The 54,511-nt window shown below is 68.5% G+C and carries 65 protein-coding genes, 8 tRNA genes and 3 pseudogenes (1 of these 76 cut by a window edge); 58 read left to right on the forward strand and 18 right to left on the reverse strand.

The window, feature by feature from the left end; translation table 11 throughout:
- From ABD330_RS32480 to ABD330_RS12745, 6 genes and pseudogenes are all read left to right on the forward strand, one after another.
- A pseudogene (locus tag ABD330_RS32480) lies at positions 1-128 on the forward strand (IS630 family transposase); the annotation flags it as partial.
- A gap of 95 nt (positions 129-223) precedes the next feature.
- Positions 224-514: a hypothetical protein gene (locus tag ABD330_RS12725; RefSeq protein ID WP_344464171.1), complete on the forward strand. Its 291-nt coding sequence runs from the start codon at positions 224-226 to the stop codon at positions 512-514.
- 93 nt (positions 515-607) lie between these two features.
- Positions 608-919, forward strand: coding sequence for a hypothetical protein (locus ABD330_RS12730; RefSeq protein WP_344464173.1), 312 nt, complete (start codon positions 608-610; stop codon positions 917-919).
- A gap of 82 nt (positions 920-1,001) precedes the next feature.
- Entirely contained in the window at positions 1,002-1,181 is a 180-nt protein-coding gene (locus tag ABD330_RS12735; RefSeq protein ID WP_344464175.1) for a hypothetical protein, read from the forward strand.
- Between the two features lie 90 nt (positions 1,182-1,271).
- Positions 1,272-1,727 carry a hypothetical protein gene (locus ABD330_RS12740; RefSeq protein ID WP_344464177.1) on the forward strand — a complete coding sequence of 152 codons (456 nt, stop codon included), beginning with the start codon at positions 1,272-1,274 and terminating at the stop codon, positions 1,725-1,727.
- Positions 1,728-2,619: 892 nt separating this feature from the next.
- Positions 2,620-3,051: a P27 family phage terminase small subunit gene (locus tag ABD330_RS12745; protein ID WP_344464179.1), complete on the forward strand. Its 432-nt coding sequence runs from the start codon at positions 2,620-2,622 to the stop codon at positions 3,049-3,051.
- Here ABD330_RS12745 and ABD330_RS12750 read toward each other — a convergent pair.
- Entirely contained in the window at positions 3,048-3,926 is an 879-nt protein-coding gene (locus ABD330_RS12750; RefSeq protein ID WP_344464181.1) for a hypothetical protein, read from the reverse strand. The two genes, ABD330_RS12745 and ABD330_RS12750, sit on opposite strands and share 4 nt — an antisense overlap.
- Positions 3,927-3,955: 29 nt before the next feature.
- Positions 3,956-4,669, reverse strand: coding sequence for a DUF2637 domain-containing protein (locus ABD330_RS12755; RefSeq protein WP_344464183.1), 714 nt, complete (start codon positions 4,667-4,669; stop codon positions 3,956-3,958).
- Positions 4,670-4,815: 146 nt separating this feature from the next.
- On the opposite strand from ABD330_RS12755, the gene ABD330_RS12760 reads away from it, so the two are divergent.
- The 3 genes from ABD330_RS12760 to ABD330_RS12770 all read left to right on the forward strand — a co-directional run bounded on the left by ABD330_RS12760 (position 4,816) and on the right by ABD330_RS12770 (position 6,841).
- Positions 4,816-6,300, forward strand: a complete 1,485-nt coding sequence (locus tag ABD330_RS12760) for a terminase TerL endonuclease subunit (RefSeq protein ID WP_344464185.1) — start codon at positions 4,816-4,818, stop codon at positions 6,298-6,300.
- Between the two features lie 74 nt (positions 6,301-6,374).
- Entirely contained in the window at positions 6,375-6,632 is a 258-nt protein-coding gene (locus ABD330_RS12765; RefSeq protein ID WP_344464187.1) for a hypothetical protein, read from the forward strand.
- Positions 6,629-6,841, forward strand: a complete 213-nt coding sequence (locus ABD330_RS12770) for a hypothetical protein (RefSeq protein ID WP_344464189.1) — start codon at positions 6,629-6,631, stop codon at positions 6,839-6,841. The genes ABD330_RS12765 and ABD330_RS12770 overlap by 4 nt, the downstream gene beginning before the upstream one ends.
- 460 nt (positions 6,842-7,301) lie before the next feature.
- Here the strand turns inward: ABD330_RS12770 and ABD330_RS12775 are convergent, their stop codons facing one another.
- Positions 7,302-7,970 (reverse strand): hypothetical protein, encoded by a 669-nt coding sequence (locus ABD330_RS12775; protein ID WP_344464191.1) that lies wholly within the window; start codon positions 7,968-7,970, stop codon positions 7,302-7,304.
- Between the two features lie 146 nt (positions 7,971-8,116).
- Between ABD330_RS12775 and ABD330_RS12780 the strand changes: the two genes are divergently transcribed.
- The 20 genes from ABD330_RS12780 to ABD330_RS12875 all read left to right on the forward strand — a co-directional run bounded on the left by ABD330_RS12780 (position 8,117) and on the right by ABD330_RS12875 (position 25,569).
- Positions 8,117-9,532, forward strand: coding sequence for a phage portal protein (locus tag ABD330_RS12780; protein ID WP_344464193.1), 1,416 nt, complete (start codon positions 8,117-8,119; stop codon positions 9,530-9,532).
- A gap of 115 nt (positions 9,533-9,647) precedes the next feature.
- A complete protein-coding gene (locus tag ABD330_RS12785; RefSeq protein WP_344464195.1) occupies positions 9,648-10,598 on the forward strand; it encodes a helix-turn-helix domain-containing protein in 951 nt (316 codons plus the stop codon).
- Between the two features lie 270 nt (positions 10,599-10,868).
- Positions 10,869-11,525, forward strand: a complete 657-nt coding sequence (locus tag ABD330_RS12790) for a hypothetical protein (RefSeq protein WP_344464197.1) — start codon at positions 10,869-10,871, stop codon at positions 11,523-11,525.
- A gap of 21 nt (positions 11,526-11,546) precedes the next feature.
- Positions 11,547-12,143, forward strand: coding sequence for an HK97 family phage prohead protease (locus tag ABD330_RS12795; RefSeq protein WP_344464199.1), 597 nt, complete (start codon positions 11,547-11,549; stop codon positions 12,141-12,143).
- Positions 12,140-12,433 (forward strand): hypothetical protein, encoded by a 294-nt coding sequence (locus ABD330_RS12800; protein ID WP_344464201.1) that lies wholly within the window; start codon positions 12,140-12,142, stop codon positions 12,431-12,433. Before ABD330_RS12795 ends, ABD330_RS12800 begins: the two co-directional genes overlap by 4 nt.
- Positions 12,434-12,489: 56 nt before the next feature.
- A complete protein-coding gene (locus ABD330_RS12805; RefSeq protein ID WP_344464203.1) occupies positions 12,490-13,770 on the forward strand; it encodes a phage major capsid protein in 1,281 nt (426 codons plus the stop codon).
- A 573-nt stretch (positions 13,771-14,343) separates the two neighbouring features.
- A complete protein-coding gene (locus tag ABD330_RS12810; RefSeq protein ID WP_344464205.1) occupies positions 14,344-14,514 on the forward strand; it encodes a hypothetical protein in 171 nt (56 codons plus the stop codon).
- Positions 14,511-14,735: a hypothetical protein gene (locus ABD330_RS12815; protein ID WP_344464207.1), complete on the forward strand. Its 225-nt coding sequence runs from the start codon at positions 14,511-14,513 to the stop codon at positions 14,733-14,735. Before ABD330_RS12810 ends, ABD330_RS12815 begins: the two co-directional genes overlap by 4 nt.
- Positions 14,736-14,745: 10 nt before the next feature.
- Complete coding sequence (locus ABD330_RS12820; RefSeq protein ID WP_344464209.1) at positions 14,746-15,663, forward strand: hypothetical protein; 918 nt, start codon at positions 14,746-14,748, stop codon at positions 15,661-15,663.
- A gap of 25 nt (positions 15,664-15,688) precedes the next feature.
- Complete coding sequence (locus tag ABD330_RS12825) at positions 15,689-15,982, forward strand: hypothetical protein (RefSeq protein ID WP_344464211.1); 294 nt, start codon at positions 15,689-15,691, stop codon at positions 15,980-15,982.
- A complete protein-coding gene (locus tag ABD330_RS12830; protein WP_344464213.1) occupies positions 15,982-16,947 on the forward strand; it encodes a phage tail tube protein in 966 nt (321 codons plus the stop codon). Before ABD330_RS12825 ends, ABD330_RS12830 begins: the two co-directional genes overlap by 1 nt.
- A 9-nt stretch (positions 16,948-16,956) precedes the next feature.
- Entirely contained in the window at positions 16,957-17,259 is a 303-nt protein-coding gene (locus tag ABD330_RS12835; protein ID WP_344464215.1) for a hypothetical protein, read from the forward strand.
- 158 nt (positions 17,260-17,417) lie between these two features.
- On the forward strand, positions 17,418-17,858 hold the full coding sequence (locus ABD330_RS12840) for a hypothetical protein (RefSeq protein WP_344464217.1): 441 nt from the start codon (positions 17,418-17,420) through the stop codon (positions 17,856-17,858).
- Complete coding sequence (locus ABD330_RS12845) at positions 17,851-20,778, forward strand: phage tail tape measure protein (protein ID WP_344464219.1); 2,928 nt, start codon at positions 17,851-17,853, stop codon at positions 20,776-20,778. Before ABD330_RS12840 ends, ABD330_RS12845 begins: the two co-directional genes overlap by 8 nt.
- Entirely contained in the window at positions 20,775-21,647 is an 873-nt protein-coding gene (locus tag ABD330_RS12850) for a phage distal tail protein (RefSeq protein WP_344464221.1), read from the forward strand. The genes ABD330_RS12845 and ABD330_RS12850 overlap by 4 nt, the downstream gene beginning before the upstream one ends.
- Positions 21,648-21,678: 31 nt before the next feature.
- A complete protein-coding gene (locus ABD330_RS12855; protein ID WP_344464223.1) occupies positions 21,679-22,731 on the forward strand; it encodes a hypothetical protein in 1,053 nt (350 codons plus the stop codon).
- Positions 22,731-23,807: a hypothetical protein gene (locus ABD330_RS12860; RefSeq protein ID WP_344464225.1), complete on the forward strand. Its 1,077-nt coding sequence runs from the start codon at positions 22,731-22,733 to the stop codon at positions 23,805-23,807. The genes ABD330_RS12855 and ABD330_RS12860 overlap by 1 nt, the downstream gene beginning before the upstream one ends.
- On the forward strand, positions 23,804-24,484 hold the full coding sequence (locus ABD330_RS12865) for a hypothetical protein (RefSeq protein ID WP_344464227.1): 681 nt from the start codon (positions 23,804-23,806) through the stop codon (positions 24,482-24,484). Before ABD330_RS12860 ends, ABD330_RS12865 begins: the two co-directional genes overlap by 4 nt.
- 25 nt (positions 24,485-24,509) lie before the next feature.
- Complete coding sequence (locus tag ABD330_RS12870; protein WP_344464229.1) at positions 24,510-25,283, forward strand: peptidoglycan recognition protein family protein; 774 nt, start codon at positions 24,510-24,512, stop codon at positions 25,281-25,283.
- Positions 25,284-25,296: 13 nt separating this feature from the next.
- On the forward strand, positions 25,297-25,569 hold the full coding sequence (locus tag ABD330_RS12875; RefSeq protein WP_344464231.1) for a hypothetical protein: 273 nt from the start codon (positions 25,297-25,299) through the stop codon (positions 25,567-25,569).
- A gap of 81 nt (positions 25,570-25,650) precedes the next feature.
- Here the strand turns inward: ABD330_RS12875 and ABD330_RS12880 are convergent, their stop codons facing one another.
- Positions 25,651-25,857 (reverse strand): DUF397 domain-containing protein, encoded by a 207-nt coding sequence (locus tag ABD330_RS12880; protein ID WP_344464233.1) that lies wholly within the window; start codon positions 25,855-25,857, stop codon positions 25,651-25,653.
- Positions 25,854-26,720, reverse strand: a complete 867-nt coding sequence (locus ABD330_RS12885) for a helix-turn-helix domain-containing protein (RefSeq protein WP_344464235.1) — start codon at positions 26,718-26,720, stop codon at positions 25,854-25,856. The genes ABD330_RS12880 and ABD330_RS12885 overlap by 4 nt, the downstream gene beginning before the upstream one ends.
- A gap of 120 nt (positions 26,721-26,840) precedes the next feature.
- Between ABD330_RS12885 and ABD330_RS12890 the strand changes: the two genes are divergently transcribed.
- The 7 genes from ABD330_RS12890 to tgmC all read left to right on the forward strand — a co-directional run bounded on the left by ABD330_RS12890 (position 26,841) and on the right by tgmC (position 31,453).
- Positions 26,841-27,299, forward strand: coding sequence for a hypothetical protein (locus tag ABD330_RS12890; RefSeq protein ID WP_344464237.1), 459 nt, complete (start codon positions 26,841-26,843; stop codon positions 27,297-27,299).
- A gap of 6 nt (positions 27,300-27,305) precedes the next feature.
- Entirely contained in the window at positions 27,306-27,587 is a 282-nt protein-coding gene (locus ABD330_RS12895) for a DUF7848 domain-containing protein (RefSeq protein WP_344464239.1), read from the forward strand.
- Positions 27,588-27,601: 14 nt separating this feature from the next.
- A complete protein-coding gene (locus ABD330_RS12900; protein ID WP_344464241.1) occupies positions 27,602-27,844 on the forward strand; it encodes a hypothetical protein in 243 nt (80 codons plus the stop codon).
- 327 nt (positions 27,845-28,171) lie between these two features.
- Entirely contained in the window at positions 28,172-28,444 is a 273-nt protein-coding gene (locus ABD330_RS12905; RefSeq protein WP_344464243.1) for a helix-turn-helix domain-containing protein, read from the forward strand.
- 620 nt (positions 28,445-29,064) lie between these two features.
- Positions 29,065-29,343 carry a putative ATP-grasp-modified RiPP gene (gene tgmA / locus ABD330_RS12910; protein WP_344464245.1) on the forward strand — a complete coding sequence of 93 codons (279 nt, stop codon included), beginning with the start codon at positions 29,065-29,067 and terminating at the stop codon, positions 29,341-29,343.
- Entirely contained in the window at positions 29,343-30,314 is a 972-nt protein-coding gene (gene tgmB, locus ABD330_RS12915) for an ATP-grasp ribosomal peptide maturase (protein WP_344464247.1), read from the forward strand. Before tgmA ends, tgmB begins: the two co-directional genes overlap by 1 nt.
- Positions 30,311-31,453 (forward strand): ATP-grasp peptide maturase system methyltransferase, encoded by a 1,143-nt coding sequence (tgmC, locus tag ABD330_RS12920; RefSeq protein WP_344464249.1) that lies wholly within the window; start codon positions 30,311-30,313, stop codon positions 31,451-31,453. Before tgmB ends, tgmC begins: the two co-directional genes overlap by 4 nt.
- Before the next feature lie 57 nt (positions 31,454-31,510).
- On the opposite strand, the gene ABD330_RS12925 is transcribed toward tgmC, so the two are convergent.
- Positions 31,511-31,738, reverse strand: coding sequence for a hypothetical protein (locus tag ABD330_RS12925; RefSeq protein WP_344464251.1), 228 nt, complete (start codon positions 31,736-31,738; stop codon positions 31,511-31,513).
- Positions 31,739-31,886: 148 nt separating this feature from the next.
- Here ABD330_RS12925 and ABD330_RS12930 point away from each other — a divergent pair, with 148 nt between their 5' ends.
- From ABD330_RS12930 to ABD330_RS12995, 14 genes and pseudogenes are all read left to right on the forward strand, one after another.
- Positions 31,887-32,201: a hypothetical protein gene (locus ABD330_RS12930; protein WP_344464253.1), complete on the forward strand. Its 315-nt coding sequence runs from the start codon at positions 31,887-31,889 to the stop codon at positions 32,199-32,201.
- Positions 32,198-32,692 (forward strand): annotated as a pseudogene (locus ABD330_RS12935) (DNA cytosine methyltransferase); the annotation flags it as partial. The gene ABD330_RS12930 and the pseudogene ABD330_RS12935, both read left to right, overlap by 4 nt.
- Before the next feature lie 459 nt (positions 32,693-33,151).
- Positions 33,152-33,304 carry a hypothetical protein gene (locus tag ABD330_RS12940; protein WP_344464512.1) on the forward strand — a complete coding sequence of 51 codons (153 nt, stop codon included), beginning with the start codon at positions 33,152-33,154 and terminating at the stop codon, positions 33,302-33,304.
- Positions 33,301-33,765: a hypothetical protein gene (locus ABD330_RS12945; protein WP_344464255.1), complete on the forward strand. Its 465-nt coding sequence runs from the start codon at positions 33,301-33,303 to the stop codon at positions 33,763-33,765. Before ABD330_RS12940 ends, ABD330_RS12945 begins: the two co-directional genes overlap by 4 nt.
- A 66-nt stretch (positions 33,766-33,831) precedes the next feature.
- Positions 33,832-35,583: a DEAD/DEAH box helicase gene (locus ABD330_RS12950; RefSeq protein WP_344464257.1), complete on the forward strand. Its 1,752-nt coding sequence runs from the start codon at positions 33,832-33,834 to the stop codon at positions 35,581-35,583.
- Positions 35,580-35,846 carry a hypothetical protein gene (locus ABD330_RS12955; protein WP_344464259.1) on the forward strand — a complete coding sequence of 89 codons (267 nt, stop codon included), beginning with the start codon at positions 35,580-35,582 and terminating at the stop codon, positions 35,844-35,846. Before ABD330_RS12950 ends, ABD330_RS12955 begins: the two co-directional genes overlap by 4 nt.
- Positions 35,846-36,820 carry a RecB family exonuclease gene (locus tag ABD330_RS12960; protein WP_344464261.1) on the forward strand — a complete coding sequence of 325 codons (975 nt, stop codon included), beginning with the start codon at positions 35,846-35,848 and terminating at the stop codon, positions 36,818-36,820. The genes ABD330_RS12955 and ABD330_RS12960 overlap by 1 nt, the downstream gene beginning before the upstream one ends.
- A complete protein-coding gene (locus ABD330_RS12965; protein WP_344464263.1) occupies positions 36,817-37,563 on the forward strand; it encodes an AAA family ATPase in 747 nt (248 codons plus the stop codon). Before ABD330_RS12960 ends, ABD330_RS12965 begins: the two co-directional genes overlap by 4 nt.
- Entirely contained in the window at positions 37,556-38,065 is a 510-nt protein-coding gene (locus tag ABD330_RS12970) for a DUF669 domain-containing protein (protein ID WP_344464265.1), read from the forward strand. The genes ABD330_RS12965 and ABD330_RS12970 overlap by 8 nt, the downstream gene beginning before the upstream one ends.
- Before the next feature lie 345 nt (positions 38,066-38,410).
- On the forward strand, positions 38,411-38,992 hold the full coding sequence (locus tag ABD330_RS12975; RefSeq protein WP_344464267.1) for a hypothetical protein: 582 nt from the start codon (positions 38,411-38,413) through the stop codon (positions 38,990-38,992).
- Between the two features lie 235 nt (positions 38,993-39,227).
- Positions 39,228-39,548, forward strand: a complete 321-nt coding sequence (locus ABD330_RS12980) for a hypothetical protein (protein WP_344464269.1) — start codon at positions 39,228-39,230, stop codon at positions 39,546-39,548.
- A complete protein-coding gene (locus tag ABD330_RS12985) occupies positions 39,545-39,811 on the forward strand; it encodes a WhiB family transcriptional regulator (protein ID WP_344464271.1) in 267 nt (88 codons plus the stop codon). The genes ABD330_RS12980 and ABD330_RS12985 overlap by 4 nt, the downstream gene beginning before the upstream one ends.
- A gap of 83 nt (positions 39,812-39,894) precedes the next feature.
- Positions 39,895-40,332, forward strand: a complete 438-nt coding sequence (locus ABD330_RS12990; RefSeq protein ID WP_344464273.1) for a hypothetical protein — start codon at positions 39,895-39,897, stop codon at positions 40,330-40,332.
- Positions 40,293-40,529, forward strand: a complete 237-nt coding sequence (locus ABD330_RS12995; RefSeq protein WP_344464275.1) for a hypothetical protein — start codon at positions 40,293-40,295, stop codon at positions 40,527-40,529. The genes ABD330_RS12990 and ABD330_RS12995 overlap by 40 nt, the downstream gene beginning before the upstream one ends.
- A gap of 510 nt (positions 40,530-41,039) precedes the next feature.
- Here ABD330_RS12995 and ABD330_RS13000 read toward each other — a convergent pair.
- Entirely contained in the window at positions 41,040-42,698 is a 1,659-nt protein-coding gene (locus tag ABD330_RS13000; RefSeq protein WP_344464276.1) for a recombinase family protein, read from the reverse strand.
- Between the two features lie 29 nt (positions 42,699-42,727).
- On the opposite strand from ABD330_RS13000, the pseudogene ABD330_RS13005 reads away from it, so the two are divergent.
- A pseudogene (locus ABD330_RS13005) lies at positions 42,728-43,147 on the forward strand (TrmH family RNA methyltransferase); the annotation flags it as partial.
- Here the strand turns inward: ABD330_RS13005 and ABD330_RS13010 are convergent.
- On the reverse strand, positions 43,148-44,989 hold the full coding sequence (locus ABD330_RS13010; RefSeq protein ID WP_425555519.1) for a serine/threonine-protein kinase: 1,842 nt from the start codon (positions 44,987-44,989) through the stop codon (positions 43,148-43,150).
- A gap of 448 nt (positions 44,990-45,437) precedes the next feature.
- Here ABD330_RS13010 and ABD330_RS13015 point away from each other — a divergent pair, with 448 nt between their 5' ends.
- On the forward strand, positions 45,438-45,647 hold the full coding sequence (locus ABD330_RS13015) for a hypothetical protein (RefSeq protein WP_344464277.1): 210 nt from the start codon (positions 45,438-45,440) through the stop codon (positions 45,645-45,647).
- A gap of 347 nt (positions 45,648-45,994) precedes the next feature.
- On the opposite strand, the gene ABD330_RS13020 is transcribed toward ABD330_RS13015, so the two are convergent.
- The 6 genes from ABD330_RS13020 to ABD330_RS13045 form a co-directional block, all read right to left on the reverse strand.
- Positions 45,995-46,066 (reverse strand) — tRNA-Val (locus ABD330_RS13020).
- A 41-nt stretch (positions 46,067-46,107) separates the two neighbouring features.
- Positions 46,108-46,179: transfer RNA gene (locus ABD330_RS13025), tRNA-Val, on the reverse strand.
- Positions 46,180-46,241: 62 nt separating this feature from the next.
- Positions 46,242-46,313 (reverse strand) — tRNA-Val (locus ABD330_RS13030).
- 30 nt (positions 46,314-46,343) lie between these two features.
- A tRNA-Val gene (locus tag ABD330_RS13035) sits at positions 46,344-46,415 on the reverse strand.
- Positions 46,416-46,448: 33 nt separating this feature from the next.
- A tRNA-Cys gene (locus ABD330_RS13040) sits at positions 46,449-46,522 on the reverse strand.
- A 38-nt stretch (positions 46,523-46,560) separates the two neighbouring features.
- A tRNA-Gly gene (locus ABD330_RS13045) sits at positions 46,561-46,633 on the reverse strand.
- Positions 46,634-46,955: 322 nt separating this feature from the next.
- Here ABD330_RS13045 and ABD330_RS13050 point away from each other — a divergent pair.
- The 3 genes from ABD330_RS13050 to ABD330_RS13060 all read left to right on the forward strand — a co-directional run bounded on the left by ABD330_RS13050 (position 46,956) and on the right by ABD330_RS13060 (position 49,833).
- The gene (locus ABD330_RS13050; protein WP_344464504.1) at positions 46,956-48,029 is read left to right on the forward strand and encodes a chorismate-binding protein; all 1,074 of its coding nucleotides are present in this window, start codon (positions 46,956-46,958) and stop codon (positions 48,027-48,029) included.
- Positions 48,030-48,051: 22 nt separating this feature from the next.
- The gene (locus ABD330_RS13055; protein ID WP_344464278.1) at positions 48,052-48,867 is read left to right on the forward strand and encodes an aminotransferase class IV; all 816 of its coding nucleotides are present in this window, start codon (positions 48,052-48,054) and stop codon (positions 48,865-48,867) included.
- Between the two features lie 123 nt (positions 48,868-48,990).
- Positions 48,991-49,833, forward strand: coding sequence for a GNAT family N-acetyltransferase (locus ABD330_RS13060; RefSeq protein ID WP_344464280.1), 843 nt, complete (start codon positions 48,991-48,993; stop codon positions 49,831-49,833).
- A gap of 51 nt (positions 49,834-49,884) precedes the next feature.
- On the opposite strand, the gene ABD330_RS13065 is transcribed toward ABD330_RS13060, so the two are convergent.
- From ABD330_RS13065 to ABD330_RS13075, 3 genes are all read right to left on the reverse strand, one after another.
- The gene (locus ABD330_RS13065) at positions 49,885-50,397 is read right to left on the reverse strand and encodes a DsbA family protein (protein WP_344464282.1); all 513 of its coding nucleotides are present in this window, start codon (positions 50,395-50,397) and stop codon (positions 49,885-49,887) included.
- Positions 50,398-50,486: 89 nt separating this feature from the next.
- The gene (locus tag ABD330_RS13070; protein ID WP_344464284.1) at positions 50,487-51,056 is read right to left on the reverse strand and encodes a CGNR zinc finger domain-containing protein; all 570 of its coding nucleotides are present in this window, start codon (positions 51,054-51,056) and stop codon (positions 50,487-50,489) included.
- 388 nt (positions 51,057-51,444) lie between these two features.
- Positions 51,445-51,858 carry an SsgA family sporulation/cell division regulator gene (locus tag ABD330_RS13075; protein WP_030459107.1) on the reverse strand — a complete coding sequence of 138 codons (414 nt, stop codon included), beginning with the start codon at positions 51,856-51,858 and terminating at the stop codon, positions 51,445-51,447.
- Between the two features lie 389 nt (positions 51,859-52,247).
- On the opposite strand from ABD330_RS13075, the gene ABD330_RS13080 reads away from it, so the two are divergent.
- A tRNA-Val gene (locus tag ABD330_RS13080) sits at positions 52,248-52,319 on the forward strand.
- Positions 52,320-52,551: 232 nt separating this feature from the next.
- Positions 52,552-52,623: transfer RNA gene (locus ABD330_RS13085), tRNA-Val, on the forward strand.
- A 54-nt stretch (positions 52,624-52,677) separates the two neighbouring features.
- On the opposite strand, the gene ABD330_RS13090 is transcribed toward ABD330_RS13085, so the two are convergent.
- Entirely contained in the window at positions 52,678-53,451 is a 774-nt protein-coding gene (locus ABD330_RS13090) for a 3'-5' exonuclease (RefSeq protein WP_344464287.1), read from the reverse strand.
- Positions 53,452-53,739: 288 nt separating this feature from the next.
- On the opposite strand from ABD330_RS13090, the gene thrS reads away from it, so the two are divergent.
- A protein-coding gene (thrS, locus tag ABD330_RS13095) for a threonine--tRNA ligase (protein WP_344464289.1) crosses the window boundary here: on the forward strand, positions 53,740-54,511 show its beginning. 1,208 nt of this gene lie beyond the right edge of the window; only the first 772 of its 1,980 coding nucleotides appear in the window; the start codon lies at positions 53,740-53,742; its stop codon lies off the right edge, out of view.

The raw sequence follows: 54,511 nt of genomic DNA on the forward strand, positions 1-54,511 counted from the left end.
GCAACCTCGCCGCCGCCGACCTCGACCAGCTCGCCCGGGCCGTCAGGCGCGGCCTGAAGCAGATCCAGTACCGCCCTCACCTCATCGACGGATGCCTTGCCACCACCGGCCTGATCATGGACGGCTGACCACCCTCAGACCGACATCACGAATTCAAGTTCAGTACTACGCCGAAGACGACTACAACGACGGCGACTGGCAGCCATTCGACACTGACACCGACATGCACAAGATCGACGACTTTCGCAATGAAGACATAAATGATCAGGGTGAATGGGTGCTCGATACCGACATTACAACCACGTTCAAGATGCTCTCCGGCGGAGCGATGTTCTGGGCTACGGAAGCAAGCAGCAGCAGTGCAGAGGCGGCGGCTGGAGACAACCCTTGGTACATCCAGGAAACCGAAACCTGCTACCTCACCGGAAACCGAATCGAACGGACTGCCCACCTCTCCGGATTCGAGCCCGACGAAACCCACGCCATCTATCGCGCGCTCTTCCCCGGCCGCTGAACTCCGTCCGGTCTGGTCGTGCTCACACTCCCCGGAATGTGAGCGTGGCCAAACCGGACGGATCCACCATGCCGGGTCACGCGAGGAAACCCAATGAGCTTCACCTCCTGGATCCCCCAAAGCGCCGCTGCCGAACAGGACGCCCGTACCGTCGGATACTGCAACGGCGTACGCATCTTCTGCGCTCCCTGTGCCGTCGAGTACATGATCCTGTTTGGCGTGGCCTCTCCCGACACAGGGGAAATTTCTATGCCTGGCCTCCTCTGGGAAATCACCGAAGCGCGCGGAATCGACACCAGCGATGACCGAATCATGCATCACTACGGATATGTGACTCCGATCCTCTGGGAACATGCAGACAGTGAAACCATCTGCGATGACTGCAAAAAGAAGATCTGCGGATAGCTGGAACGCACAGGTGGTCGCGCATCGAACAAGGTGCACTCAATTTCTCTACGACTGAATCCCGAAAGGAAAGCGATTCCCCATGTCCAAATGGAAAAAGATCCTGCCTGCCACCGTGCTTGCCCTGATCGCATACTGGCTCGGCGCTAACACTTACTACTACAACGCTGCCAATGCGGGAATAGCCATCGGGTCAAGCGAAGACTGCCAGCTCGGAATCGAATGGCGCGGGACTCCCGGAATATTCGCCTACTGCAACTAGGTCCGCCCTCGACAGTGGTGCATGGGCCATACGCCCGTGCACTGCTGCCCCGGACAGACCGGTTAGACCCAGACGGCAGAGGCTCAGAAAATGGCTATCAGAATTTCGATCACGCCTGAACTCCAAGGAATCCTTGCGCGAGTGCTGGACGCTGCTATACGTAGTGAAGAAGAGAACGGGTACGGTATCGACGAAGAACGAATGAACGCGCTGCATGAAGTAGCACGCTCGCATGATGAAACGGTGATCGAAGCAGAGGGGATCGACCTACGGTTCACCATCGACGCACTGTTCTCATATCGAAACCGTGCTGCCAGCCGTGCCGAATACGTTGCCATAGTCGAACTCGAATCCACTATCTCAACCGCTCTCGGCACATCCGCCATATCCATGCACGTGCGCTGTCACAGCGCCGGACAGTCGATATCACTTCGGCGCGGCACGCCCGGAATCAAATACGATATGAGCGAAGCGTCTTCCGACGCCGAATGCTTCTACTGCGCTGGAATCGGTGAAGCACTCCGCCACGGACATACCCTCAGCTGAGAGAAAGCGCGAACGGCCCTACCCGTCACGGGTAGGGCCGTTTCGCGTTTCTGTCCTCCCGGGCTGTAACAGCGGTCCTCACGCAGGGGGCATGGTAGACGGGCCCGCCTAGAGCCGAGCTTGACAGGTTCCACCACACAAGGGATTGGAGGCGCGAATAGCCGAGCGAACAGGGCACGCGCCAATCAAGGGGGGCGTGTCCCAGCAGCGTCACCAGAGAGAGGGCAGCAACCACCCCGGTTGCTGCCCTCTCTCTGCATCTCTGTTCCCTGCTTCAGCCTGGAACCGCCGGCCCCATCGGCCAGCCTTGAAACGGGTCAAAAACGGGCCGCTGAGACGCGCAGCCACCGCTGGAACCCCGGACAGTCAAGCGACCATTCGCCACGCCACAGCCACCCTGTAGCGCGCTTTCCCCGCTGCACTACCCGGAGGCACGGCGGGAACCAGTGGCGACGCAAGCCAAGAAAATGGACGTGACGCGCGCCACAGTAATGAAACGGACAATCAAGTCAATGTGGCAATGTCCGACACGCCCTACCCGTACCCTCTAGGGCATATGTGGGGGGAGGTCGGGAACTCGCCCGCCGGCCGCTCACCCCGCCCCCTCCCGGGAAGATACGCAGCTGAATTGGAGCACTTTTCGAGGACAACGCGTGCCACTCCCCCGATAGGGGTCAGCTGACCCGTAGAATTGGCACATGATGACCGGTGATTGCTGCACCATTTGCGCGGGGGATCGCCGTCCAGGGCCTGGCGGATTCACGATCTGCCCCCGGTGTGACCGTTCGCCCCGCCCGATTTGCCAAGCTCCGGAATTGACCGGGATCGCGCCGCTCTGCAAGACCTGTGGTGGCCGAATGTCGGCCCACTTCGGGTGGCGAGGGGTGCGCTGATGGGTGTCCGTGGAGCGAAGCCGAGCACGAGTGCGGCCGCCACCTCGGGTGGCGCGCTCGTTCGCACGGGGGAGCGTGACGCGCTTCCGTACGAGGCCCCCGAGGAACTGTCTGCTGGCGCGGCCCGGATGTGGCTCGGCCTGCTGCCGGACCTGATTGCATCCGGCACCTTCCGGGAGTCGGACGGCTTCCTGTTGGTCGAACTGTGCGAGATGTGGTCGGAGGCCCAAGAGTTCCGCCGCGCTCTTCGTGCTGAGCCGGACAAGGGCGGCGCGGAGGCGAAGCGCCTCCGCGCCGGCTACTTGCAGTCGATGAAGCTGGTGATGTCGATCGCCTCAGAGTTCGGCATCAGCCCTGTAGCTCGACTTCGGCTCGGTCTAATGCAGGTGCAGGGCGCGACGCTACTGGGTGTACTCGACGGCGAAGCCTAGACTCGGTTCAGCAGTTTTCTCAATCTGGCTTTTCTGCCAGTGGACTTGAAGTGCTTATCCAAGTCCCTCAAGAGCCGCTTGCGCATTTTCTCTTGATAGAGTTCCCACAGATCTGGTTCAAGCACAAATACGGAGATTGTTCGTGCTCTCGGAGTGGCGCGATCTGCCAATGCGGTCACCTTGATCGCGGGTTTGCGGGAAATCTCTTTCGTGTCACCCAGGTCAAATCCTTCAATTTGCTGGGTCCACCTCCTATGGACTGGGTCGTCAGCTCCGCCATCCCATTGGATGCATGTAACTCCCCACTCTCGCTCCTCGATCACCTTCCAGTAGCTGGGTGCTTGAAAGTTGGCGAGACCGATGAGTTCGACTCTGATTCCCGGATTCCGAGCAGCGAAGGTGCTGTGATTTTCCAGTCGAATCACTACGCTGGTCTGTGGCTTCTTCTTGATTCGCAATAGTGGTGGATTGGTAATTTGCCCCGACTCGTGGGCCGCCTCGAAGTAAATTTGTGGAATCTCAGGATCTTCGATCGAGAGTTGGACCTCCAACCTTGGGCGTCCGCTTGCAAACATGTATGCAACGAGCGCCACGGTGCTAGCTGAAGCCACAAGGACAAAGGAGGCCAGGGTTGCAACCGTATTGATGACCGCCATCTGATTTGGCTTTTCGCCAGTTGGAAGATGATATCGCCATCCGGAGATTGCAGTGCCCGCCACAAGGGTCAAGGTTGCCAGTATCACTGCGCCAGTGAAGATTCCAACCCAAAATCGCAGGCTGCACAAATGAAAGACGATCGGGCGAATCCGTGGAGGGATGCGACGTCGCAGCCGCCGGATGCGGATACGGATGCTAAGCCAGGGCGTGTGGCGCATGCACCTTAGTCTGACGGAGAGCCGGTTTGTTAAGCGTGTTGCGCTCGACTCGGCGTGGCGTTTGCCACCTTCCGCAAGTACGTCCGTCCGGTACGGTCGGTGACACCGAGGAGCTTGCCCAGCTCGTCTCCGGTGGGCTTGCCGCTGCCCTGGAGAAGGTCGCTGTACGCCTCCTCGGCGCGGCGGAGCTTCTCGGCTTCGGTGAGGGTCTTCCACTCGGTGTCTGACACGGCGCGCTTCCGGTCGCGTGCGGGCCGGGTCTTCCGGACATTGCCGACAGGGGCTTCCGATACGGCGTCTGCGGTGTCCGGTGCCGGCCGACTGGCAATGAGCATCACGGCCAGGTGGACGGCCAGAACCATGATGAGCGTCGGCACGACGGAAACAGCGGAGACGAGCGGCACAGACACCGGCAGGGCGCCGAACTGGTGCAGGTGCTCGGCGAGGTTTCCGGCAACGGACAACGCGGCGGAGACCAGCGCCCCGGCGGCGGCATGCTTCCGCTGTGCGGGAGTGCGGGCAACCTTCAGCCAAGCAACGGTTGCGATCAGCGAGTACGCGTCGATCGACAGGGGCAGGCCGGCGGCGAGTTGGGGCTTCCAGCCGCCCGCGTCTTCGCCGAGATGCTGCAACTCGCTAAAGGAGAGGATTCCGTTCACGGCGACGATGAACGGCAGGCCGACGCGGACGATGCCCTCGGAGGTTCCGTTTCCGGCAAGCCACTGGGTAGGGTTGAGCTGCATTCGAGACAGTCCTTCCAGGGATGTGTGTCTCGGGTGTCTCGCCCCACGGTGTTGACGCACCGTGGGGCGATCTTGTTTCCGGAACAGTAGCTAACTGTCTGCCTTGGCGTCTAGATGTCTGTCTAGGGGCTGCTGACGGTTGCCGGATGCCTGCTTCCCCCGAGCGCGTGAAGCGCTTCGTCCGGAACCTCACGACGACCACCGGCAAGTGGGCCGGAAGGCCCTTCGACCTGCATCCCTTCCAGGAGCAGTGGATCGACCTGGTCTTCCAGAAGGGAGACGACGGTCACCGGGTGAAGCGGGAGATCCTGCTCGGCGTCGGCCGGAAGAACGGAAAGACAGAACTGACCGCTGCCATGGCGCTGGCCCTGCTGATCCTCGACGGGGAGCGCGGCGGCCTGGTGGTGGGCGCGGCGGCCAAGCGCGACCAGGCACGGCTGATGCTCGACACCGCCAAGCGGATGGTCTGGCAGTCCTCCATAGGCGGGGTCCCGCTCGCGAAGTACCTCCAGGTGCGCCGGGATTCGATCTACTTCCCCGAGCTGGACGCCACGTACAAGGTCATCGCGGCCGACGCCCAGCGCGAGCACGGCCTCAACCCGCACGCCGTGATCGTGGACGAGGCCCACGCCACGATGGAGAAGTCGCGGGAACTGTACGACACGCTGCTGACCGCGCAGGGCGCCCGCGAGGACCCGATCGCGATCAGCATCACGACGGCGGGCCCGGTGCCGGCCGGGCCGCTGTACGAGCTGTACCGGTACGGCAAGGAGGTCCAGGATGGGCGCCGGAACGACCCCGGCTTCGGGATGCTCTGGTACGAGGCCCTGCCGGGCGCGGCAGTTGACGACCCGCAGGCGTGGCGCGACGCGAACCCCGCCCTCGGCCTGTTCCTCCGCGAGAAGTTCCTCGAAGATGCCAGCGCGGCCGTGCTTTCCGGCAAGTCCCCGGAGTTCATGTTCCGGCGGCTGCACCTGAACCAGTGGACGACCGCCGCCGAGCGGTGGTTGCCGTACGAGAAGGTGCAGGCATGCGGCGAGGCACCGGAGATTCCGGACGGAGCGGAAGTGTGGATCGCCATCGACGCCGCGATCCGCCGGGACACATTCGCCGTCGCCCTGGTGTACGTCGCCGAGGAGTTCCAGGAGGACCCGGCGACGGGGGAGCAGGTCCGCCGGCAGGTCGCGCACGCCAAGGTGAAGCGGTTCACCCCGGACCATGAGGCCGGGTACATCGACCCGATGGAGGTCATGACCTACGTGCTGGGCCTGTGCGAGCGGTACAGCCCGGCGCGGATCTCCTACGATCCCGCGTACATGCAGATCGTCGCCCAGCTCCTCGCGGAACGCGGTCTCCCTGTGGAGCCGTTCCCGCAGTCGGCGATGCGGATGGAGCGGGCCACCGAGACGTTCCAGCGGGTGATACTCGACGGCCGGATGAGGCACGGCGGTGACCCGGTGCTGCTGGAGCAGATCGCGTCCATAGCGACGAAGCCCACCGAGCGGGGTGTCCGAATCTCGAAGGCGAAGACCCAGATGCCGGTAGACATGGCCGTCGCACTGTCCATGGCCCTGGACGACGCCATGGGCGGTGACGAGCTGGAGGTGGACGACTTCGCGATGTTCGTATGACGGCGTGCCGTCACATGCGACGTGCCGCCATGACGATTGCTCGAACCCTCGCAGCCGTCACCTAGGTTGGAGGGATGGCGACCATCGTTGAAGACCTCCCGATACCCGCCCAGCGTGCCGGCACCGCTCGCTATCCCTGGGACGAATGGCTCGACGGACAGACCCGGATCATCGTGCGCGGCGAGGACTTCCACGTCCCACCCACCTCCCTACGGGCCCTGATCTACACCCGCGCCCGCTGCTCCGGCCTGCGAATCGTCTCGGCCTTCGAAGGCCCGGTCGGCGCACCCGACTCGATCCGCTTCCGCGCCTACCGCGAGGACGTCCGGTGAGCCGCTGGCTTCGGCGACAGCTCGCGTCTGAGGTCGTCGTCCACACCATCGAAGAACAGAGCATTCGGGGTTGGCTGGAGGAGGAAGCGCCGGACGGCCTGATCCTTCGTGCCGCCCGGTTCCTCGACGCTGGAGAGAACCCCGTCCCGCTGGCCGGCGAGACCTTCATCCCCCGCGGTCGAGTCGCCTTCGTCCAGGTTCGCCCGTAGCTCTAGCGTCTTGCGGGCCTTCTCTCCCAAGACAGTTGAGAGAGGTGTGCACATGGCGGGTGAGGTTAAGACGGCTGAGGCAGTGCAGGTCGCCGAGAAGGCGAGGACCACCACCGAGGTTCTGGTAGGCAAGGTCCTAGGCGAAGCCGAGATCCAGAAGGTTCGGGGCCTGGTGTCAGGCGAAAGGCCTGCACATCGGTCCGGGTGGTCCGGATACTGGCCACATTGAGGCAGCAACGCGACGAATGCGCACTAGTGAGAGCTCTCGGTGTCGAACCGGTACCGAGAAGCTCGCTCGCCGACTGTTACAGAACCTTAGTATCTGATCAGCTCACTCACGTCATCTAGCAGGTACCTTTTGACCCGGCCATCTGAGTACGCAACGTGCAGCGCGATGAGCATTCCGTCCTCATCGGTATCGTCGGGCTCCACCGATGTCCTCACGGGGGTGACAGCTGACTCATCGCTCTGGGTCCTCCGTGGGGGCCGCTGTGGCGGTGACTCTTGCTGTGACTGTGGCGGTGACTCTTGCGGTGACTGTAGGTGTTGGGGTTGGGGCATTAGGATGATCCTCTAAGTGAGATAGCTCATCCGCTCCCATCAGCGCGAAGGAAAAGATGAGCGCTAGCACTGCGAACCTCAGGGTAACTCTCTTGGGTGCTAGTAGCCATCGATAGTTGTTGGCGATCATGAGTGCCCCTGCGCGGTACATCTCCAGTGTGGTCTTCTCCAGAGGTATTGGCAGGTAGCCCTGAAGCTTCTCCGGCTTCATGCCAGCGATGGCACCTTTGCTCTCCTTCCGCCACTTCCACCATTGCTTTCGATTCTTGATCAGCGCGATTGTCACAGGGAGAGTCCAGAGGCAGGCCAAGAGGGCCAACATGCTCAGGGAGAAGACGATGATGCTGCCGATTTGGAGCAGGAGCTCCGCCCAGCTCCAGTCGAGTAGCTGGCTGATCAAGACGCCTTCCAACGCGAGCAGCGCAGCGGCTGCGAAATTCAGCGAATCAAGTTCACCTGCCTGGTGTGTTCGCTCCTCTTGCACGATCCTAAGAAGTACGTCGGCCGAGGGCGTCTGGCCAGGGGGAAGCACGAGCGGTAGCGGCGGCAGCGGCGTGGCTCCGTGCACAGTCCGCAAGATCTTAGTCGCCCAGCGCATAGAAGAAATGATCAGGGGATCATTCGCTGGATGCCAGTTGGCGCCGCCGAACGGGTAGCACGTCCTCTAGCAGCTCGCCTATCTAGGCCACGACGACGGTCCAGGACATGCGCCTTGTGACCACGACTGGAGAGTCCGTTGCCGTCCACCGTGGTTGGCCGCTGGCCGGGCTAAACGACTCGGTGCAGGTCACCGGCTCCAAGATGGTGGCGCTGGCGTTCGCGCCTGGCGGGACACCCAACTACGCGACGTTCAGTAGGATCTACAAGTCGAACCCGTGGGTGTACGCGGCCGTGCAGGCGATCAGCTGGGGCCTGTCCCGGATGCCTCTGCACGTCTACCAGCTCGACAGTCAGGGCAACCGGCGCCGGGTACGCGGTGACCTCCCCGGAGTGACCGGCCGGCCGAACACCGGGCAGGCCCTCGACAGCCTGATGCGCCTGCCGGAGCCTGGGGTCGCCCGCGCCGAGTGGGTCCGCAAGGTCATGGTCAGCAGGATGGTCTACGGCAACGCCCTGTGCCAGCAGGAGCGGCCCGGCAACACCGGTATGCCCAACGCCCTTTGGTACATACCGTGGCGCCGCGTGCAGGTGATCACGGGCGAGGACGTGCCCATCCTCGGCTACCGGGTGACCGGGTCGAAGGGCGAACGGATCTTCGCCGTTGACGAGACGGTGCACTTCGGCCGGAACGGAGACCTGGACTCGCCGATCGGCGTGAGCCCGATCGAGCCGCTGCACTTCACCGTCGCACTGCACGATGCCCTGTGGCGGCACCTCAACGCCTACTTCCAGAACGCGGCCCGGCCGTCCGGGATCCTCACCGTCGACAAGGGAACCTCGAAGGAGTCGCAGGAGCGGATCCAGGAGCAGATCCGACGGCTGTACGCCTCGCCCGACCAGGCGGGCAAGATCATGGTCACCTCCGGCACGTGGCAGGCGCTGAGCGCCGACCCGCAGTCCGCGAACATCACCGAACTGCTCCGGCTGTCCCGGGAGGAGGTCGCCGCCGCCTACCAGGTGCCGCCGCCGATCCTCGGCCACCTGGAGCGCGCGATCCACGCCAACGTCACCGAGCTGCGGTCCCAGTTCATCCGCGACGTGCTCGGACCGCACGCGAGTGCCCTCGAAGGGGACCTGAACGCCCAGCTGATCGCGATGAATCCGGCGTGGACCGCCGCTGGCTACTTCGTCGGCTTCGACATGAACGAGGCGATCCGCCCCGACCTGTCCGCCCGTGCCCTGGTGTACGAGAAGATGCGGCACGTCTGGAGCCCGAACTACATGCGCCAGCTGGAGGGCCTGGAACCGCTGACTGGCGAGGCCGGGTTGTATGCCGACACGTTGTGGATGCCGTCCGGTGAGATCCCTCTCGGCCTGCCGCAGCCGCAGATGCAGGGCGCCGCCCAACCCGGCCAGGACGACCCGGCCGACGGGAAGCCGGGCGAGGAGCAGGCCGAGGACGACAACTTGCCGGCCCCGGGCATCGAGGGCGGCGAGTCGGATGCGGACACCGGGACCGAGATGCCATAACCGGACTACCGGACAGACAGACACCACTGCTACTGTCTGTCTCATTAGAGACAGATGACCCCCGCGAGGCGGCTACCTCCGGGGGTCAGTCACCGGACCACCATCAGGGATCCCAGTGCAAATCCATCGTACCGCGCACCCGTCCAACTTCACCGTGCTGCCGAACGCAGTCCTCCAGCACCGGGACCTGTCGCTCACGGCTCGCGGTCTCCTCGGCTACCTCGTCTCCCTACCGGACAACACCCACACCACAGTTCAGACCATCACCGAGGGCACGGCGGAGGGCCGGGTCCGGGTGCGGGACGCGATGAAGGAACTGGAGACCGCCGGGTACGTCACCCGGGTCCGGCACCAGCACCCGACCACCGGCCTGTGGGCCACCGATCTGCACGTCTTCGATGTCCCGACGGCCGAGACGTCGACAGTTCAGAATCCGACAGACAGCAACCCGGGCGCTCGGACCGTCGGCTGTTCCCCCAAGGGGGTAAAGAACCCGGGTAAGAACCCTCCCACCCCGGCCCCTCGGGATGAGGAGCCCGCCGAGCGGGCTGACGACGAGGGCGGGCGGGAGGAAGCTCCGCAGCAGGAAGACCAGGCCATCGGGCAGGCAGCAGCTGCTTTGGCCCGGCTCGGACAGGCCGAGCCGAAGCTCCGCCTCGGTGCCGCCGAAGCCCTGCGGATCGCGCCGTTGGCCGCCGAGTGGCTCGCCCGTGGTGTCTCCGCAGCCGATCTCACCGCCGTGTTGTCCACAGGTCTGCCCACAGCTGTGCACAGCGCCGCCGCCCTGATCACGGACCGATTGACCCGCAAGATGCCCGCCGTACCGCAGCCGAAGGCCCCCGCGCCGGAGAGGCATGAGTGCGCGAAGTGCCAGGCCCCCGGGCTCTCCCGGCCCGGCATCTGCCCATCCTGCGCCACGCTCGCTACACCGGAGCCGTCCGCCCCGGTGCACGACTCCGGTGAAGCCTCGGGCCTGCTGGCGGAGATCCGGGCCCGCCGGGACGCCGGCACGTTCGCAAAGGGCGCCAAGGTCCGCCAGCCCCTGGGAGCCTCGGTCCAGTCTTAATGATCGATCTTGTGGCGGCCGTGGAGAACTGACACTTGCGACATGAGACCCCAGTGGGTGCAGCGGAGTCGACTGTCTCAACGGACTTCACCGTTCAACCTTGGAGTGTCGGTGTCGTGCTCTAGGGTGATGCCCCACCGCCCAAGGGATGCGAGCGTTGCCATGGCAGAGGATCGGCCCCCTATCAAGGACCCCGTGAAGCGGCGTGTGCGGCAGCGCTGTGGTTTTGGGTGCGTCATCTGTGGGTCGCCCCTGTATACGTACGAGCACATGTACGACTGGGCGGTGACGAAAAGCCACGCCGAGGAAGAGCTGACACTCCTGTGCAACCAGCATCAGCAGGAGAGAACTAACAAGCTCCTCCCACGAGAGGTGGTCCTCCAAGCGAACAAGAAGCCGATCAACGTCGTCACAGGAGTCTCGGAGCCCTACAGCTTCCACTTTTCCGGCAGCGAGTGTGAACTCGTGCTTGGTAACAACGTGTTCCGCTCGCAGGGTGCTCGGCTCGTCCCTCTGCTGGTAGGCGGCGAGGAGACACTAGTCTTCGACTTCCGGCGGGGGAACCTGCTATTGAGTGCTCAAGTCCGCGATCGTGACGGCAACGTTGCACTGCTCATCGAGGACAACGAGCTCCTCTACGCCACTGACTCTTGGGACATCGAATTCGTTGGCCGCGAGCTGACGTTGAGGAACGCCCCCCGGAAGCTCCGTTTCCAGGCTAGCTTCGAACCCCCGTCGCGCGTCGTCGTCAGCAGGCTCGACCTCCAATACGGTGATGTCCATGCTTTCGTAGATGCGCGGGGAATCCACGTTCGGGGCCCGGGGCAGCGTACCCGCGACGTCAGCAACGTCGTCATGCACGGCGGCTTCGAATACGCGATCGTGCTGGACAGCCACATGTTCAAAGCAGGTGGGATGCTCCTCTAGGCCCCGGCCACGCTGGCGGGCATGACCGAGCAGCAGCAGCAGATCCGCCGCCGATCCGTGGAGTTCCGGGCGGCCGACGATGCCCCGGAAGGGGTGGTTCGCGGCTACGTCACGACCTTCGGCAACAGCTACGACATCGGGTACGGCTGGCAGGAACGGATCGAGCGCGGCGCGTTCGCCGAGCAGATCCGTTCCGGCGCGCTGCCGATCATGTGGCAGCACGACTGGGACGCCGGTCCGATCGGCGTCACCCGGGCTCTGACAGAAGACGAGCACGGGGTGCTCGCGGAGGCCGAGCTGTTCATGGACGACCCGCGCGGCCGGGCCGTGTGGCGGGCGATGCAGGCCGGCGCCCTACGGGAATGGTCGATCGGGTTCTACCCGGAGATCATCCGGTCGGACGCGGCCGAGCCGAACACCGACATCATCGAGCGCGGCCGGCTCGCCGAAGCGTCCGTCGTGGTGCGCGGCGCCAACCCGGAGACAACCACGCTGGAGGTGCGCGCCGCCGACAGCAACCAGGGCGTCAAGCCCACCCTCGCGCGGGTGCCGGAGTTCCTGCTCGACCAGCTCGACCAGGCCCACGTTCGTGAGCTAGTACGGGGGTTGGCACGGTGAACGAGCGGATCGCACTGTGGCTCACGAAGGTCTTCGGGTCGATGTGGGTCACCTACCTGTTCTTCCTGTACGGCTTCGCGCCGCTGCTCTGGCCCGGCCAGATGGTGACGTTCCTCTACTGGTCCGGCACGGTCCAGCTCTGGGCCCTCCCGCTGCTGCTGGTCGGATCCAACGTGATCGGTCGTGCCGCCGAGCGGCAGGCGACGGAGACGCACGACATGGTGGCGGCCGAGCTGGTGCTTCTCCGGGAGGAGCGGCAGCAGCTCGCCGACCTGCTCGACCGGCGTTGATCTAGGGGCTTCCTACGGTCCGGGAAAGATCAACGGACCCAGCAGGGAGACCAGTAGTGGAGCAGGAGATCCGGCAGCTCGCCGCCGCCATCCAGAGCGCGGAGGCCGAGGCCGCCCGAGAACGGGGTGACGCCGATGCTCTGGTCTCCCGGATGCGGGAGTCCGGCACCGACCTGACCGAGCGCGACAACTTCGCCAAGATCGATGAGGCGTACAAGCGCGCCGACGCCCAGCGGGACGCTGTGGCGGCGCTCCGCGACCAGCGGGCACGTCTGCTGGAGATCGTCGGACGCCAGACCGCGCCGGCCACGCAGACCGCCCGGACCGACCCGGAGCAGCCGCGCGGCCTTGCCCACCGGTTCACCAACTCGCCGCAGTTCCGGGAGATGCAGGGCTCCGGCGTCCTGAGGGCGTCCGGTGCCCGGGTGAACATGCCGCCGGTCGAGGACGCTCTCTCTCGCAACGAGCTGCGGAACGGCCTGCGGACCCGCACCACCTTCGACAACTCCGCGAACATCGGCTCCGGTCTGCTCGTCCCCGACTACACGGGAGACATGATCGAGCAGTACGTCCGCAAGGTGCGGTTCCTCGACGTGATTACCATCGGGGACACCGACACCGACACCGTCGACTGGGTGGTTGAGAACCCGCGCACCGACTCCGCCGCACCGGCCCCGTACGGCACCGCCGTGGGCGAATCCGCGTACGGCTTCAGCCACAAGCAGACCACGGTGCAGCGCATCGGCCACTTCGTGCCGGCCACCAAGGGCATCCTGATGGACGCCGGCCAGACGCACACGCTCCTGTCCTCCCGGCTCGTCAACGGCCTTCAGCGCCAGGTCGAGCAGCAGGTTCTCTCCGGCAACGGCACCGCGCCGAACCTCCTCGGCGTCCTGTCGGCCTCCGGCCTCAACTCGCAGGCCAGGGGCACGGATACCCGTCTGGACTGCGCGCACAAGGCGATCACCGCCGTACGCGTGGCCACGCAGATGGAGTACGACCCGACGGTGATCTGCCTGTCCCCGCAGGACTACGAGAACCTGATCCTCGACAAGCAGACCACCGGCAACTACACCTTCGGCTCGCCGACGGACGGCAAGGCGCCGACCATCTGGGGCCTGGTGCCGGTCGTCTCCACCCTCTTCCAGACCGGCTCACCGCTCGTCGGCGACTTCAAGGCCGCGTGCACGATGTGGCTCCGCGAGGGCGTCACTGTCTCCGTCTCCGACCAGCACATGGACTTCTTCCTCAAGGGCCTGGTCGCCATCATGGCCGAGACCCGGGTCGCGTTCGCCGTTCAGCGTCCGACCGCGATCACCCAGATCACCGGGTTCTGAGGTTGAGACGGGCTGATCCTGGCTCGGCGCCTTGTACACCGACCGCAGTCGGCGGAGTGCCTCAACAGCGCTGATTGCCTTATCGGCAAGGGGCGGGATCTGGTCAAGGACGTAGCTGACGACGACCACAAAGCCGCCGAGGAAGCCGAGAATAACCGCAGCCCAGCCGACGTTTGCCATCCGGCCTGACTCCTCTTGATCAGGGTTGGGCCGGGCTGCGGGCAGGCTCGGCCCAACCACATAGACGTGGTTGAAGCCGAGACGCTTGCCCGACTGGTCAAGGTCTCGAACGAGGTACTGTATCCAGCACCTTTCGGTGGGCGCGACTGCTACCTCGCTAGCAGCTAAATGCACCCGGGTGACGGTTAGTTGGCGGCAAGTCATCGGCAACTACAGAAGTCCGTCTAGTCACTACTTATGACCGCGCCAGTCGGGAGCGCGAGCACGTTTCCACTTCGTGACGCCTGACGCTAGGTCAAGCTCTACAAGTTTTGCTCCTGATGTGAGGAAGCGCAACTGGCCAGGTCAGCGGGCTGGTCGTCCACCATCTAGTGCTGCGCGAGACTGATGGACGTGCTCGAATCCGCATACCGAACTACTGAGGATTTGGTCGGTACCGACCCGCGAACAGGTGTGGCCGTGATCGTGGCCCGTGCCGGTCAGTACCTCACGGCCGAAGACCTTGAGCGCTACGGCATCCCCGTGCCGCGCGCTTCCGCAGCTCGCCCCCGCAAGGAGAAGTGACCATGGCCGGACCGGCCCAGCTGACGTACGACCCTGCCCGGCGCCAGGTGTTCGCTGGCCCCACCCAGGCGAACGCGACCGCCACGGGCGTACAGAACCCGGCGAACGCCGCCTACACCGTTGCGGACCAGACCGCCTTGGCCGCCACCGTGCAGCAGCTCACCGCCACGGTGAACGTGTTGCTCGCCGCGCTGCGGACGGCCAACATCCTGGATAGCTGACGTGCGAGCCGTGGCTGGCAGGCCGATCAACGTGCGGTGGCGTCTGGAGGACGAGTCCGGCGACCTGGTCGCCGCCGATGTCGGCACGGCGGTGACCGCTGTTGTCGTGGACGGCTCGGGCGCCCAGCTCGTCACCGGGCAGGCTCTGCAGGACGGTGCGAACGCCGGTGTGTACCTCTTCAGTGTGCCGCCGCAATCGCGCCTCGACCTGCTGTCCGTGACGTTCGCGGGGACGCTCGGCGGGCAGACCGTGACCGGCACCGAGCAGGTCCAGCTCGTCGACCGGCGGGTCGTCCCGCTGTCCGTCCTGCGGCAGGACCAGGCGCTGTCCGCGCTGCCGCTGCTGGACTTCCTGCGGATCGTGGACGCCGCCGAGGACGCGATCACCAACGCTCTGCGGTTCTCCCCGGTGCTGATGGGGGAGCGCGCCGAGTGGCGCAGCCGTGAGTGCGTGCGCCTGTTCGTCCCGGGCATCTACTACCTGCACCAGATCTACGCGCTGACCCGCAACGACCAGGACCAGCTGACCGGCCTGCCCGGCAGCGATCCGGCACAGGGCGTCCACGTCCGGGACGAGGCGATCGAACGCGGCTACGGCTACAACTTCGGCACCGGGTACTACGACCCGATCCTCGGCGTGTACGCCGTGCCGTGGCTGCCCGGCGTCTACAAGGGGTGGGTCTGCCACGGGTGGACGGAGACGCCGGCCGATCTGGCGAAGGCGGTGCTCCTGCTGGCGCGGCATCTGGCGCAGACCGGCGCGACGGCCTACCCGGACCGGGCGACCCGCATCATGACGGAGCAGTCGGAGATCTGGTTCAGTACGCCCAACGGCGCGGACCGGCCTTTCGGCCTGCCGGAGGTCGACGGGGTGATCGTGCGGTACCGGGTGCCGGAGCCGCTGGCGGACGACCGCGGGGCGTTCTGATCTAGGGCGTTGTGAACCTGCCGGTATGAGTGTGGGGTTCACGATCAACGAGGCGTTCCGGTACGAGGGCGCCACCACCTACGGGTGGGCGTCCGGTGCCTTCGATCCGTCGGCGAATCCGGTGGACGGCTCGGCGCTGGCGCCGACCGATCTCGCGTACCTGCGGGAGGTGGCGGTCCCGCTCGGGCTGGCCTCGGAGGCCGACGCCCCCGACGCCGTTCCGGTGCCGCCGCCGGCTGACGCCCCGTCTGCGCCTTCCGCCCCGCCCGTGCCGGACACCGTCCCGGCCGTCGCAGGGGTAAGCGGGGACGGTGCCTGATGGCCTTGCAGAAACGTCTCGTCCAGCTGGGCCTGGCGAAGCAGGCGGCCAAGGGCGCGGCGGCGCCTTCGCCGACGTTCACGGTCGGTCTGGCGTCGGGCAAGAGCCTCAACGTCGAGATCGAGGAGACCGCGCTCAACACGACGTGGTCGGACCGGATCGAGCAGGGATTCGACCGGGTCCAGGCCGTGCCGTCCGTGGACGGCGAGCTGATCGCCACCCCGAAGACGCTCGGGCTGCTGCTGCTCGCGGCGCTCGGCTCCGACACGGTGACCGGCACCTCCGCCCCCTACACCCACACCTTCACCCCGGCCGCGAGCCTGCCGTACCTGACGGCCTTCGCCCGTACCATCACCGAGTTCGAGTCCGTGCAGGACTGCAAGCTCGACGGCCTGGAGCTGATCTGGGACAAGTCCGGTGCGGTGAAGGCGAAGATCAAGTTCGTCGGCTGCTCGGTCGTGTTCCTCGCGACTGCGTGGACGGTCGGCGTGACCGGCGAGCAGGTGTCGGCCGGTGTCTTCAAGGGCTCCGGCGGCACCTTCAGCGTGCTGGGCCAGAACGCCCGGGTGGTGTCCGGGAACGTCAAGATCGAGAACAAGGTCGAGCCGCTCGTCGCGAGCTACTCGACCACCCCGGACGACGTGTTCGAGTCCGCGCTAGCCGTGACCGTCTCCCTCAGCGTCAAGCCCGACGACCTGACCCTGTGGCGGCAGGTCGTGACCGGCACGACCACCGGAACGGCGATCCAGTCCGCCCCGACGTTCGGGGCCGTGAACCTCGCCTTCAACGGTCCGGTCGGCACCGCGCTGACCTTCACCGCGCCCAGCGTGAAGTTCATGACCCACCTGCCTGATTCCAGCGCGGAGGGCGGCGCGGCGGAACTCTCCCTCGAAGGCGTGATGGTCGCCCCCGTCTCCGGGGCCGCCTGCACCGTCACCCTGACCAACTCCGTCGCGTCCTACTGAGAGGCCACCATGCGCATCACCGCCCACTACGACGGCAAGGCGATCGACCTTCCCCCGTTCGGGAACCTCGAACTCGTCTCCTTCGAGCGGAAGTTCCAGATGTCCGCGACCGCGCTGAACGACCCGTCGGCCGTCCGGATGGACTGGCTCTGCTTCCTCGCCTACGTCGCGCTGCGCAAGGCCGGGCAGCTCCTGCCGGGCACCCAGTACGACGACGCGTTCCTCGACCGCCTCGCCGAGCTGGAGATCCACGACGACCAGGCGGACGAGCCGGCGGCGGACCCTACGGCCCCGGCTCCCGCACTTGGCTGATCGCACAGCTCGCGGTCGAGACCGGAATCAGCCCAACTGACCTACTGGCAAGCCCCGACGGGGTGGTCGCCGCGATGGTCGAGATCATCGCGGACCGCGCCGAGGAGAACCAGCGCGCGGAGATGCGCCACCGTCTGAAGCAAGGAGCGTAAGACCTGATGGCCCGCAAGCAACCGTCGATCCGTGTGAGCGGGCTGCGGGAGTTCCGCGAGCGGGTCGAGGAGAGCGCGCGGGCGAAGCCTGACGCCATGAAGTCGATGTTCGACCACGTCGGCAAGATCATCGTTGACAACGCGATCCCGATGATCGAAGGCGACTTCGTCAGTGCGGCGGACCGGCGCACGGGCGCCCTGGTCGACTCGCTGCGCACCCAGTCCTCCGACCGGGCGGGGCGCGTGGTCATGGGCTACCCCAAGCGCGTGGCTTATGCGGGGTGGTGGGAGTTCGGCGGCCCGAAGGCGCCCGGCAGCCGGCCGCCCAACCGGGAGTGGATCAAGCAGGGCCGGTCGATCATCCCGGCACTCCACAAGAACGAGGAGCTGGTCCTCACCGCGATGGACGCCGCGATAGCGGTCTTGGCGGCGGTCATCGATGGCTAAGGCGGTCGTCCTCACCTTCATCGGCGAGACCAGCTCGCTGGACAAGGCGCTCCAGCAGGTCGGCGTCAAGACCGGCCTGCTGGAGACCAAGCTCGCCGCGCTCGGACGTTTCAGTGACGGCATGGTCAAGGTCGGCAAGTCGCTGTCGACGTACATCACGCTGCCGGTGGCCGGTGCCGCTTTCGCCGCACTCAAGCTCGGCACCGACTTCGACGCCTCGATGCACAAGCTGGTGGGCCTCGGCGGCCTGCCGGCGGCGCAGATCGCCGGGCTCGAACAGCGAGTCCTGGCGCTGGGCCGGGCGGTGCCGATCGGCCCGACCGCGCTCGCCGACGCCCTGTACCCGCTGGTCTCCGGCGGCATGCAGGCGTCTGCCGCGCTGGACGTGCTCGACGCCAGTGCGAAGGCATCGGCCTCGGGCCTGGGGGACCTGCCGACCATCACCGACCTGGTCGCCGGCGCGGTCAACAACTACGGCATCAAGAACCTGTCCGCCGCCGACGCGGTGGACGAACTCACCAACGCGGTACGGCTCGGCAAGATGGAGCCGGCCGCACTGGCGGGCGCGTACGGCAAGGTGCTGCCGCTCGCGGCGAACCTGCACGTCTCCTTCGGCGAGGTGTCGGCGGCGCTGGCGAGCATGTCGCACCAGAGCATCGACACGGCCGAAGGCTCCACCGCACTGCGCGCGATCTTCACCGCGCTGATCCGCCCGTCGGCGGGAGTGAACAAGGAGCTGAAGGCCGTCGGCCTGTCGGCGGCCGGCCTGCGGGAGGAACTGGCGAACAAGGGCCTGCTCGCCACCATGCAGACCATGTCGAAGGCCACGGGCGGCAACGTCGACAAGCTCGCCCACCTGATCCCCAACGTCCGGGGCCTGACCGGCTATCTGTCGATGATGGGCCCGAACGGCGAGCAGACCGTCAAGATCTTCAAGGAGATGTCCGGCTCGGCGGGCGCCACTGACGCGGCGTTCGCGGAGGCCGGCAAGAGCGCCAAGTTCAAGTTCGCCCTCGCCCTCAACGACCTGAAGACGGCGGGCATCCAGCTGGGCCTGACCCTGCTGCCCGAGGCCGAGAAGATCGCCGGCGCGATCGGCCGTTGGGCGGAGCGGTTCGCGGCGCTCAACCCGCACACCCGGACAGCGATCGTGCAGGCCGCCGGACTCGCCGCCGCGGTCGGCCCGCTGGTCCTGGTCGTCGGCAAGCTCGGCAAGGGGTTCACGGCGATGGCCAAGCACCCGGTCGTCACCGTCCTGGTCCTGCTCGTCCAGGCGTTCATCCTCGCCTACACCCACAGCGCGAAGTTCCGCGCCGAGGTGCACCACCTCGGCAAGGAGCTGTCCGACGCCGTGAGCTGGACGGACAAGCACCGGGCGGCGATCAAGGCGCTCGTCGGGACGATCGCCATGCTCGGCGCGACCGCCGCCGTCGGACGGATGGCCGGGGCGTTCACCGCGCTCGGCGCCGGCGTCGGCAGGATCCCCGGCATCGCCGCGAAGACCGGCACCGTGCTGGCGCGCGTCGGCCCCCTCGCATCGGCCGGGATGAGCACCGCCCGCCTGGCGGCCATGAACGCCCAACTGGCCGTCGGCCTCCTCGGGACGCGGGCCCGCGCGATGGGCGCGACGCTCTCCGGCGCCGCCTCGGGCGCGGGCCGGGTCATGAAACTGCTCGGGGGAGAGACATCCCGGGTCGGGATGTCCCTCGCCAGCGCCACGGGCAACGCCTACCGCTTCGCCACCGCCCAGACGGCGACCGCCGTGAGCAGCGCGCGGCAGACCACCGTGCTGGCCGCGCAGCGGGCGGCGACGCTGGCCAGCGCGGCGGCCGAGAAGGTCGTCACGGCGGCTCAGTGGCTGTGGAACGCGGCGATGGACGCCAACCCGGTCGGGCTGGTGATCATCGCGGTGGCGGCGCTGGTCGCGGGGTTCATCTACGCCTACACGCACGTGAAGTGGTTCCGTGACGCGATGGACGTTTTCGGCCGGTTCTGCCGCGAGGACTTCGCGAAGGTCTGGCCGTACCTGAAGGTGCAACTCCTGGCGTTCTGGCAGTTCTTCGAGGCCGAAGTCAAGATCGTCTTCGCGATCGTCCAAGGCGTCTTCCGGGTCGGGCTCGACCTGATCACCGGCAAGTGGGGCAAAGCCTGGTCGGATGCGCAGGACATGTTCCTGCGGATCTGGGGCGCGCTGGAGGGGCTGGCCTCGGGGGCGGTCGGCAAGGTCGGCCGCGCCATCATTGACGGAGTGTCAGATGCCGGTTCGTGGCTGGTCAACGCCGGTACGGCTGTGGTCGACGGACTGGTCAGCGGCATCGAACGCAAGGCGGACGCAGCCGTCGAGAAGGTCAAGGATCTCGGATCGAGCATGGTCTCCGGGCTCAAGGGGATGCTCGACATCCACAGCCCGTCGCGGGTCATGGCGACCATCGGCGGCCACATCGGCGACGGCCTGGTCGTCGGCGTGGCCTCCAAGCACCAGAAGATCCGCGAGACCGCCGAGAAGACCGCCCGCATCATGGCCACCGCGATGGCCAAGGTCACCATCGTCCCGCCCCTGCTGGGCACCGCACCCACAGGAGCCCGCTCGTTCGGCACGGTCGCGCACCTGACCTCAGACCTGGCCAGGCTCTCCCGCCTCGGCGCGTCACCCGCCCTGCTCATGCAGGTCGCAGGCGCCGGGACGGTGCAGGACACGGCGCTCACCGACCGGCTGCTCGCCGCCCTCCGCTCCCCGGGCGGCGCGGGCCGCTCCCCGGCATGGTCCGCCGCCGCACAGCCGGCCGCCGGGACCACCCCGGCGGGTCTAGCGTCCGGCCAGCCTGGCGACGTGTCGATCACCGTGAACGCCCAGACCAACGCGAACCCGCGCGACATCGCGTACTCCGTCGCCTGGGCCCTGAAGACGGGCGCGCGGTGATCCTGCTCGGCAGCCCGGCGGGGCTGCGGGACTTCCAACTGTCCGTCAACGGCGTGACGCTGGGCCCCGGCACCCCCTACCTGGTGCACGCCGTGGAAGGACTCGGCCTGCCCGAGGTCCGGCACACCGACGCCCAGCGTGCCGGCACCGACGGCAACTGGTACGGAGTGGACGCGATCGACGGCCGCACCCTGACCCTCTCGGTGACCGTCGTCGGCGCGGACCCGGCGTCGGCCCGCGCCGCCTACGACACGCTGATGGGCGCCTGGTGGCTGCCCCCGGGCGTTCCCTACCTGACGCTCAACCTCAAACTCCCCGGCCGGGAGGAGAACATCATCGGCGGACGCCCACGACGCGCGGAAGCCGACACGACCCGCCTGCTCGGCCGGCGCGTCGGCGTGACCCTCACCCTGGTCGCCGCCGACCCGCGCATCTACTCCTCCACCACCTACGGCGTGCCAGCCAGCCTGCCGGTCGCGCCCGGCGGACGCGTCTACCCGCGCGTCTACCCGCTGACGTTCGGCGGCACGGGCACCTCCGGCGCGGTCCTGGCCACCAACACCGGCAATACGGCGGTCTGGCCGCTCATCACCGTCACCGGCCCGTGCACCTCCCCCGTGATCACCAACTCGGCCACCGGGGCATGGATCGGCGCCGCGCTCACCCTCGGCCCCACCGACGTTCTCACCATCGACACCGACCAGCGGACGATCACCCTCAACGGCACCGCCTCCAGACGCTCCACCCTGATACCCGGCTCGACCTGGTGGCCGATGCTCCCCGGCGTCACACAGCTCACCTACACCGCACAGGGCTACGCCGCCGCCTCACAGTCCGCCCTGGCCTGGCGCAACGCGTGGATCGGCTGACCCGATCTAGCCGCCCGCGACGGTGGCCCGCATGGGTATGCGCGTCAACTGGATGCAGAACGGCTCCTACACGGCGGAGACCGACCGGCTTCTCCTCAGCTCGCTCTTCGCGTCGAACGGCACCTTCCTCGCCCGGTCCGGTGTGCTGGCCGGCGGCGGAGAGATGGCGGTCACCGCGCAGAGCACCCCCAACATGACCGTCGCCGTCGCCACCGGCCAGTGCGTCGTGCAGGGCACCATGACGGCGACCCAAGGCGACTACGTGGTGACCGCCGACTCCGCGTTCAACCTCACGGTCGCGACAGCGGACGCCACCAACCCGCGCATCGACCTGGTGTGTGTCGTCGTACAGGATTCCTTCTACTCCGGCGCCACCGACGCCGCATCGGTGCAGATCATCACCGGGGCTGCGGCACCCACCCCCACGGCCCCCGCACCGCCCGGCAACTCCTGCACCCTCGCGCAGATCACCGTGCCCGCAGGCGCCACCACGATCACCGCCGCCGTGATCGCCGACGTACGCCAGCGCACCACCGCGCGCGGCGGCATCATCCCCGCCCTCGCCACCTCCCGCCCGGCCAACGTCAGCACCGGGCAGGCCATCTACGAGACCGACACCGGCCGGCTCATGGTGTGGAGCGGCACGGCGTGGACGCAGCTCTCCGCCACCGCAGCCGCAGCACCCTGGACCGCCTACACACCGGCCTGGACCGGCGTAACCCTCGGCGCGTCGGTGGCGCACGGCCGGTACCGGCAGATCGGCAAGACCGTCGACATGACCGCCTCCCTCGAATGGGGAACCGGGGCGAGCATCCCCTCCGGGCAGGTGACCGTCAGCCTCCCGACCCCCGCCTCGTCCTCCCCGGCCGGCGCCCTGGGCTGGCAGGGGGTCGGCCGGCACCGCCCCGCCGACGGCAACCCCTGGCACACCCTCCTCACCCATACCGACCCCGGATTCACCACCGCCGTCGTCTGGGGCCTGCGCACCGCAGACCTGGGCTGGGCACCCCCGGGCGACGCCGGATACACCTTCAGCGCGGCCGGCGCGAGCCTGCGGGTGCAGCTCACCTACGAAGCCGCCTGATGCCGGTCTACACCTACCTCGTCGCCGACCTGATGACCAACACGATTCTCGGCGAACTCCCGCTCACCAGCGTCACGTTCTCCCAGGTCCTCAACGGGGCCGGCGCGTTCTCCGGGGAGCTGCACATGGGCGACCCGAGGATCAAGGCCGCCGCCGTCACGAACATGACCATCCCCGGCCGCACCGCCCTCTACGTGGACCGGGACGGCGTCCTCGTCTGGGGCGGAATCATCTGGACCCGCGCCTACGACGACGCGACCAGGGTCCTGACCATCACCGGAAACGAGTTCTGGTCCTACTTCCGGCGCCGGCTGATCAGCTCCGATACCATCTGGCCCAGCCCGTCCGACCCGCTGGTGATGGTCCGCCAGATCATCGGCACCGCCCAGAACATGCCGTACGGCAACATCGGTGTGCAGATCGGCACCGAGACCTCCGCCACGGTGCAGAGCTTCGGCGTCCACGGCTACGACCTCAAGCCGGCCGGCGAAGCAGTCGAGGAGATGTCCGTCCTCGGCTTCGACTTCGGCATCGACGTGCAGTACGACAGCACCGGCCGCCCCGCCAAGACCCTGCACCTGGCCTGCCCGAGGCGCGGACGCAACGCCACCGCGACGGGCCTGATGTTCGAGAAGCCCGGCAACATCGCCGCCTACACGTGGCCGGACGACGCCACCGAACAGGCAACCGCCGTCTACGCACAGGGATCCGGCGACGGCGTCGCCATGATCCGCTCCACCACCAGCGCCCCCGAACTGCTCGCCGCCGGCTGGCCGCTCCTGGAGACCGGCGTCGCCTACAAGGACATCAGCGTTCAGACCCAGCTCGACGGGCACGCCCGCGCCGACATGCGCAAGCGCCGCTACGTGATGACCATCCCCAAGCTGACGGTCCGCGCCGACCTTGACCCCGTCCTCGGCTCCTACATCACCGGGGACGAGTGCCGGATCCGGATCACCGACGAGTACCAGAGCGTCGACACCTACCGCCGGATCCTCCTCATCGAGGTCACCCCGCCCGAAGACAGGACACCCGAGAGCGTCGACCTGACCATGGGGGAGGCGCTCGACCAGTGAGCACCGTCAACCTCCCCGACTCGCTCCACCTCCACTTCGCCGACCTCGAACGGCGCCTGCGGATCCTGGAGAACACGTCCCGGGTGTCCGCCGTCGGCAGCTCCGGCACCATGACGACGTACTCGGCGGCGACCGGCGCGGCGATCTCCCGGCTCGGAGTCCTGCCGAACGGCGAAAGCGGCCTCCAGGTCGCCCGCGACGACGGCACCACGGCCCTCCAGGTCGCCGCCAACGGACAGGCCCACCAGCAGCTCACCATCACCGACCGGGCCGGGAACGTCCTGCTGTCCGACGACATCGCGGGCGCCGGACTCGGCCGGCCCTGGCTCCCGGTCCCCGCGTCGATCGCCGCCCCGCTGGCCTTCACCTCCGCTGCCGCGGTCCCGGCGTACGACCTCACGTACATCCGCCAGCACGCCAAGCTCGTCACCCAGTTCTACGCCTGGGCGGACACCGGCACCACCGGGACCGTGAGCCTCGTCAACACCACGGGCGGGACGGCAGCCCTCGGAACCATGAGCATCGACTCCACCACCACCGGCCTGACCATCATCGGGCCCGTGCCGGTCAGCGGCGCCTACGGGACCACCCAAGCCGTACAGCTCCAGATCCAGCGCACCACCGGAACCGGAACCGTCTACATCCGGCACTCCAACACCGTGGCCGTCCAGTCCTGATCTAGGGCCTCGCGAGGGTCGGCACATGGCTCTCTTCACCGACGCAAACTGGCGCGGCCCCGTCCCCAACAAGCGCCCCGGCGCCATGAGTTCCCATCGGCTCCTGGTCGTCCACATCGAGGAGGGCAGCGAATCTGGGTCCGACTCCTGGTTCCACAACCCCGACGCACAGGTCTCCTCCCACTTCGGCAACCCCAAGACCGGCCGCCTCGACCAGTGGGTCGACACCGACGACCGCGCCTGGGCCGAAGCCGCCTACAACGACGTAGCCGTATCCGTCGAGCACGAAGGCAACAGCGGCGACTCCCCCACCCCCTCGCAGCTGGAGAACGACGCCCGGCTGCTTGCCTGGCTCCACCAGCAGTACGGCACGGCCCTCCAGGTCACCAACGACCCGAACGGCTCCGGCGTCATAGGCCACGGCCTTCTCGGCGTCGCCGGCGGCAACCACCCGGACTGCCCCGGCAACCCGATCCTCAACGCCCGTCAGGCGATCGTCGACCGGGCGAAGCAGATCCTCGGCCAGGGCACCCCGGGCCCGGCCCCGCAGCCGGAGCCGTCCTTCCCGGGCTGGCCTGGCCGCTACCTGTCGGTGCAGTCCCCGATGCTCAGCGGCGACGATGTCCGCCAGTGGCAGCAGCAGATGGCCGACCGGGGCTGGAACATCACCGCCGACGGCTGGTACGGCCCCGCCTCGGCGAGCATCGCCCGCCAGTTCCAGCAGGAGAAGGGCCTCGGCGTCGACGGTGTGGTCGGCCCGGCCACCTGGCAGGCCGCCTGGACCGCTCCGGTCACCTGAGCGGAGTCCTTGGATGTCTGAACCCACGGCGGAAGTCCGTATCACCCTGCGGGACGTGTACACGTCCGTGCAGGGGCTGAGGGACGACGTACAGGACATGTCGGAGCAGGTCGCGCTACTCGGCCAGCAGCAGACCACCGCAACCGCCAGCGCCGAGGACCACGAACGCCGGCTCCGCGCGCTGGAGGAACGGACCTGGTCGACACCCCGCCTCGCCTCAGTCATGTCGGCACTGGCGACACTGCTGAGCATCGCAGGACTCGCCCAGTCCATCACCCACAAATGACAAGGCCCCCGCCGTAGAGGACACAGCCTCTCTCAGCGGGGGCCTTCGGCGATGACATGCCCTCGGCTCGGCAAGGGACGGTCAGACGTTGCCGAATTCACCAGCGGCAACACTGCGGGTGAAAGCGGCCCATGCTTCCGCTCCGAAGATGAGCGCCGGGCCTTCGGGGTCCTTGGAGTCACGCACAGGGACGATGCCGGGGAAGTCCGGGGCGACCTCTACGCACTCGCCACCGTTGTTGCTGTAACTGGACTTGAACCAGGCGGCCCTGGACAGGTCAGGGATCATGGGGAAAGCTCCTTCCGAGCCTTGTGAATCAGTGCCAGGGACGACGCCTTTGGCTTCGCTTCCACCAGTAGCTGATCGTACTCTCTCTCCCAAGCCATGACGGTTTTTCGGCTCCGCTCAAGGTGGCCCCGTGCCTGGGACTCGGCGTACCCGACAACTGATCCGTCGGGCAGGTCGAGCAGGATCACAGGCAGTGTGAAGGGCAGGTTCTCGCCTATGGCGAACGGTGCAACCTGAATGGTGACGTTGGGCCGGGCCGCCAGCTCTGAAAGGTGGTCGAGCTGGGCGCGCATCACGGCAGAACCACCGACCGGCCGCACCAGGCAGCTCTCATCCAGCACTGTGTGCACCAGCGGTGGCGTCTTCTGATCCAGCAGCCGCTGGCGAGCGGCCAGGAACTCGACTCGTTCTTCGGCTTCAGCCATGGTGATGGCTCCGCGCTGTACGGCTGCCGACGCCAGCGCCCATGCGTAGTCGGGTACTTGGAACAGGCCTGTAACGACCGTCAGGGCGAGCGCCCGCACTCGGCGGCATCGCGCCTCGGCATCGGCGAACTCCGGGAACCCCTCAAGGAGTCCTGCCCTGACGATGCCACGCCAGAGGTGAAAGAAGATCTCTCCTGTGTCCAAGACGGCGTCTGCCTTCACAGCGAACTTTCTAGTGGGAGGACGCTTCCCTCTTTCGATGTAAGACAGCAGCGTGTTCGAGTACCCCATGTGCTTGGCCAGCTCGGTCTGTGACCAGCCCCGAGCACGCCGTGACCTGCGAAGCTCTGCGCCGAAGCGAGCCTGTGGACTTGATGTTGGGTCAACTTCCTGTTCGGTCAAGGTCCGTCCCCATTTTTCACATGGCAGAACATTCAAGGTGTAGACCCTGGTGATCGTACGGCTACACGCCGATGCTGTGTAGCAGATCGACTACGGAAGGGAGCGGCCACCATGGGCGCTGACTCACCCCGAGGGCCCCGGTCACTGCTCTCCGACATGACCGAGAAGCAGCGGAGGCGGGCGAGGAAAGCATGTACGGAATTGCGCGAGGCGACGGACCGGGCCGGTTGCCCGCTTCCCTCGCTGGGCGTTGACGCGGCGTCTGTCATCACCGGTGGCGTGCTGGTGCAGTTGGGCGGCGCTCTTCCGGATGTGATCACGCGACTGGCGGAGGTCATCCGGGCGGGCACGGCCGCCCTTGCTGCGGGGGAGCCCGAGGGCACGGTGTCGCGCCTGTGGCCCCCCGCCGTTGGTGAGCTGGTGGTGGACACCGGGGCGGACAGGGTCGGCGAGTTCCGCAGTGAGGATGACGCGGGCCGGTGGCTGCTCGCCCCGCCAGCCGGTGGTGACCCATGGGCCGCGAACCCCGACGCGGTGCGCATGGCTGGTCCTGGCGATCAGGTGAGAGCCGAGGCTGCCCGAGCAACTGCCCGAAGCCAAAAGAGAGTTGGTTGATTCGTGATGCTGGGAAGCCTACCCCGCGAGATCGGCCGGCGACGCATGTTCCGGTTCGTGCTCTGGAAGTTCGGCCCGGACCCCGACCGGGACAGCGTCCACCTGGTCTACTGCGAGGGCGAAGACGAAGACGGCACCAGATGCGGCGCGGACTCGGGGGAGTACACCGACCGTGAGGCGGCGGAGCTGTGGCCGTTCGAGCACGCGACGGAATACCCCGAGCACCGCAGCTACGGACACTTGGCCTACCGTCCGATGATCACGACCCCCACGGAGGAACCGTCGTGAGGCGCGAGACCGTCGTGACTGGCGCCTTGGTCGTCCTGGTCGGCGGCGCACCGGCCGCCCTCATGGCCGCTCTCGCCATGGCCGACCCGGTGAACACCCGCCGCTGGGTGTGGACGTGCACCGCCCTGGCTCTCGCCATGATCGGCGTGGCGTTCGGACCCGAGCAGGTCGAGGGATGGCAGCGCCGAAGACGCGCACGCGCCCGGGTCCGGGCCAGGTTCCACCGCTCCGAGTCGAAGCAGCAGGCACGGCTGTGATCGAAACCGGCATCCTGCCGAAGGTCACGCCGGGGCTCCCGTGGGCTCCGGGGCTGTGCTGGGGCTGCCTCACCGAGCGGGACGTCACGCCCCTCGGCGGGGCCGAACTGGACGGTACGGACCTGCCCCTGTCCGCGTGTCGGTGGTGCCTCGCTGCCCTACGCCAACGGCTCGCGGTTGTCCTGCGTTGGCACCAGCCCGGCACGCTCGCCGGCCAGCGAGCCCACCGAGTCGCCCAGTGGTCCCGAGCGCTGCGCCGCCGCAGGCACGCCGAAGGGCGGCACCGTGCCGTGTCCACCGTCTGAGATTTCTACTCCTAGGACCGCTGTGGGCCCTCGCATCTACTACGTCATCCCGGGCACGTTCACCGAGCCGGGCGCTCTGGACGGGCCCGACCCGGAGGTACCCACGAAAGAGGCGTGGGACGCGCTGATCAAGCGGTACGCCGACGGCGAGTCCGTCCACGCGCTGTCCCGTGAACTCGGTCGCTCGGACGCCTGGTTGCGCCGCCGCCTGGTACAGCGCGGGGTTCAGCTGCGGGACCGGCGCCAGGCCGGGGAGGCCCTCCGGCTGCGCGGCTCTGGCCGATCGCCGGGCTGACCAGCCCCTTGAACTCCCGCCGGTCCTGCGGCCGGTCGGGCAGCACAACCCCCGCCCCGGTGACGGGACATGGACGGCCCGGACGACCGGGGCGGGGCCCAACTATGACCGTATCCCGTGGGGGGGGGTAACTCGCCTGAAGCACAACGACATTGAGCCCGCCCCGCTGCTGTTTATCGGTGAGCCCGCCGGCCGGTGCCGCACCGCCCGGGACTTCCCCGCTGTCCGAAGTACGGAAAGGCGTCGTTCGAGGACGAGAGTGATGCGCGGATGTTCCTTGCCCGAGTCGGCAAGGACGGCCCGCAGGACCCGCTCACGCAGATGCTCCCGAACAGGCCGTTTGACTGTGATTACTGCCCCTTCTGGCACGTGGCATCGAAGCCGGTGACCGCGCGTGCCGCACTCCGCCGACGGCGGGGTGTCGGCCCCCGCTAGCCTGCAGACTCCCGTTCCGGCGGGCGGGGAAGGGTCAACACCCCCGCCGGAACGGGGCACCAGCTCCCACCCCGACCGCCCCAACCCTGGACAGGTCGAGCCGGCTGGGGTGGGATTACACAACTCGGCTACCCGGCCGAGCTGTTGAACTGTCAGCACCACCAGGAAACGGAGGCGCAGAACAGATGACGCAGACGCCCGCACCATGGGGCACCACCCGCATGGGCCCGTACGTCGAATCCGGCCCGATCCCCGCCCTTGCCACCGTGATCGACCCCGAAACGCAGATCGCCGTGATCGTGGACGAACACGGCCGCACGGTCGAACTGGGTGCGCACGGCACCAGCACCAACACCAGCACGCCCACCAACACCGGTGGTGGTGACGGGCAGGGAGGCGGGCAGAACGCACCCACCGACATGGACAGCATGCCCGCGAACGACCAGGACCAGGGCACGGGCTGATGGCAGGGGATCGACACAGGGCCGTTCTGGTCCTGACCAACTCGTACGACGTGACAGCTGACGTGGTGCTGCGCATCCTGGCTGATCGCCGAGTGCCGGTTGTCCGTGTCGATCCCGGCGCCGATCTGCACGCGGGTGCCTTGCTGACCGCCCACTACAGCACGGGTGAGCAGCGGGGCACCCTCTGCACGTCAAGCCGGGTCCTCGACCTCTGCAACGTCAGATCGGTATGGGTCCGCAGACCGTCGCCCCACGAGGCGCCACCCGGCATGGCGGAGCATGACGCCAAGTTCGCTGGCGCACAGGCATTTTGGGGCACCGGGGGCATCCTTGCGTCGCTTCCCGGAGCGCACTACGTCAATCACCCGTGGTGTATCCGCAATGCCGAGTACAAGCCCGTACAGCTCGCTGTGGCGAGCCGGAGCGAGTTCCTGATCCCGGACACCGTCATCACCGCCGATCCGGGTGAAGCGCGGAGGTTCTGCGCCGACCAGCCCGGCGGAGCGGTCTACAAGCCGATCTGGGACAGCCGGTATCGGGATGCCGAAGGAACCGCGCAACAGGTGTGGGTACGAGGGGTTGACCCGGCCGAGATCACCGATGCCGTGTCCGCCTGTCCCCACCTGTTTCAGGCGAAGGTGTCGAAGTTGTTCGACGTACGGGTGACCGTCGTCGGTACCCGGCTGTTCGGGGTCCGGATCGATAGCCCCGATCTCGACTGGCGTCACCGGCAAGCCCTGATGACGTGCACGCCGGTTGAGATCCCTGAATCGGTTGCGCGTTCGGTTGTCGCCTACCTCGGCGAACTCCGTTTGACGTACGGCGCGTTCGACTTCGCCGTGACCGCTGCTGGTGACTGGTATTTCCTTGAGTGCAACCCGAATGGGCAATGGGCGTGGCAGCCGGCGGAGACCACCGACGGTATCGCCCACGCCCTCGCCGACCAGCTAGAGAAGGGCCCCGACACGTGAGCACATCGGCCGAACTCCGCGCCGCCCTGGTGGACCAGCTCGCCGAGGACGGCACACTCACCGAACCCGAGTGGCGCAACGCTGCCCAGGTGATCCCCCGGGAGCTGTTCGCCGGGTCGTTCTTCGCACCCATCCCGGGCAGTAATCCGACCAGCTACCGCCCCGTACGCGAGGGCGAGCCCGGATGGTTGGAAGAGGTCTACGCAAACCAGACCCTGATCACCCAACTCGACGGGCAGACCCGGCCCGACGATGTGGCCGAGGGCACCGTGACCGGCTCCCCGTCCTCGTCGTCCACCCTGCCGTCGCTGGTGTTGCGGATGTGGCACCAGCTCGGCACCGAGGCAGGGCACCGGGTGTTGGAGATCGGCACGGGAACGGGCTACTCGACCGCCCTCGGCGCGCACCGCCTCGGGGACACCAATCTCACCAGCATCGAGTACGACCGGGTGGTGGGCGGGGCTGCCGCTGCGGCCATCAAGGCGGCCGGATATACGCCCCGTCTGATCATCGGTGACGGAATGCTCGGAGACCCGGACGGGGGCGAGTACGACCGGCTGATCGCCACCTGTTCGGTTCGCCACGTCCCGCAGCCCTGGCTCTACCAGGTCAAGCCTGGCGGGAAGATCCTCGTCACCCTCTCCGGCTGGTCCTTCGCCTTCGGGCTCGCACTGCTCATTGTGACCGAGCCCGGCAGTGCCACGGGCCGGTTCCTGCCGGGGTACACAAGTTTCATGATTGCCCGACCGCATGACCGGCCGCCTCGGCAGAGCCTCACCCTCATGCCCGGTGACGAGCGGCCGACCCTGATCGATCCCGAGATCATCAGCACGTGGACGGGCGGTTGGGTCGCCCAGCTTGCGGCACCCTCGGCCGAGCGGATGGGGGCCGGCGGGCAACAGATCCTCTCGGACGTGGCCACCGGTTCGCAGGCCCGGACCATGCCAAACCCGGAAGGCGGATGGACCGTGATTCAGCGCGGCCCGCTCCGGCTCTGGGACCAGGTCGAGAACGCGGTCCAGGCGTGGCAGCACGCGGGCTCACCACATCAGGAAGGCTTCGGGGTCACGATCACAGACTGGGCTCAGCGGGTCTGGATCGGCAACGAGGACGGTCCGGGCTGGGACCTGCCGATCTGACTCGCGGAAGTCTCGACTGGGGGCGCGGGCGTCTTCTCAACAAAGACGATCCGATACCTACCCGCGCCCCTCCTCGGCCTTGGTAGCTCTCGACCAGTGGTCCGCAAGTGTCTTGGCTTGAGCGAGAGTTGGTGTCGAGAAGTTTTGTTCCTTGCCCAGCTCGACAAGCGCATCTGTCAGCGCAGAGAGCTCTTGCAGAATTTCCGCAGGGACAGCACGCCCAATGCTTTGAGCCCACATGCGATCGAGCGTCTTTGAAGCCGTTGTGAACAAGTCGTCGTCCATGCTCGCCATGGTCCAGCCGCTGGACGATGGCGGCGACTGGGGGCGGCCGAGTGAGTGCCCCGCCTGCTGGTGACTCCGGCAGGACGGGGCTCTTCTGCGTCCCCGGCTCGGCTGGCAACTGTTCGGCTTATTCTAGGCATTACAGAGCTTGGAGGGCATGAAGACTTTGCTCTCCCGGGCGTTCGCCCGTGATGTGATCGTTCTGTTCTCCTCGGCGTCGATCGCCGCGCTGTCCCCGCTCCTGGCTACCACCGGAGTGCTCCAGATCTCCGGCGGCCAGTGGCTGGGTGCTGCGGACCACGTGCTCACTGCGGTGGTCCTCGGCGTCCTCGCGCTGGCCGGAACCCCTCTGTCGCGCGCGTACGGGGTCGGGACCGGCCCGCAGCCTGTTCTGGAGCCCCCGGTCCCTTCGGCCCCGCCGGTCACTGTCCCCGTGCCGGCTGCGGAGCCGGTCGCGCCGTGACCGGGGAGGGCCCGCGCATCGGGTCGTTGTGCAGCGGCTATGGCGGTCTCGACATGGCCGTGAAGCAGGTGCTCGGCGGCACCGTCGCATGGGTCGCCGACAACGACCCGGGCGCGTCGAAGATCCTCGCCCACCACTGGCCGCAGACGCCCAACCTGGGTGACATCACGGCCGTGGACTGGGCGGCCGTCGAACCGGTCGACGTACTGGTCGCCGGATACCCCTGTCAGCCATTCAGCAACGCCGGAAACCGAAAGGGAGATGATGATCCGCGCCACCTCTGGCCACACATCGCCAGGGCCATTCGCACACTACGACCCCAACTCGTCGTCCTGGAGAACGTACTCGGGCACGTCAGCCTCGGACTCGACACTGTTCTCGGGCAAATGGCCGTCCTCGGGCTTGATGCTCGCTGGGGCGTGCTCAGTGCTGGCCAGATTGGCGCCCCCCACCTGCGACGGAGGCTGTTCATCGCCGCGTGGCCTGCCGACGCCGAGATCCAGTCCGGGGGAGCAGCGGCAGACCCGGCGATCCCCATCCCAGAAGGCCGGGAAGCACGGGCTCTCCCTCGCGGCCGAAGTGGGCGAGCTGATGCTCAGTGCCGCGGTCGCCGGACACCGCGCCCGTCATGGCTAGGGGCCAGGCGTGAGCTGTCCACTGCTTCCGACGCCTGCCGCACGGGACTGGCGCGGCGGCGGACAGAAGGGCCAACTCCCCACTGTCGTCGTCAAGCTGCTGCCGACACCGCGTGCGAGCGACGGCGCGAAGGGCAGCCCCGGCCAGACGTACCGGACGGGGGAGGCGCTGGCGGCGGTAGCGGCCCGGCTCTTGACTGGGGGCCGTACCGGGAGGCCGTCGAGCGGTGGGAGCGGATCCTCGGACGCCCCGCCCCGTGGCCGGCGGACGAACAGCGAAGGCTGAGCCCGCAGTTCGTCGAATGGATGATGGCCTTGCCCGAAGGGCACGTTACGGCGGTCGGCCTGTCCCGGACAGCGGCGCTCAAGGCACTCGGCAACGGTGTGGTGCCGCCGCAGGCCGCCGAGGCGATCCGCCTGCTCCTGGCCGACCGGTGCCAGCACGGAGCAGCAGGCGGTGCCGAGTGAACGGCTCACGCCACTACACCTCCTACCTCGCCGTCGACCCGGGCCTGACAACCGGGTGGGCCATCTGGGGAGACCACCACAAGGCCCACGGGCAGGACGAGCCGATGCCGTTCCTGGACCTGGCCGAGGAGTGGGCGGCGCTCGCCCGTCCCGCCTCCGTCATGGTCGTGGAGTCCTACCGGATCACGGCGGAGACAGTCCGCAAGAGCCGGCAGCCCTGGTCGCTGGAGATCATCGGCGCACTCCGGTGGATCGCCCACCGGCACGGCGTCGACTTCCTGATGCAGACACCAGCGGACGCGAAGGCCTTCGGCCACGACGCCCGGCTGAAGCGGCTCGGCTTCTGGGTGCCAGGTCAGGACCATGCCCGGGACGCCTACCGGCATCTGGCGCTCGCCCTGGCCAAGCACCGACGATTGCCCGACGCCTCAGACAGTTCATGTACTGTCGGAGACACATAGGGGATCCGCTCCGGGCTCCCCCGCCGTGGCGGCGGGGGAGCCCTCGTCTGTCCAAGGGGGCCGCACATGCCGATCGCGGAGATCACCGGCCGACGCATCGACGTGGACGTGCCACTTCGCCATGAGCCCCGGATCCGCACCATCCCCGGCGTGCGCTGGCACGACGGATCGAAGCGCTGGCGGCTGCCGCTGTCCTGGGCCACCTGCAAGCAGCTCCGCACCGCGTTCGGCGACCTGCTCCAGGCCGGACCCCTGCTGACCGCCTGGGCCCGCGACGAGTACGAGGACCGCGTCGAGCCCGCGATGGACGCCCGCATCCTGGCCCTCGACCCTGCCGCCGACGCGTACGGCGAACCGCGCCTCTACCCGTACCAGCGCACCGGAGCCGCCTTCCTCGCCGCCGCCGAGTCCGCGATCCTCGCCGACGAGATGGGCACCGGCAAGACCGTGCAGACCCTCGCCGCCCTCTGGCGCAAGGGTGCACTCCCTGCGCTGATCGTCTGCCCCACGTCCATGACCCACACCTGGCGCCGGGCCGCCGCCGAGTGGCTGCCGGGCGCAACCACCGTCGTCATCGAAGGACCGCCCAAGCGCCGCTACCAGCAGTTCGAGGCGGCACAAGGCGCATCCCTGGTGATCGTCTCCTGGGATCTGCTCCGCCGGCACTCCCGCCTCGCCCCGTACGGCTCGATCAAGCTCACCGACGCCGAGAAGACCCCCGGCAGATTGAATGGCCTCCCGTTCAAAGCAGTCGTCGCCGACGAGGCCCACCGCGCCAAGGACCCCAAGGCCAAGCAGACCCGCGCCCTGTGGGCCGTCGGCGACAAGGCCGAACATCGGTACGCCCTCACCGGTACCCCGATCGCGGACAGCCCCGACGACCTGTGGGCGCTCCTGCGGTTCGTCGCCCCGAACGAGTGGCCGAGCCGCACCGCGTTCATCGACCGCTACTGCCTCACCTCGGCCTCCTACATCGGCGGACAGGAAGTCCTCGACGTGACCGGCCTGAAGCCGGAGACCGAGCAGGAGTTCCGCGAGATCCTCGAACCCCGGTTCCTGCGCCGGCCCAAGGCGCTGGTCCTGCCGCACCTGCCGCCGAAGGTCCACGTCCGGCGCGACATCGAGATGAACCCGTTCCAGGCCATCGCCTATCGCGCGATGGCCAAGGAGATGCTCGCAGCCGTCAATGGCGGTGACCTGACGGCTTTCTCGCCGCTGACGCAGTTCGCCCGGCTCGGCCAACTCGCCTCCGCCTACGCCGAGATTGACGACGAAGGACAGGTCCGCCTCACCGAGCCGTCGCCAAAACTCCACGAACTCGAAGCGATCCTCACCGAATTGGGCGAGGAGCCGTGTGTGGTATTCGCCTCCTCCCGGCAGCTCCTCGACCTGGCCGCCGCGCGCCTCGACAAAGCGGCCATCCCGTACGCCCAGATCGTCGGTGGCCTGACCGCTGAGCAGCGCACAGCGGCCGTGGACGAGTACAACCAGGGCCGCGCCCGCGTCATCCTCATCTCCCTCGGCGCCGGCGCCGAAGGCGTGTCCCTCACGCGCGGGCAGACCGAGGTGTTCCTCGACCGCAGCTGGAGCCAGATCCAGAACGCACAAGCCGAGGACCGCCTCCACGGCACCGGCCGGGGCGAAGCAGGATCCGCACGCCTCTTGATCATCGACCTGATCACCGCCGAAACCATCGAGGCGTACCGCGCCGATGTCCTCGCCACCAAGACCGCCCGGCTGGAGGAAGTCGTCCAGGACCGCACCGTCGTCCTCGCCGCACTCAACCACGGCACCACCCGCAGGAAGGCATTCGAATGAGCCCCCACCCCACCGCCTCCAACGTGACCGACGACCAGATCGACGCGATGCGGCACACCATCACGGCCCTGCGCGAGCGGGACGCCCTGACCGTCGGCACGCTCGACGCCCTGCTCACCCTGTTCACCGGCTGGAGCGACAGCACCGCGAAGCGAACCGCTGTACTGGAGCGCGAGATCCGCAGTCTCCGGGCCCAGCTCGCAACCCGCTGCAAGTGCGCCGTCCGGCAGCAGACGGACTCCTTCAACACCCACCGCGGCTGATGAGGAGCGTCACCGCCTCCGAACTCGGCGCCTGGCGGCGCTGCCGCCGCAAGTGGTGGCTCACCTACCACCGCCAACTCGGCCCGATCCGCCCCGATACCGTCAACGCGGCGGCGCTCGGCACCCTCGTCCACCTCGGTCTCGAAGCCCACTACACCGCAGCCGACTCCCGCGACCCCGCCGCAGTCGTCCGGGCCCGCGCCGAGCAGGACACCGCCGAATTGGAGCAGACCGGCCAGCACACCAAGGCGGCCAAAGCCGCGAAGCAAGCCGACCTGGCCGTCACCATCGTGACCGGCTACCTCCAGTGGCTGGCCGAGACCGGCGCGGACGACGACCTGGAGGTGATCGCCGCCGAACAGGCCATCACCGCACCCGTCCCCGCACTGCCCGGCGTGCAACTGCTCGGCAAGCTCGACCTCCGCGTGAGACGGCACTCGGACGGGGCCCGGCTCTTCTTCGACCACAAGACCGTGCAGAGCATCGACCAGCATGAGCAGACCGCCCACATGAGCCCCCAGTTCAAGCACTACGCCCTGCTCGAACAGCTCGACCTCCAAGCCCGCCAAGGCCAAGGACAGGTAGCTGACGGGGAACGGACAGGCGGCGCGATCGTCAACATGCTCCGCAAGGTCGGCCGCTCCGCCACCTCCAGACCACCGTTCTACGGCCGGTGGGAAGTCAGCTTCAACCGCATCGCGCTCCGCCACTACGCCGAGCAGGCGTTCGCCCTCATCCGCGAGACAGAACGCGCCGGCCTGCTGCTCGACCTGCCCGACGCGAACCCTCACGCGATCGTCCCGCCGACCGTCACCCGCGACTGTGCATGGGACTGCCCGTTCAAACCGGTCTGCCCGATGTTCGATGACGGCTCGGACGCCGAGGGAGTTCTAGGGATCGCCTACACCTGGACGGATCCACTGGCGCGCTACGCAGAAGGCGGGCGCCCAGACTCCGAGGAGTTCGCCGCATGACCGCAGTCCCCTGGACCGGGGAGGAGAGCCTGATCGCTCTTGTCCACGGCGAATCCGGCGCCGGCAAGACGCCGGTCGCCCACACCGCCCCCAAGCCGCTGCTCGTCCTCGACGCCGAGAACGGCAGCCGGTTCGTCCACTCCAGCAAGGTCCGCTGGGATCCGCTCACCCAGGCGCCGCCCGAACCGGGGGACTGGGAGACGTGCATCGTCGCCACCCGCGACTACGCCACACTCGACGCCGCATACCGCTGGCTCGCCTCCGGGAAGCACCCCTTCCGCTCCGTGGCACTCGACTCGCTGACGGAGATTCAGAAGCGCTGCAAGGACAGCATCGCCGGACCCGACGAGCAGTTCACCGAAGCCAAGTGGGGAAGCCTGCTCGCACGGATGGAACGCCTCATGCGTGACTTCCGCGACCTCACGATGCACCCCACCAACCCCCTCCAGGCGGTCGTGTTCGTCGCGCTGACCGGAGAGAAGCAGGGCAAGTACCGGCCACTGGTCCAAGGCGGCCTCTCCCTGTCCCTGGCCGGCTTCGTGGACGTGATCGGCTTCCTCTACGTGGGAACCGACGACACCGGCCAGCCCGCCCGCATGATGCTGGTACAACCGACCGAACAGCACGTCGCCAAGGACCGCACCGGAGCCATCACCGCCGCCCACGGAGCTGCCGTCCCCGGTCCGATCGACCTCGCGGGCCTCATCGCCACCATCTACGCCCCGGAGGCCGCACGTGTCTGAGCACTCTTTCTCCGACCTGCTCAACGCCGCAGGGGCCGCCGCCGGCACCACCGATGAACTGCTCCCGGGCGGTGAGTACGACGCGGAGGTGATCGCCGCGAACTACAAGATCACCGACAAGGGCAAGCTCCAGATCGGCATCAAGTACAAGGTGACCAGCGGCCCGCACGCGGGAGTGGGCACCTGGGCGAACCAGACACTCAGCCCCGAGTCCCCGACCGCCCTGGACATCTTCTTCCGCGCCTTCGAAGCCCTCGGCCTGGAGCGCTCCGGCTGGGCACAGTTCGGCGCCAACCTCGCAGGAGCGGGCGAAGCCGTAGCCGAGAAGATCAAGGGAGCGAACTGCCGGATCAAGGTCGCGGTCGAGACCTGGCAGAACGAGCAGCGCAACAGGGTGGAGCGGGTCACCAAGGCGGCCCCGACGGCTCCGGCAGCCGTACCAAGCGGACTGCCTGCCCCGCGCATCGCGGCCTTCCCCCCGCCGCCCGGACCGCCGTTCTAGACCGAGGCAACAGGAGCTCCTCGTACCGCCGTACCCCTTGCGGATGCGGCGACGAACCCGGGGCCCCGCACGGCGACTCGCACAAGCAAGCACCCCTCCAAATAGGTATGCCTGTGCGGGTCGCAATGACGGAGCCCCATTGCGACCCGCACAAGTCAGACGGCAAGTTGGGAATAAGTCCACTTGTGCCCGACACTTGCGACCGGATACATTTCCCGCAACGCTTGACAGTCAAAGATGGATGCGTGCCACCTCTGATGTGATGCGCGTAGATCCGCCCAAGTCCGCCGCTGCTCCTACTGGGTTCGCCACGCCCGCAGCGGCAGACCTAGCTACGGAGCCCCTATGTCGACACTCCCCCAACTGGACCTCGACCAACTGTTCAGGCCGGGAACTGCGGGCAGGGAAATCGCTGAACGGCTCACTGGAACAGTGGATTTCATGACCCGGTCCCAGCTCGTAGGCGAGAAGGGAACGGCCCTCAGTGTCGTCAACCACGTCGTTGACACCCTCACTGAGGCCGGCTTCCGCATCGAGCGCGGCAAGGTCGGCCGCGAAGCCGCGTTCCGCCCCGATCACAACCCTCCGCCTGCCCTGATCCCGGATGGCGACCCGTCGGGTGTAGTCATCCGTACGTACGACGAGACTGCCGGCATGTGGCCGGTGGCCGGAACTGTCGGCCGCGAGCACCCTGACGGCGGGATCATGGTCAAGGATCTGGAGATCCCCGGCCGCTTCCCGGGCGTCTGGGCCGGCCGGATGGTCGGCCAGCCCAGCAGTCTGCGATCAGTTGTCGGTGCTCTCGCCTTCGGCGAGGCGAAGCTCAAGGCGGTGCACCTGCTCAGCAGCGGTACGTGGGCCTTCGAGATCTCCACCAACATGGGCCAGGGCATGATCGTCGGCATCTCGCCGGCTCCTGCTGTCTGACCCTCCCCGTAGGCTGCAAGGCGCACATGGCATCCGCTGTGTGCGCCTTTTGCATGCCATCAGACCAAACTGTCGTCCACTACAGAAATGCCCTCTGACCTGCGAAAAAGCCTAGACGGAGCCTTCTCCTCCACATACGATCAACGCAAGTGTCGTAGACACCTACGGGCCCCATGGTCCGCCAGAACAGACATGCCTGACCCCAGTCGGCAGGGTCAGTACCGGGGAGTACACGATGCACATGGCCCAACCCGCCCGACATCACCCTCGCGCCGAGCAGGGCATATCGCGGCAGGTCGCCAATGTCGAGCAGTACGTCGGCGTGCGCCGACTCATCCGCCGGGGAGGGCAAGAGCCGGATAGCAGCGTCAGCACACTCGCCTACCTGGCCGGCTTCCAGGCATGCGCCACCATCGCGATGCAGTTCCTTGCCTCCTATTCCCCGGCCCTCCCTGTGGCAGAGACCATCCAACAGGTGCTCGACACCCATCTGTCCACCCTCGCGGACATCGCACACGACGCCGTGACCGCCGAAGCACTCGACGCCGCTGCATGACCCAGGAATGGAAACAGCGCGGCGCCTGTGCCCGCCTCGACGCTGACGATGCCGACCGCTGCTTCTTCCCCGCCGGGACCGCTGCCGCAACGGACGAAGTCGAGGCCAAGGCCATCTGCGGAACCTGCATCGTCCGGACACGTTGCCTTGCCCACGCCATCGCCAACCGCGAACAGGGGATCTGGGGAGGCGCCACCGACCGCGAACGCGAGTACCTCCGCCGCAAGGCCCAACGCATCGCCCGAGGCGCCCAAGCTGCCTGAACAGCCCCGAAGCCCCAGCCGTCCCCGTCGGCTGGGGCTTCACGATTGCCCGAACACCCCTGAAACGGCCATAGGCTTGCCCTATGAGCGTGACCGATGCGATCGACGCACTCGCCGCCTTCATCCCCGCCAGCACCACCCTGCCGCCACACCAAACCCAGCTCTACGCCAGGCCCTTGGTCGTCACTCCCGCCATGTGCCCACTGCTCGCGCTCTTCCCCAAAGAGCGTGACCCACAGCTGGAGACCACCAGCTCCACCTACTCCAACGAGGACGTAATCACCCTCGCGTGGTTCGAAGCCGTACCCAGCTCCCTGGACACGGGAATCCTCGATCCGGCGGTCACCAAGAGCGCTGTCCACCGCGCCGAGGCCATCACCGCTGCTCTCGAAACCTGTGCAGCCGGCCTCCCCGGCTTCGCCCAGCAGGCAGACACCACCATCACCAAGGTGCGGTACGGCAGTATCGAAGGAGGTGTCTGGTGCTCAGAGATCACGATGAGGATTACGACCTGGAGCTGACCGCCGACGAAGTCCGCACCCTCGCACAGCTCCTCGCCTGCGAACGCGACACCCTCTGCCCAGCCTGCGGAAACCGCTTCGTAGACCCCCGCTCGGCCAACGGCTGGTGCGTCCGCTGCGACGCCCGCCGAGAACGTCAACTCGCCGCGAAGCTGAAGTGGTGGCACAACAACCGGGGGCGGGACGCCGATGCCTGAAGCCGGCCGCCGACCCGCCTATCGCACATCAGCATGGAAACGCGGCCCCCAGCGGACCCGCGTCTACCAGCGCGACAACTACCGATGCCGCCAATGCGGAGCGCTCGGCAGACAGATGGGCGGACCAGTCACCCTCTCACTTCAGCACCTCATCCCGGAGCGAATCCTCGCCCAACTCGGCCGAGGACCAGCAGACTCCGAGCTGGTGACCCTCTGCCTCCGCTGCCACGGACGCCAAGATGGAGGCCGCCGCTACACCTGGGGCGGCCAAAATGTCTCGCGAACTGTCTGAGTGTCTTGATAGGCTCCGGTCTGAGGTTGCGCCATGAGGAGACGTCAACCTCGCTACGACGGGAAGGCGTAACCGTGGCACCTGCTGGCGACCAGTCCAGGGAGACCTGTTGGGATCGGTTCTGGACCGTGATCGCCGAAGCAGCCATCGAGAGGGCGCGGCGCGAGGCCGCGCCCTTCGAGCACGATGAAGCTGTCAGGGGGGCAGCCTGACGACTGTCACGCTGCCTCCCCCACCTCCCAGAGCGGCACGACCCTGATCCGGCGCTCGCTTCGGCTGGAGATCGGCGGCGCGTAGATGTGAGAGATCACCATCGAGAGAGCCTGACGCTTGCGGCTGTAGGACATGTGCTTCCACTCCTCGGCCAGGGTCGTGAAGTGACCGGCCGGCGGGCGCTGGTACTCGATGCGCGGGGGAGTGGCTGCGGAGGCCTCAAGCTCGGCGAGCTCGGCATCCAGCTTCTCCTTCTCCTCCAAGTAGTTCTCCTCGGGGATGATCTGCTTGATGTAGCCCTGGACAAGCCGTGACCTCTCGCCCCGAAGCTCACTGAGACGGCGGGTGATCCTCTCGTCGTCCCGATCCTGGCGGGCCTTCACCCCGGCGATCTGCTTGATCTTGAAGGGCACGGACTCCTCGCCCTGGGCCTGCTCCAGGAGCCATTCGAGGACTTCGTTCTCGATCCGGAACAGGGACATGCTGCCGGAACCCACACAGTCCTTCAGGATGACGCTGCCCCGCTGGCAGAGGAACTTGACGTTGTGGGGGTCACGATCTCCGTTGGGGAGCCGGGGGTACTTCTCGTCGCCGGCCTTGCCGAGGCTGTACGCGGCCATGTTCCGCTCGCACCTGTGGCAACGCATCAGGCCGGACACCGAATACTTGGGGTCGAAGTGGCCCTTGGGCGTGGTGGGTGCGTCGCCACGCTTGGCCAAGTACATCAACCACAGGAGATCGCGCTCGGCCTCGTCCTCGATCACGGGATCGTGGGCGCCCCGCTGCCAGATGTCGAACGCCTCCGGCCGCGAGCTGCGGCTCCCCGCGTCCTTGGCCATCTTCTCCTTGGATCGCCAGCGGACCCAGCCGAGGCCGAACCCGCTGTCCAGCACCTTGTAGACGGCCTGGGTGTCCATGACCCCGCCCCGAGTCGAACGTATACCCCGGGAGCGCAGGTCCCTGACGACCGAGTGGATCGGCTCGTTGAGGAAGGCGACGCGGCGGTAGACGTCAGCCAGGATCGGACCGGTGAGCTGATCGATCTTGAGGATCCCATCGCGGCAGGCCGCGCACTTGTTCCGTGGCGTACCCGACTCGACGGGTGGGCAGGTCTCGCAGAGCTTGTATCCGAAGGCTTTGAACCCGCTGTGAGGCAGCCCGGCCCGCCGTCGGAAGTCTCCGGCGTTCTGCCAGCCCTCCCCGATCTGGTCCGACTGGAACTGGGCCCAGCCCAGCATCTGGGTGATCTGCAGCCGGCCTACGCTTGTTCGTCCGTCGAAATCCTCGGTGGCGGCCATGATCTGCCCGCCCGCGTCGAGGATGAGTTGGATGTTCTGGAGCGACTCCAGGACGTTACGGCCGAAGCGTGACCACTTCCAGAGCATGACGACATCGACCTTGCCGTCCTGCACCATCCTGACGATCTTGCCGATCTGGCGCTTGGCGAAGTCACGGCCGGAGAGCCCGAGATCCTGGATGGGCTCGGCGACCTGGACGATGCCGGCGCGCTTGGCGAGCCCGTCGATGGACTCGACCTGGACCTCGGGGGAGATCATGTAGCGGCGCTTCTTGGATACTCGGACGTAGCCGATGCCCCGACGTACCTGTAGGTCTTCGCACGTCTCAGCTGTGGTGGTGAGCAAGGCTGGTCCTTCCCTGTGCAAGTCTCGAACAAGTGTATGTTTCTGGCTCGCACACCAACCTCGGCGCGATCTTCCGCAGCGCCGCCGCCCTCGGGATGGACGCCGTGCTGCTCTCCCCGGACTGCGCGGACCCGCTCTACCGACGGGCCGTCAAGGTTTCGATGGGTGCCGTCTTCGCCGTGCCGTACGCCCGGCTGGAGCCGTGGCCCGGCTCGCTGGAGGCCGTCCGCGCCGCAGGCTTCCAGCTGCTCGCCCTCACCCCGGCCGAGTTCGCGGTCGACCTCGCCGAGGCGGCGCCGCACCGGATGGCGAAGGCCGCCCTGATGCTCGGGGCGGAGGGTGACGGTCTCACCCGCAAGGCCCTGGACGCGGCCGACCACTGGGTGCGGATCCCGATGGCGCACGGCATCGACTCGCTGAACGTGGGTGCGGCGGCGGCCGTCGCCTTCTACGCGGTCACCGCGGGCTGATCAGCTGCCCGAGGCGCTGCCGCCGGCGCCGCCGGTGCTGCCGCCCGACACGGCGGCGCCGGGCCAGGACTCGTCCAGGGTGCCGTCGGCCCGCACGCTGTAGCGGGTGGAGGAGCCCGCGCCGGTCTGCGAGACCCGCTCGTCCCGGATCAGCGCGCCGCCCTCGATGCGCCAGGCGGCCACGGCCTGGGCGTCGGCGGCGGAGGCCCGGGCGGCCAGCAGGACGGGTGTGTCGCCGCTGAAGCCGAAGAGCTCCACCAGATCCACCGGTACCGCGCCCTCGGCCCGCCGCAGCACCACCAGCGCGGCCGGGGCGTCCCGGTAGCGGGCCGGCAGCACGGTGCTGAGCGCGATCTGGGCGTTCTCGGCCGTGGAGTGCCCGTCCCGAAGCCGGATCGCCGCCCCGCCCGCCGGGTCGGTGTAGCTCCGGTTCGGCCAGTCCACGGCGGGGACGCTGCCGACGGCCGGCCCGAGCGCGGGATCGCCGGTGCCGCGTGCCACCGCGGCGAACGGCGCGGCGGGCGGCTGCACCCCGTCGACCGAGAGCCCGGCCGGGGGCGCCGACCCGGCGGCCGAGACCGGCGCCGAGGCCGACGGGACGGACCCGGCCGGGCCGGGCGGCATCCCCTGCTTGCTGCGGTTCTCGCACCCCTGGGCCGCGGCGATCGCCAGCGCGACACCGACGGTGACGGTCACGAAGACGACGGCCCGCTGCCGGGCGAGCCGCTGCCGCGCGCCCGCCGGCCGCCCGAGGACGGGCCGGCCGGGCGTCGGCGTGTGCTGACGGTCCCGCGCCCCCGCCGCACGCCCGCCCGCCGGGACGGCGGCCCGGTCGCGCGCGTGCTCGCGAACGTGGTCGCGTGCGTGCTCGCGCGGCTGGTCGCCGAGGTCGGGGCGCGGCATGGGCGCGGTCGCCGACTGCCCGTGCGGCCGGCGCTGCGGTGGCGGCGGTACGGCGGGCCGGGCGGGTTCGGCGGCGGGGGAGCCCGCGGCACCCCGGGCCCGGGTACCGCCGAGCGCGGCACCGCGTGCGGCCAGCTCGCTCAGCCGTTCGTGCAGCGCGGCCGCCCCGGGCCGCTCGGTCGGCTCCTTCGCCAGGCAGGCCCGCACCAGCGGCGCCAGCGGCGCCGGCACGGCCGAGAGGTCGGGCTCCTCGTGCACCACCCGGTAGAGCATCACCTCGGAGGAGGCGCCCGAGCCGAACGGCGAGTCGCCGGTCAGCGCGTACGCGAGGGTGGCGCCGAAGGCGAAGACGTCGGTGGCGGGCGTGACGGCCGCGCCACGGACCTGCTCGGGCGCGAGGAAGCCCGGCGAGCCGACCGCCGTACCGACGTGGGTGAGGGTGCTGGCGCCGCGCGACCAGGCGATGCCGAAGTCGATGATCCGGGGGCCCTTGGGGGAGAGCAGGATGTTGGAGGGCTTGAGGTCACGGTGGACGACCCCGGCCTCGTGCACCTTCACCAGCCCGTCGGCCAGCGCCGAGCCGATCCGGGCGGTCTCCGGCCACGGCAGCGGGCCCTCCTCCCCGACCCGCTTGTAGAGCGAGGGCCCCGGGACGTACGCGGTGGCCAGCCAGGGCCGGTCGGCCTCGATGTCCGAGCCGACCACGCGTGCGGTGCAGCCGCCGCGGATCTTCGAGGCGGCGGCGATCTCGCGGGCGAACCGGGTACGGAACTCGGCGTCCTCGGCCAGCTCGGCCCGGATCAGCTTGAGCGCGACGCGCTGGCCCCGCCGGTCCGACCCGAGGTAGACCACGCCCATCCCGCCGGCCCCGAGCCGCCGGTGCAGTCGGTACGGGCCGACGATGCGGGGGTCCTCACGCCGCAGCCGCATCATCGCCATGTCCGCTTCCTGTTCAGCCTGGGGAGTGAGGCCCCGTCGGATGGGGCATCGTCAGAATCCTGTCCGGCACAGCTTACGGACTGCGCGCTGCGGTGTGCTGATACGCAACACCTGCGGCACCGGTCGGATTGTCGGATCCCCGTCCGCGACCCCTGTGAGCAGGCACGAAGCAGCCCCTCAGGGGCGGTCTCAGGGTTCCCTCGGGGATCTGCGCGATCTCTTGTCCACCTGGGGTAGTACGCCGGAGGGCCCGGCCTCATCCCAGGGGAGGCCCCAAGAGCGGTACGCGGGCATGACGACTGCTTAAGGCCCGGCCCGTAGCGTTGATGTCAGCGGTGGGCGGCCCACTCGTCCCCCGAGGCAACCGCCCACCGCTCCAAGGCACCGACCCGCCGTCGGCGACCGAGGCCGGCGGTACAAGTCAGCAGCAGAACGGCAGGAGACGACCATGGCCACGCAGCTCACCGGAGCCGCACGACGCCGTCGCCCCCACGGGTCGGCCTTCCGGCAGCCTCCGGGCGCGGAGGCCGGCACCAGGCACCCGATGATCGCGTTGGCGATGGTCGTGCCGTGCGCTGTCCTGCTGCTCGTACTCTTCGGCGGCTGGGAGCAGCTGGCGGTGCAGACGAAGGCGGTCGCCGACCTGATCGGGCGCTGACCCCTGGGGACGGGATCAGCGCCGGCCGAGAGCGCCGCGCACACCGCGAGGACAGCCCGCCACCGGGACGGACGTGGCAGGGCGGGAGCGGTGCGCAGCACGCCTCGGCAGACCGAAGGTGCCGGGTACGGAGAGCCGGTGAGGGCCTCCGCACCCGGTACCTCCGTGTACGTGCCACCCCTGTCGTGCCCGCCAACAGCTCTGACGGACCGTACGGACGACTCCGAGGCTCCGCCGCTCCACCCCGGAGCCTGCTCCTGGTACCTGTCCCTGGGCCTCCTGCGGCCCCGGCTCCTGACACGCCGAAGGCCGCGATCCTGATCGGATCGCGGCCTTCGTTCCTGCGGTGCGCGATACTGGGATTGAACCAGTGACCCCTACCGTGTCAAGGTAGTGCTCTCCCGCTGAGCTAATCGCGCGGGTACGTGCTGACTTGCGGACGGTCCCTGACGGGTCCGAGTGCGCGATACTGGGATTGAACCAGTGACCCCTACCGTGTCAAGGTAGTGCTCTCCCGCTGAGCTAATCACGCCGGGTGTGTACCGCTGGTGGTGCATGCAACCAACACATGCTGCTGACCCCACGGGGGTCGAGTGCGCGATACTGGGATTGAACCAGTGACCCCTACCGTGTCAAGGTAGTGCTCTCCCGCTGAGCTAATCGCGCCGGGACCTGCGTAGCCCCCGAAGGGCTGAGTGCGCGATACTGGGATTGAACCAGTGACCCCTACCGTGTCAAGGTAGTGCTCTCCCGCTGAGCTAATCGCGCGGGGAGGACCCCTGGCGGACCAGGGGTACCTCTTGGAGGTGGAGACGGGATTTGAACCCGTGTACACGGCTTTGCAGGCCGTTGCCTCGCCTCTCGGCCACTCCACCAGGCAACTTCGAAGAACGATCTTACACGTTCTCCATCGAGCGGACGACGAGATTCGAACTCGCGACCCTCACCTTGGCAAGGTGATGCTCTACCAACTGAGCCACGTCCGCCTGTCTCCCGGTCACTTCACCGCTTGTTTGCGGCTCCGTTTCCCGGCGACGTGTTGAACTCTAGCGGAAACCTGGACCAGCTCAAATTCCGTTCCCGCAGCGTGGCGCGGCCGGACCTCCGGCGGGCACCCCGGGCGGGCGCTCCGCAGCGTGCGATCCGCGCCGCTCACCGGGGCCGACCTACACTTCAGCCACCGCAGTGGTCCCCGGCGAACTCCCGGGCGATCCCCCTCCCCACGCCTGACGTCCGCGCGGGGCAGCACCGAATCCGTGCAGGAGAACCGTGTCCGGCCGCAGTCCCGCTCTCACCGCCACCGCCCCGATGGCCCGCTTCGGCGGCCGCCTCGCGACCGGGCTGCGCGAGGTCACCTCCGATCCGGCCGCGCTCGACTCGTCCGGCTTCTGGGCCGTGGCCTACGACTTCGAGGGACGCCTCACCTGCGCCCGCTTCGACGACGTCCGCCCCGACCCCGGTCCGGTGCGTGCCGCGCCGTCGGCAGCCGCCGGGGGCTCGGCAGGGGGCCGGGCAGGGGGAGGGTGGCTCGGACCGCACCCCGGCAGCTGGCACAGCTCGCTGGACCGGGCCGCCTACACGGCCGGAGTGCGGCGCATCCGCGAGCACATCGCCACCGGCGAGGTCTACCAGGCCAACCTCTGCCGGGTGCTGTCCGCGCCGCTGCCCGACCCGGACCGCACCGACGTCGACGCCCTCACCGGACTGCTCGCGCACGGCAACCCCGCCCCCTACGCGGGCACCGTCCGACTGCCCGACCACGGCGTCGAGATCGCCACCGCGTCCCCCGAGCTCTACCTCCGCCGCGACGGCCGGACCGTCTCCTCCGGTCCGATCAAGGGCACCGGCCGCACCGAGCACGACCTGCTGGAGAAGGACCACGCCGAGAACGTGATGATCGTGGACCTCGTCCGCAACGACCTCGGACGGGTCTGCGCCACCGGCACCGTCACCGTCCCCGACCTCTGCGTGGTCGAGAAGCACCCCGGCCTGGTCCACCTCGTCTCCACCGTCCAGGGCACCCTGCGCGACGGAGCGGGCTGGCCCGAGCTGCTCGCCGCGACCTTCCCGCCCGGCTCCGTCACCGGCGCGCCCAAGTCGAGCGCCCTGCGGATCATCGAGGCACTGGAGACCGCCCCCCGAGGGCCCTACTGCGGTGCGATCGGCTGGGTCGACGCCGACCGGGGCGAGGCCGAACTCGCCGTCGGCATCCGCACGTTCTGGATCGACCGGAGCGGCACCGGCCCGAGCGGCGGACCGCTGCTGCGGTTCGGCACCGGCGCCGGGATCACCTGGGGCTCCGACCCGGAGCGCGAGTGGGACGAGACGGAACTCAAGGCAGCCCGCCTGGTCGCGATAGCGTCGGGTGCCGGCTCCTACTGACCGCACCACTTCGAGGACAGCCATGATCTGGGTCAACGACTCCCTGGTGGACAGCGCGGCTGCCACCGTCTCGGTGCTCGACCACGGGCTCACCGTGGGCGACGGCGTGTTCGAGACCGTCAAGGCCGTGGACGGCCGTCCCTTCGCTCTCACCCGCCACCTGGAGCGCCTCACCCGCTCCGCCCGGGGTCTCGGCCTCGCCGACCCCGACCACGACCTGGTCCGCGAGGCCGTGGCCCAGGTGCTGCGCGCCAACCCGATGCCGCTCGGCCGGATCCGCGTCACGTACACCGGCGGGCTCTCCCCGCTCGGCTCCGAACGCGGCACCGACGCCACCACGCTGGTCGTCGCGATCGGCACCGCCGCCCGGCGCCCCGACACCACCGCCGTGCACACCGTGCCCTGGCGCCGCAACGAGCACAGCGCGGTCGCGGGCCTGAAGACCACCTCCTACGCCGAGAACGTGGTCGCCCTCGCCGCCGCCAACCGGGCCGGCGCCTCGGAGGCCCTGTTCGCCAACACCGCGGGGCTGCTCTGCGAAGGCACCGGTTCCAACGTCTTCGTCGTGCTGGACGGGCAGCTGCTCACCCCGAAGCTCGACTCCGGCTGCCTGGCCGGCATCACCCGGCAGCTGGTGGCCGACTGGACCGGGGCCGAGGAGGCCGACCTGCCGTTCGACGTGCTGGACCGGGCCGAGGAGATCTTCCTCACCTCCACGCTCCGCGACGTCCAGGCCGTCTCCCGCTCGGACGAGCGGCAGCTCACGGCGCCCGGGCCGGTGACCCTCAAGGCGATGGCCCAGTTCGCCGAGCGCAGCGCCGACGACCTCGACCCGTGACCGGTCCTATCCCGTGACCGGCCCTACCTCCTGACCGGCCCACCCCGTCAGCGACCCGGCCCCGGGTTCGGCCGTCCGGTGCGTGGCCGGGTAGAAGCTCCGCGTGCAGGGAAGGGAGCTTCCATGACCACCACCCTGCGCCCGCTGCACCCCGAGGAAGCCGTCCCCGGCGGGGGCCGCAGCCGCTGCTGGCAGATCTGTGTCAACGGCCGCCGGGTCGGCGGCCTGCGCACGACCGCACTCCCCAGGGGGACCCAGAGCTGGGGGGAGATCTCCGAGCTGGAGGTCACGGAGGGCCGTAGACGCGGCCGCGCCACCATCGGCGCCCTGGCGGCCGAGGAGGTGCTGCGCGGCTGGGGCTGCTCCCGGGTGGACGTCAACGTCCCCGCCACGGCCGGCCCGGCCCTCGGTCTGGCCGTCGCGCTCGGCTACACCGAGCGGATGCGGAACATGGCCAAGCACCTCACCCGGGCCCCGGAACTGCCGGCCGGGCTGACGGCCCGTCCGATCGGCGCGCAGGAGTACCCCGGCTGGCTGGCGGCGGCGCAGCAGGCGTACCTGCGCGACCTGCGCACCTCCGGGCTCAGCGAGCAGCAGGCCCGCGCGAAGTCGGAGGCCGACCACCGTCAGCAGCTCCTGCAGGGCCCCGGGACCCGGGGCGTGGTGCTGCGCGGGCTGTACGGCCCGCAGGGCGCCCCGCTCGGCAGCCTCTGGGTCAACCTGCACCAGGACACCCTCCCGAGCGGCGCCCTGCTCGCCTGGGTGATGACGGTCGAGGTCGAAGCGGCACAGCGCGGGCACGGCTACGGCCGCGCCCTGATGCTGCTCGCCGAACGCGAGTGCCTCGCGGCCGGTGTCCGCGAACTCGGCCTGAACGTCTTCAGCGGCAACACGGTGGCCGTCAACCTCTACGAGTCGCTCGGCTACCGCGTCACCAACCGCATCCTCGGCAAGTCGCTGATCTGAGCCGGGCGCCGGCCGTCAGGCGGGCGGCGCCCGCCACACGCAGCCCGGCGCTCACTGCCCGGCGCGGTGCTCCTCCAGGATCGCGATGATCCGCTCGCGCAGGCCGTCCTGGCTCTTCCCGCCGTCGAGGCGCTGCCCGGCGACCACGTACGTCGGCGTGCCGGTGACCCCGATCGCCTGGCCCTCGGCCTGGTCGGCGTCCACGATCAGCATGTGCCGGCCGTCGATCAGCGCGACCTCGACCTCCTCGGTGTCCAGGCCGACCTCGCCCGCCACCGCCAGCAGCAGCTTCTGTCCGCCGCGGTCCAGCTCGTCCACCCTGGCGAGCAGCGCCTCCACGTACTCCCAGCCGTTGCCCTGGGCGAACGCCTCCTCGGCGGCCTCGGCGGCGGCGTAGGCGTGCTTGTGCTTCTCCAGCGGGAAGTGCCGCAGCTCGATCACCAGCGCGTCGCCGTAGCGGGCGCGCAGCGCCCGTACGTCGTCCAGTGCGGCGCGGCAGTCGGGGCACTGGAGCTCGCACCAGAACTCGACCCGGGGGAGGGGACCTTCGGAACCTTCGATCATGCGGACCAGTCTCCCACCCGCCGACGGGTCCCGGACGCGCCCCGGAGGCCCGGGGGCCCGGCCCTGAGCCATGGGGCGGGCGGAGCGGGTCAGGTGGCCGGCACGGCCTCTGCCGAGCGCTGCCGGGCGCGGTACGCGGCCACGTGCAGCCGGTTGCCGCAGGTGCGGCTGTCGCAGTAGCGGCGGGACCGGTTGCGGGAGAGGTCGACGAAGACCCGGGCGCAGTCCGGCGCCTCGCACCGGCGCAGCCGCTCGCGTTCGCCGGCCATCACGATGAACGCCAGTGCCATGCCGAGTTCCGCCGCCAGGTGGTCGCCCAGCGCGGCGTGCGGCGCGAAGTAGTGGATGTGCCAGTCGTGCTGGTCGTGGTTGGTCAGCCGGGGCGTGGTGCCCGCCGCCGCGACCACCGAGTTCACCAGCTCGGCGGCGCGCGGGGTGGAGTCGGCCGAGAAGACCGCCCGCAGCTGCGACCGCAGCGTGTGCACGGCGGCCAGGTCCGCGGGGGTGAGCGAGTCGATCTCGCTGATCTCCTGCCCGACGACGAACGAGCCGAGCGCGGCCACGTCGGGGAGCTGCTCGCTGCCGCAGGCCTCGGGCGCGGTGTTGAGCAGCTCGACCAGAATGCTCAGTGCGCACTCGGTGTCATGGGTGATCAGCACGTGAGGGCTCCTCGCGCGGCGGGGGACTCGGCCTCCCGGATCCGTCATCACCGGTGACTCTACCGGGAACCGTCCGGGGCACCCGGGAGCCCGGCCCGGGAGCCGGCGGCCGGGGCCCGGCACCGGGAAGCGGCGGGAAAGGCGAAGGCGCCCGACACCGGCGCCGGCCATCCTGGATCGGGTGGTCGGCACCGGTGTCGGACGCCTTCGCCCACGTGCCGTGGAGAGGGTGCCGCGCGCGGCTGGTGCGGGTGAGGTGTGACCGGGCTGCTCCGGTGGGAGCGGCCCGGGACGGTGCCCGAGGCCGCGTGGTGCGCGGCTGGGAGTGCGACCGTGCCCCCGAGTAGGACGGACGCGGTTCTGAGGATCGGCCCCACCGCCGGTGCGGTCAGTTTTCGGCGAGGATGTGCGACAGCTCCCGGTCCAGGTCGAAGTGACGGTGTTCGGTGCCGGGCGGCACGGCGGCGTCGGTGCGCTTGAGAAATGACTCAAGCGCGCGGGCCGGGGCCTCCAGCAGGGCTTCTCCTTCCGGAGAACTCAGCGCGATGCAGACCACCCCCTGTCCGTGGCTGCGCGAGGGCCACACCCGGACGTCGCCGGTACCGGTGGGTCGGTGCAGCCCCTCCGCGAGGAGGTCGCGGGCGAACACCCACTCCACGGTCTCGTCGGCACCGGTGTGGAACGTCGCATGCACGGCATAGGGGTCGGCGGTGTCGTAGCGCAGGCCCGCGGGGACGGGCAGTGACGACTCGCTGGACACGATGAGGCGCAGGTGCAGCTCACAGCTGACCGTGGTGTTCATAAGCGCCAGGGCCTTTCGCTCAGTGTGCGCTCGGGGAATCGCACGTCGGCGAACGGACCATCCCACCTGAAAGCCCGGTGTAAACCCGTCTGTCCCGATTCGGGCGCGAGTCGTACCCCTTCCGGCGCATTGCGGAATCCGCCCGGCGGCGCCCGGAGCCGTGGCCGGACGGGCAACTCGGCGCTTTTAGCCGCATGGCTGTACGAAACGCCAAACCTTCGTCCCGGAGGGCCGAGGCGGACGGCCCGCTGTCGTCGGAGGGAGGCCGGGGCGAAGGGTGAGCACGTGCGGACTGTCGGTGATCGCAGGTGCTGGGTGCGGGCCGCCGCAGGGGGCTGGCCGGGTGTTCGGAGCACCCATCCGGATGCGGTAATGTTTTCTCTGCACCCGGGCGATTAGCTCAGCGGGAGAGCACTTCGTTCACACCGAAGGGGTCACTGGTTCGATCCCAGTATCGCCCACCGGAATGCATTGTGATATGTCGGGCCCCGGCCATTTAATGGTCGGGGCCCGATGTATTTTCCGACGGTGTGCCCGAGGGCGGCCCGACCTCACCCCGGTGGCCGGTCCGTCGAGCTGATTCGCAATCACCGGCCGTGCTCCGCAACGGAACCGGTGGCCGTGGTGGCCCGGCCCGCAGGGGCGGAGTTGCGGACCACCCGCCAAGTAGTGCTAATCTTCTTCTCGTTGCCCGGGCGATTAGCTCAGCGGGAGAGCACTTCGTTCACACCGAAGGGGTCACTGGTTCGATCCCAGTATCGCCCACCCGGAAACAACACTCAGGCCCTGACCGGAAGTTCGGTCGGGGCCTGAGGTGTTTCAGGCCGCGGCCTCGCACCGGTGCCCCGCCGAGACCCGCCGCCCGCACTCGCAGCGGGCCGGGCGCAGCGGCCAGGAGAAGTCCACCTGCTCCGGGGTGCCCGAGCGGTCGAACCAGTTCTGCAGGCCGCGGGCCTGCGCCGCGTACCAGATCGTCTGCCGCAGCTGGAGCTCGGTGGGCGTCAGCTGCCCCAGCGGCCCGGGGTGCCGGGCGCCGAGGGCGCGGACCAGCTCCATCGCGGCCAGCGCGTCCGCGGCGGCGTCGTGGGCGCCGGTCAGGACCACGCCGTAGTGCGCACAGAGGTCGGTGAGGGTGCGCCGGCCCTTGCGGTAGCGGTCCACGTACTTGTCCAGCACCCGGGGGTCGAGCACCAGCAGCTCCGACCCGGCCAGGAAGTCGGCGAGCGAGTGCTCGCGGTGCCGGCGCAGCTCGCGGTCGAGCAGCGTCAGGTCGTACGGCGCGTTCATCACCACCAACGGCACCCCCGCGCGGGCCTGTTCGGCCAGCGCGAGGGCGATCTCGGCGACCACGGTGCGCGGCGGGCGGCCGTGCCTGCGCACCTGCTCGTCGGTGATGCCGTGCACCGCGCGGGCGCCGTCCGGTATCGGGACGCCGGGATCGGCCAGCCAGGTCGCGGCCCGGGTGCCGGCCCCGGCGGCGGGCTGGAGGACGAGGGCGGCCGAGACGATGCGGTCGGTCTCGACGTCCACGCCGGTGGTCTCGGTGTCGAAAGAGGCGAGCGGGCCTTCGTACCAGTGCCGGGATTCCTGCATGACTGTCCCTCAGGGCGAGCGTCAGGCCTGGGCGGTGCGCGGCGCACCACCGAGGACCGGAGGTGCGCCGCGGACGGCGGCTATCTGCCTTGGTGATACCGCAGTTGAGGCCCACTCAATCCACCGTGGGCCGGCTCCGGGCGGAAATATCGCCGAGAGTGACGGAGCGATCACCCGATCGATCGGGTGGCGGGGTGGTACAGGTGCACGGCCGGGGCGCCGCTCTCGGTACCATCGTCAACGCAGCGCTGTGCTGCGCCACACTGATCCACACGTCAGGAGAGACCGGTGACGGACGTCCGGGTAATCATCAACCGCGAACCCGATCGGGAAGAGCGCGTGGTGACCACGGGCACCACGGCCGCCGATCTGTTCGCGGACGACCGCTCGATCATCGCCGCCCGGGTCGCGGGCGCGCTCAAGGACCTCGCGTACCAGGTGCAGGACGGCGACGAGGTCGAGCCGGTCGAGATCAGCAGCAAGGACGGCCTGGACATCCTGCGGCACTCCACCGCGCACGTGATGGCGCAGGCCGTGCAGGAGCTCTTCCCGGAGGCCAAGCTCGGCATCGGCCCGCCGATCAAGGACGGCTTCTACTACGACTTCGACGTCGAGAAGCCGTTCCACCCCGATGACCTCAAGGCCATCGAGAAGAAGATGCAGGAGATCATCAAGCGCGGGCAGAAGTTCTCCCGCCGGGTGGTCACCGAGGACGCCGCCCGCGAGGAGCTGGCCGCCGAGCCGTACAAGCTGGAGCTGATCGGCCTCAAGGGCTCGGCCGCCTCCGCCGAGGACGGCGCGAACGTCGAGGTGGGCGGCGCCGAGCTGACCATCTACGACAACCTGGACGCCAAGAGCGGCGACCTCTGCTGGGGCGACCTCTGCCGGGGCCCGCACCTGCCCAGCACCCGGATGATCCCGGCGTTCAAGATCATGCGCTCGGCCGCCGCCTACTGGCGTGGCAGCGAGAAGAACAAGCAGCTCCAGCGCCTCTACGGGACGGCCTGGCCGACCAAGGACGAGCTGAAGGCCCACCTCGACTTCCTGGTCGAGGCCGCCA

Source organism: Kitasatospora kazusensis, from assembly GCF_039529945.1.
In the GTDB taxonomy this organism is placed as follows: Bacteria; Actinomycetota; Actinomycetes; order Streptomycetales; family Streptomycetaceae; genus Kitasatospora; species Kitasatospora kazusensis.

Coding starts and splice junctions, on each gene's coding strand:
- ABD330_RS13010 (WP_425555519.1), bottom strand. CDS start 44,989: ATGGCGATGATGCGGCTGCGGCGTGAGGACCCCCGCATCGTCGGCCCG.
- ABD330_RS12790 (WP_344464197.1), top strand. CDS start 10,869: ATGTACGACTGGGCGGTGACGAAAAGCCACGCCGAGGAAGAGCTGACA.
- ABD330_RS12955 (WP_344464259.1), top strand. CDS start 35,580: ATGAGCCCCCACCCCACCGCCTCCAACGTGACCGACGACCAGATCGAC.
- ABD330_RS13055 (WP_344464278.1), top strand. CDS start 48,052: ATGATCTGGGTCAACGACTCCCTGGTGGACAGCGCGGCTGCCACCGTC.
- ABD330_RS13060 (WP_344464280.1), top strand. CDS start 48,991: ATGACCACCACCCTGCGCCCGCTGCACCCCGAGGAAGCCGTCCCCGGC.
- ABD330_RS13065 (WP_344464282.1), bottom strand. CDS start 50,397: ATGATCGAAGGTTCCGAAGGTCCCCTCCCCCGGGTCGAGTTCTGGTGC.
- ABD330_RS12880 (WP_344464233.1), bottom strand. CDS start 25,857: ATGATCCCTGACCTGTCCAGGGCCGCCTGGTTCAAGTCCAGTTACAGC.
- ABD330_RS12975 (WP_344464267.1), top strand. CDS start 38,411: ATGTCGACACTCCCCCAACTGGACCTCGACCAACTGTTCAGGCCGGGA.
- tgmA (WP_344464245.1), top strand. CDS start 29,065: ATGACGCAGACGCCCGCACCATGGGGCACCACCCGCATGGGCCCGTAC.
- ABD330_RS12730 (WP_344464173.1), top strand. CDS start 608: ATGAGCTTCACCTCCTGGATCCCCCAAAGCGCCGCTGCCGAACAGGAC.
- ABD330_RS12965 (WP_344464263.1), top strand. CDS start 36,817: ATGACCGCAGTCCCCTGGACCGGGGAGGAGAGCCTGATCGCTCTTGTC.
- ABD330_RS12735 (WP_344464175.1), top strand. CDS start 1,002: ATGTCCAAATGGAAAAAGATCCTGCCTGCCACCGTGCTTGCCCTGATC.
- ABD330_RS12765 (WP_344464187.1), top strand. CDS start 6,375: ATGGCGACCATCGTTGAAGACCTCCCGATACCCGCCCAGCGTGCCGGC.
- ABD330_RS12835 (WP_344464215.1), top strand. CDS start 16,957: ATGCGCATCACCGCCCACTACGACGGCAAGGCGATCGACCTTCCCCCG.
- ABD330_RS13090 (WP_344464287.1), bottom strand. CDS start 53,451: ATGCAGGAATCCCGGCACTGGTACGAAGGCCCGCTCGCCTCTTTCGAC.
- ABD330_RS12795 (WP_344464199.1), top strand. CDS start 11,547: ATGACCGAGCAGCAGCAGCAGATCCGCCGCCGATCCGTGGAGTTCCGG.
- ABD330_RS12825 (WP_344464211.1), top strand. CDS start 15,689: ATGAGTGTGGGGTTCACGATCAACGAGGCGTTCCGGTACGAGGGCGCC.
- ABD330_RS12840 (WP_344464217.1), top strand. CDS start 17,418: ATGGCCCGCAAGCAACCGTCGATCCGTGTGAGCGGGCTGCGGGAGTTC.
- ABD330_RS12860 (WP_344464225.1), top strand. CDS start 22,731: ATGCCGGTCTACACCTACCTCGTCGCCGACCTGATGACCAACACGATT.
- ABD330_RS12990 (WP_344464273.1), top strand. CDS start 39,895: ATGAGCGTGACCGATGCGATCGACGCACTCGCCGCCTTCATCCCCGCC.
- ABD330_RS12740 (WP_344464177.1), top strand. CDS start 1,272: ATGGCTATCAGAATTTCGATCACGCCTGAACTCCAAGGAATCCTTGCG.
- ABD330_RS12745 (WP_344464179.1), top strand. CDS start 2,620: ATGGGTGTCCGTGGAGCGAAGCCGAGCACGAGTGCGGCCGCCACCTCG.
- ABD330_RS12985 (WP_344464271.1), top strand. CDS start 39,545: ATGACCCAGGAATGGAAACAGCGCGGCGCCTGTGCCCGCCTCGACGCT.
- ABD330_RS12950 (WP_344464257.1), top strand. CDS start 33,832: ATGCCGATCGCGGAGATCACCGGCCGACGCATCGACGTGGACGTGCCA.
- ABD330_RS12875 (WP_344464231.1), top strand. CDS start 25,297: ATGTCTGAACCCACGGCGGAAGTCCGTATCACCCTGCGGGACGTGTAC.
- ABD330_RS13050 (WP_344464504.1), top strand. CDS start 46,956: ATGGCCCGCTTCGGCGGCCGCCTCGCGACCGGGCTGCGCGAGGTCACC.
- ABD330_RS13075 (WP_030459107.1), bottom strand. CDS start 51,858: ATGAACACCACGGTCAGCTGTGAGCTGCACCTGCGCCTCATCGTGTCC.
- ABD330_RS12980 (WP_344464269.1), top strand. CDS start 39,228: ATGCACATGGCCCAACCCGCCCGACATCACCCTCGCGCCGAGCAGGGC.
- ABD330_RS12895 (WP_344464239.1), top strand. CDS start 27,306: ATGCTGGGAAGCCTACCCCGCGAGATCGGCCGGCGACGCATGTTCCGG.
- ABD330_RS12760 (WP_344464185.1), top strand. CDS start 4,816: ATGCCTGCTTCCCCCGAGCGCGTGAAGCGCTTCGTCCGGAACCTCACG.
- ABD330_RS12855 (WP_344464223.1), top strand. CDS start 21,679: ATGGGTATGCGCGTCAACTGGATGCAGAACGGCTCCTACACGGCGGAG.
- ABD330_RS12755 (WP_344464183.1), bottom strand. CDS start 4,669: ATGCAGCTCAACCCTACCCAGTGGCTTGCCGGAAACGGAACCTCCGAG.
- ABD330_RS12890 (WP_344464237.1), top strand. CDS start 26,841: ATGACCGAGAAGCAGCGGAGGCGGGCGAGGAAAGCATGTACGGAATTG.
- tgmB (WP_344464247.1), top strand. CDS start 29,343: ATGGCAGGGGATCGACACAGGGCCGTTCTGGTCCTGACCAACTCGTAC.
- ABD330_RS12725 (WP_344464171.1), top strand. CDS start 224: ATGCACAAGATCGACGACTTTCGCAATGAAGACATAAATGATCAGGGT.
- ABD330_RS13015 (WP_344464277.1), top strand. CDS start 45,438: ATGGCCACGCAGCTCACCGGAGCCGCACGACGCCGTCGCCCCCACGGG.
- ABD330_RS12870 (WP_344464229.1), top strand. CDS start 24,510: ATGGCTCTCTTCACCGACGCAAACTGGCGCGGCCCCGTCCCCAACAAG.
- ABD330_RS12830 (WP_344464213.1), top strand. CDS start 15,982: ATGGCCTTGCAGAAACGTCTCGTCCAGCTGGGCCTGGCGAAGCAGGCG.
- ABD330_RS12845 (WP_344464219.1), top strand. CDS start 17,851: ATGGCTAAGGCGGTCGTCCTCACCTTCATCGGCGAGACCAGCTCGCTG.
- ABD330_RS12960 (WP_344464261.1), top strand. CDS start 35,846: ATGAGGAGCGTCACCGCCTCCGAACTCGGCGCCTGGCGGCGCTGCCGC.
- ABD330_RS12750 (WP_344464181.1), bottom strand. CDS start 3,926: ATGCGCCACACGCCCTGGCTTAGCATCCGTATCCGCATCCGGCGGCTG.
- ABD330_RS12925 (WP_344464251.1), bottom strand. CDS start 31,738: ATGGACGACGACTTGTTCACAACGGCTTCAAAGACGCTCGATCGCATG.